The following is a 57,002-nucleotide window of genomic DNA, read 5'->3' as shown; positions in this document are numbered from 1 at the left end:
GAGCGCGGGCCAGCTACAACGAGCTGGCCGGGGTCTATCGGGCGCTGTGCGGCGCGCTGAAAGGCGGCGTCTGATGGAGCCGAGAGATACCCTGCTCCTGGTGGACGACCAGCAGGCCGACCGCGCCGTTCTGCGGGAACTGTTTCAAGAGGAGTACAATCTGCTGGAAGCGGAAAACGGCGATCAGGCGCTGCTGCTGCTGGAGGAGAATCACACCCGGATCGCGGCGGTGCTGCTGGATCTGCTCATGCCGGCCAAGGATGGTTTCCCGGTGCTCGCCGAGATGAGGGCCAAACGAGTTCTGCCTGAAACGCCGGTGGTGGTCATCACAGCTCAGGATTCCGCCGCGCGCGCGGCGCGGGCGTTCGAACTGGGCGCCTCGGATTTTATCGTCAAACCGTTTGAACCCTGCGCCGTCCGGCGGCGGGTGCGCAATCTGGTGGAACTCAGCCGCTACAAGCGGTGCCTGGAGGAGCTGGCGGAAGAGCAGGCAAACGCGCTCCGGCAGTCCAACGAGGTCATGGTAGACACGCTGTCCTCCATCATCGAATACCGCGGCGCAAAATCAGGCCGGCATATCCTGCGGATCCGCCGCTTCACCAAGCTGCTGCTGGAGGAATTGGCGCGCAGCTGTCCGGAGTACCAACTGGACGGGCGGAAGATCGCCGTTATCTCCGCCGCCGCCGCGCTGCACGACATCGGCAAGATCGCCATACCGGACGCTATCCTCAACAAGCCGGGCCAGCTGACGCCGGAGGAATTCGAGGTGATGAAGACCCATTCCGCCATCGGCTGCCGCATGCTGGAGCAGCTGGACGGCATGGGCGACCGGGAATACCTGCGTTATGCCTGGGACATCTGCCGCTATCACCATGAGCGGTGGGAGGGCGAGGGATATCCCGACGGACTCCGGGGGGAGCGTATCCCACTCTGGGCGCAGGCGGTAGGCCTGGCGGACGCTTACGAGGCACTGACCACCGACCGGGGCTATCAAGACGCCTGCTCCCATGAGCAGGCCATGAATATGATTTTGAACGGAGCGTGCGGCAGCTTCTCCCCTAAGCTGCTGGAGTGCTTCAAGCATCTGCGGGATGCGTTTGCGGCGCTGGCCTGCACCTATACCGACGATCCTCCCGCCACAGGCGGAGGACCCCTCACGCCGCACGACGTCTCCGTCCCGCACGCCGGGGGGCTGGATATGCTGCAGACCGCCCAGGTCAAATACCTGACGCTGCTGCGCTATGTGAACGCCACCGTAGTAGAGGTGGATCTGGATCAGGGGGTCTACCACATGGTCTACGATCCCAATCCGGATTTTGCGCTGCTGCGCTCCGGGGCGAGCTTTGCGGAGTCCATGCGCAATCTGGTCCAAAGGGCGGTCCATCCGGACGACCGCGCCCGGGTGCTGGAATTTCTGAAAAACAGCGGCGAGGAGTTTTTTGCCGAGGGGCTGATGAAGTACAGGCACCGCTATCGGGTCTACAGCGCCATGATCGGCGATTACCGCTGGTACGAGGCCACCCTGCTGCGTATCGACGTGGATGATCTGCACTCCCGCAAGGGACTGGCGGTCTGGCGGGAGGCGGAAACAGCGGAAGCGGAGGACACCCGCGAGCGGGAGACAGCCCTGCGCAGCCTGTGGAGCGGCGTCCAGTGCTGCCGAAATGACCGGTGGTTTACGCTCATGGGGGTCAGCGAAAACTTTTCCGCCCTGGTGGGCTATACGCCGGCGGAGCTGGAACAGCGCTTCCAGAACCGCCTGACCGGGCTGATCCTCCCGGAGGACCGGGCGGAGGTGCGCCGCCGGACCAGAGAACAGCTGACGCTGGGAAGCGGCGTGGAACTGGAATACCGCCTGGTCCGGAAGGACGGGCAGGTCATCTGGGTCCTGGAGAAAAGCCGTATGGTCACCGAAGCGGATGGTGTAGAGTATCTTTACTGCGTGCTGGTGGACATCAGCCGGACCAAGAAAGCGCAGGAGGAGCTGCGGCTTTCCCTGGAGCGGCATCAGATCATTCTGGCCCAGACCAACGATATCATCTTCGAGTGGGATGTGGCGGGCGGAACGGTGAGCTACTCCCCCAACTGGAAGGAACGCTTCGGTTACGCGCCCATGACAGGCGGCGTGGGAGAGGCGATCCCCAAGGCGTCCCATATCCATCCGGAGGATGCCCCGGTGTTTCTGGATGCGTTGCGCGCCCTGATGGACGGCGCTCATTACGAGGAGATGGAGCTGCGCATCGCCAAGGCGGACGGACGCTATCTGTGGTGCCGCATCCGTGCCACCGCCCAGCAGAGGGAGGACGGGCGCCCCATCAAGGTAGTGGGCGTGGTCATGGATATCGACGGGGAGAAGCGGGCCAATCAGGCCCTGCGGGACAAGGCGGAGCGGGATGGGCTGACCAGGCTGCTCAATAAAAATTCCGCACGCCGCCGGATTGAGGCATATTTATCCGAGGCAGAGGGAGAACGCGCCGCGCTGCTCATCATCGATGTAGATAATTTCAAGCAGGTCAACGACAGCTACGGCCATATGTTCGGCGACGCGGTCCTCGCCCGGCTCTCGGAGGAGATCCGCGGGCTTTTCCGTGCGGACGACATCGTCTCCCGCATCGGCGGGGACGAGTTTCTGGTGTTTTTGAAACGGGTCCCGGACAAGGAGCTGGTCGAGGAGCGCTGCGGGCGCTTGATCGAGGCGTTTCAGGGGATGTTCCAGAAAGAGCTGGTCAGCTGGTCCCTGTCCTGCTCGGTGGGGGCGGCCCTTTCACCGGAGCACGGCGCCGCCTTCCAGGAGCTGTTTCAGCGGGCCGACCAAGCTTTGTACCGGGCCAAACGCCGTGGAAAGAACTGTTATGAGCTTTACCGCGCGCAGAAGGACGCCGGCTTCCAGCAGCCTGGAGCCCCCCTCATGGCCGTCGGCGAGCGCATCGATTCCGGCGGGCGTCCCGGTACGGCGGAAGATGGGCTGGTCCAATACGCCTTCCGCCGCCTGTATGAGTCGGGGGATGTGGAGAACACGGTCCAAGATATCCTGGCGCTGGTGGGCCGCCGGTTCAACGTCAGCCGGACATATATCTTTGAAAACACCCCGGACAACCGGGCCTGCCGGAATACCTTCGAGTGGTGCAGCGAGGGCGTCGAGCCCCAGATCGACCGTCTGCAGCATATCGAGTATCAGCGGGATCTGGGCGGGCGCTATGAGGAGAACTTTGACGAGCACGGTGTGTTTTACTGCCCGGATGTGACCCGTCTTCCCAAATGCCAGTATGATATCCTGGAAGCGCAGGATGTCAAATCCCTGCTCCAGTGCGCCATTCGGGACAACGGCGTGTTTCGGGGCTACGTGGGCTTTGACGAATGCGTCGGAAGCCGCCTTTGGACCCAGGAGCAGATCGATGCGCTCACCCATATCGCCGGCTTTCTCTCGGTATTCCTGCTGAAGCTGCGCTCCCAGCAGCAGGCGGAGGAGCGGGCACGGGACCTGCGCATTGCCTTGGACAACCAGAATTCCTGGATCTACGTCATCGACCCGGATACCTATGAGATGCTCTTTATCAATGCCAAGACCCGCGCCGTAGCGGCGCAGGCAGCGGAGGGGCTGCGCTGCTATCAGGCCTTCCTCCATCGGGACGCGCCCTGCGGGAACTGTCCGGCCCGGGACATCCGGAGGGATGTGAACCGCACGGTGGAGTTTTATAATCCCGTCCTGGATGTGTGGAGTCTGGCGGACGCATCGCTGATCCGCTGGAGCGGGCGGGAGGCCTGCCTGATCAGCTGCCATGATATCACACGTTATAAAAAGACCTGTGACCCGGAACGATAGGAGGGACCGCTGTGAAACAGCTTCTGCGCCGCGGGGGGGGCGCTTTGTGTCTGATCCTGCTGCTTTGTGCCGCTGTCCTGGCGCCGGCATCGGCGGCGGAGGATCAGGGCGCCGGCGCCCTGACCATTCTGTTCACCCATGACACCCACGACCGTTTTCTGCCCGTCCCGGATGAAGAGGGCGGGGAATACGGCGGCTATACCCGCTTGGCCACGCTGCTCCGGCAGGAGCGCGCCGCGGCGGAAACCCCGGTAGTCACCCTGGACGCGGGAGATTTCTCCATGGGCTCCCTGTTCCAGACCATCTACGCCACCGACGCCCCGGAACTGCGGGCGTTGGGACAGATGGGATATGACGTGACCACCCTGGGCAACCACGAGTTCGACTACCGCGCCCGCGGCCTGGCGGAGATGCTCGGCGCCGCGGTGGACAGCGGGGACCGCCTGCCCGCCGTCGTCCAGGCCAACTACAAGCCCCCTGCGGGGGACGGCGCGACCCGCGCCGCCTGGGAGAACTATGGCATCGGAGACTATGTAGTGCTGGAACGGGACGGGGTGCGCGTTGCGGTCTTTGGATTGCTGGGCGTGGACGCCGATGAATGCGCCCCCATGTCCGGCATGGAATTCACCCCGCTTGCGCAGGCCGCGCAGCGGGTGGTGGAGACCATTCAGGCACAGGAAGCGGCGGACTATATCGTGTGCCTGTCCCACTCGGGGACCACGGACGGTAAAGGGGAGGACTACGAGCTGGCAAAAGCCGTGGACGGCATCGACGTGATCATCTCCGGACATACCCACTCCGCCACGCAGGAGCCCATCCGGGTGAACGATACCCTGATCGTCTCCTGCGGCGAGTACACCCGGAACCTGGGCGTGCTGACGGTGGAGAAGACCGGAGAAGGACTGGATACCCTGGACTTCCGGCTGGTCCCCATTGATGAGACCGTGACAGAAGACGCCGCCATGACCGCGATGGCCCGCCGGTTTCAGCAGAAGGTGGACGAGGGGTACCTGGCGGGTTTCGGCCTGAGCTTTGATCAGGTGCTCTGTGAGAGCGCCTTCGCGTTCACGCCCATCCGCCGGTTCGCGCAGCAGCAGCAGGAGGACCCCCTGGGCAGCCTGATCGCGGATTCCTATGTCTACGCGGTGGAACAGGCGGAGGGGGAGGACTACAGGACCGTGGACTTTGCAGTGGTGGCCGCAGGCGTTGTCCGGGCTTCCTTTGCTGCGGGAGAGATCACCACCTCGGACGCGTTCAACGTCTCGTCGCTGGGCTCCGGAGCGGACGGTACGCCGGGCTACCCGCTGGTGTCCGTATGGCTGACCGGACGGGAGCTGAAAGACGTCTTCGAGGTGGACGCTTCCGTTACCCCGCTCATGCCTGCCGCCCAGCTCTATCCGGCGGGCATGCGCTGGACCTATAATCCGCGCCGGCTGATCTTCAACAAGGTCACCGCGTGCGCCCAGGTGCTCCCCGACGGCTCTGAGGCCGCGCTGGAGGACGAGCGGCTTTACCGGGTGGTCACCGGACTCTATTCCGGACAGATGCTGGGGGCGGTGAATGCAAAATCGTTCGGCATCCTCACCGTTACGCCCAAGGACGCCCAGGGGAACGAGATCACCGACCTGGAGGCGCACATCATCCATACTTCCGGCGGCTCGGAGGTCAAGGAATGGTACGCCCTGGCCTCCTACCTCCAGTCCATGGGCACGATGGACCGCCGCTATGCCGCGCCGGAAGGGCGCAAGGTGTCCGTGCCCTCCTGGAACCCCGTCCATTTGCTGAAGAACCCAAACCGGATCACGCTGCTTGTTCTGCTGCTCGCCTTGATCGTAATCGGTCTGGTGGTTTTTCTTGTTTACCGCATCGCGACCCGGGGCCGCCGCAGGCGCTGCCGCGGGGGCAGCGGCTACCGCCGTTATCGGGGATAGGGAGCAGCCGCTCAGCTTGCCGAAAGAGCCTCGCAGCGCCCCTCCGCCGGAGCGGGGGGAATCAAGTCCGATCCCTGTTTCGCAGCGGCGTGTACGTCGTGAAACATACATCCCGGCCTGTACGTGCACGCACGTACAGGCCGCAGCTTTCCCGAACAAACGGCTTCGCCGCTTGTCCGGCAGCCTCCTTTTTACGACTTGGATTTGGGCTTAAAGATGAGCGCGACCAGATAGCCGAAGAAGATCGCGGCGGTGATGCCGCCTGCGGCGGCGGTAACGCCGCCGGTGAGGGCTCCCAGAATGCCCATTTCATCCACCGCCTTGGCCACGCCCTTGGCCAGCAGGTAGCCAAAGCCGGTCAACGGCACGGTGGCTCCAGCGCCGCCGAAGGCCACGATATACTTATAGATGCCAAGCGCCCCCAGAACGACGCCGGAGACCACATAGGTCACCAGAATCTTGGCGGGGGTAAGGGGGGTCTTGTCGATCAGAATTTGACCGATGAGGCAGAGCAGCCCGCCGCAGAGGAACGCGCGGACGTATTCCCAAAAGAGTTCCATGACGGATTCCTTTCTCATTCCGGCGGGGAGCGCGGGAGACCGTCTCCCGGCCGCCCCGCGGCTGTGGTGTGGTGTTATTTTGTGCAGGAGATGGCCGCGGCGTGGCAGATGCAGGGGATGCTCTCGCCCTGCTGGGTAGAGGTGGGGGAGAGCAGAGCGCCCGTGCCGCAGAAGAGAATGTTTTTCCAGCGCCCGGCGCGCATACCGTTGAGCAGATGCCCGGTGAGCACCACGGCGGAGCAGCCGCAGCCGGAGCCGCCGCAGTGCACGTCCTGACCCTCCAGATCGTAGATCAGGGTGCCGCAGTCGGTCAGGTTGTTCAGGTCCATGCCGTCCTTGTGGAACAGGTCGAACAGGATCTCGCTGCCCAGCTTGCCCAGGTCTCCGGTGACGATCAGGTCGTACTGAGAGGGCCTGCGTCCCGTGTCCTGGAAGTGGGCCTTGATGGTCTCATAGGCCGCGGGAGCCATGGCCGCCCCCATGTTGTTGGCGTCCTTGATGCCCTTGTCCACGATCTTTCCGATGGTGGCGTGGGTCACATAGGGGCCGTTCCCGTCCCGGGCCAGGATGATGCAGCCGGAGCCGGTCACCGTCCACTGGGCGGTGGGGGTGCGCTGTCCGCCGTACTCCAGCGGGGTGCGGTACTGCCGCTCGGCGGAGCAGAAGTGGGAGGAGGTCAGCGCCGCCGCCCACTCCCCGAAGCCGCCGTCCAGCATAGCCGACGCCATACACAGGCTCTCCGCCATGGTAGAGCAGGCCCCGTACAGTCCCAGAAAGGGCGCGTCCTGTCCCCGCATGGCGAAGCCGGAGCCGATGCATTGATTCAGCAGGTCCCCGGCAAAGATATAGTCTAATACGCTGACGCTTTGCTTGGCCTTGTCCAGCGCGGCGGACAGAGCCAGCTTCTGCATGGCGCTCTCTGCCTTCTCCCAGCTTTTTTCGCCAAAGCTGTCGTCCTGATTGATGAGATCGAAGCTGCCGGCCAGGGGACCGTCCCCCTCCTTTTTGCCCACGACGTTGGCGTGCCCGGCGATGGAGGGGGGCGCGGCAAAGGCGATCGTCTGAGCGCCCAGTTTTTTTGTGATCATAATCGATCCGTCCTCCCGCAGAAATAGATGATGCTATTTTGAACGAAAAGCCCGAAAAATATGAGGATGTATTTTGTGGGCGGACATGCTGGTCAAATACCGGGTTTTGAGCTATAATACCCTCAGTGGACAAGAAGCAACGCATATGCGCAGCCGGCTTTTTGAGACCGGACGCCGGGATCGATCCCAATCCCAGGGGATGCTTTGGACGTCAAGGTGTTTGGGTTTGCTCCGCGTGTCCGCTGCCTACGGCGGGCGGCTTGCCCGGATGCAGGGAGAGGACGCAAGGCTGCGGCAAATTTAAAGTTGGAGGAGAGCCCATGGTGGAACAAGCCAAGCGCACCCTGGCCTATATTTGTCCGGAATGCCGTCAGAGCGTGGTGATCGAGCGCACCGCGTTCCAGCTGGCCGCGGCGGGCAGCGAGCTGCCCTGTCCCTGCGGAAAATCGGCCCTGAAGGTGGAGCTGGCCGGGGATCGGGCCCATCTGCAGGTGCCCTGCCTGTTCTGCGGCACGGACCACAGCGTCTCCTGCTCCCAGCGCGCCTTTCTGCACGAGCATCTGCTGGCCTTCTCCTGTGCACGCTCGGGCCTGGACTGCTGCTATGTGGGCGAGGAGGACGCCGTCTTCGCCGCCGTGGGGCGGCTGGAGGAAGCGGTGGACAAGCTGGAAGCCGAAGCCGGCGCCAAGGGCGCTTTTCTGGATGAGCTTGTGATGCACGAGGTGCTCTCAGAGATCCGGGACATTGCCCAGCGGGACGGCATCTCCTGCACCTGCGGTTCCCACCGCTGGAACCTTCAGGTCAATTACAGCTCGGTGGACCTGAAGTGCGCCGACTGCGGCGGGGCGATGCGGATTCCGGCCGCGACCGCCAGCGATATCGAGGATATCTGCTGCAAATATACGCTGCTCATCCATGGCAGAGAGGGGGCGGGACATGACGGTCTATGAGCGGGAATACCGGGTGGACTCGCGGGAGACCGATCCCTGGTACAACTGCCGGCCCTCCGGCGTACTGGGATTTTTGCAGGAGGCAGCCACGGCGGCCGCGTGCGCCCTTCATGCCTCCCGGGATGAGATGCTGGATAAATATAACGCGTTCTGGATGCTGGCCCGGGTATGGTACCGGCTGGACGAGCCGTTGAAGTGGGGGGAGCGTCTGCGCATCCGCACCTGGCACCGGGGCGGCAGGGGGGCCTCCTCTTACCGCGACTTCGATTTGTTTGTCAACGACGCGCCGGTGGGAGAGGCGGTCTCCCTCTGGGTGCTGGCCAACGCACAGACCCATAAGCTGGTGCGCATGGCCGGCATCGAGGAATTCCAGGGCACGGACGGGGGCGCGCTGTGCAAGACCAGACTGCTGAACAAGGTCCGCATGCCGCCGGATATGACATGCGCCGGCACGCGCAGCTTCCGCTACAGCGACCTGGACGTGAACGGCCACGTGAATAACGTGCGCTATGCCGACATTGTCTGCGACGCGCTCCATCTGGAGCGTATGGGTGCGGAGCGTTTTGTCTCGTCCCTTCAGGTGGGCTATCAGGCCGAGTGCCGGGTGGGGGAGACCGTGGACCTTACGACCGGCAGCGACGGCGGCGCACAGTACGTCCATGGCGCGGACGGCGCGGGGAAGACCCGGTTTGACGCCATGCTCACATTATCCGATTTAGCCGGAAAAGCCCCTTGACAATCCAGAGGCGAGGGCATAAAATAGGAAAAATTTATGGTTAGAGAGACAAGGAGATGTACTATGGTCAACACCGACGAGCGCCAGAAGTTTACCAAGCAGGGTCTCACCTTTGACGACGTGCTGCTGATCCCGGCGGAGAGCGATGTGCTTCCCGCGGACATTGACCTGCACACCCAGCTTACCAAAAAGATCCGCCTGAACATCCCTCTGATGAGCGCCGCCATGGATACCGTTACCGAGTACCGCATGGCCATCGCCATCGCCCGGGAAGGGGGTATCGGCGTCATCCACAAGAACATGTCCATCGGGGCACAGGCCGAGCAGGTGGATATGGTCAAGCGCAGTGAGAACGGCGTCATCACAAACCCCTTCTGGCTGGCCCCCGGCCATACGCTGGCCGAGGCGGATGAGCTGTGCGCCAAGTATAAGATCTCCGGCGTACCCATCTGCGACAACGGAAAGCTCATCGGCATCATCACCAACCGGGATATGAAGTTCGAGACCGATATGAGCAAGCTGATCGATAACGTGATGACTAAGGACAACCTGGTCACCGCAAAGGAGGGCACCACGCTGGAGGAGGCCAAGGAGATCCTCCGGCGCCACAAGGTGGAAAAGCTCCCCATTGTGGACGATGAGTTCCATCTCAAGGGCCTGATCACCATCAAGGACATTGAAAAGGCCCAGGTCTACCCCAATTCCGCCCGCGACGACAAAGGACGCCTGTTGGTGGGCGCCGCCATCGGCGTTACCTCCGACGTGCTGGACCGGGTGGCCGCTCTGGTGGAAGCGGGGGCCGACGTGCTGGCGCTGGACTCCGCCCACGGCCATTCCCATAATATCCTGGAGTGTGTGCGCCGCATCAAGGCGCTCTATCCCGACGTGCAGCTGATCGCGGGCAACGTGGCCACCGCAGAGGGTACCCGCGCCCTCATTGAGGCGGGCGCGGACTGCGTGAAGATCGGCATCGGCCCCGGCTCCATCTGTACCACCCGTGTGGTGGCCGGTATCGGCGTGCCTCAAATCACCGCCGTGTACGATGCGGCCCGTGTGGCGGCGGAGTACGGAGTGCCCATCATCGCCGACGGCGGCGTCAAGTATTCCGGCGACATCGCCAAGGCTCTGGCCGCGGGCGCCAACGTGGTCATGCTGGGCTCGCTGCTGGCGGGCTGTGAGGAATCCCCCGGCGAAACCGAGGTGTATCAGGGCCGCCAGTTCAAGGTCTACCGCGGCATGGGCAGCCTGGGCGCTATGGCCAAGGGTTCCAAGGACCGCTATTTCCAGGAGAACAACAAGAAACTGGTCCCAGAAGGCGTCGAGGGCCGTGTGCCTTACAAGGGCCTGACCGGGGAGACCATTTACCAGCTCATGGGCGGCCTGCGGGCGGGTATGGGCTACACCGGCTGCCACAATGTGGCGGAGCTGCAGAGCAAGGCACAGTTCATGCAGATCACCTCCGCCGGTCTGCGGGAGAGCCATCCCCACGACATCTATATCACCAAGGAAGCGCCCAACTATACCCTCAATCCGCAGTAAGCGGCGCGGGGCGCTTCCAGCCCCGCGGAAGCGGGGCCGCGCGGAGCGCGTGCAAGGTTTTGAAGAAAAGCTTGCTGCCGGGCGGATTCACTTCGCCCGGCAGATGAACTGGGAGGGGTCCCCAATGGATGGAATCATCCATTGGGGCGCGCCCGACTACACCCTCAATCCGCAGTAAGCGGCGCGGGGCGCTTCCAGCGAAGCGCTTGATTTGCAGCAGGCGACGATGGCAACAGCCCCCGCCGGGTTTCCCGGCGGGGGCTGTTGTCAGCTGCGGCCGGTGTCCAGCACCAGGTCGCAGCGCTCCGGCAGGCGGAAGGTCTGGAAGTAGGCCTCTTCCAGCGGGATCCAACGCGCCTGGAAGCGCGCAAGCCCCGCTGTCCCCTCGCGCTCCAGCAGCCGCTGGCGCTGGACAGCGGGAGAACAGGTCAAAAAGATGCGCGTGTGGTAGTATCGGTACAGCTCCGGGTGGAGGGCATAGCTGCCTTCCACGAGAGCCAGTCCGGTATGCGCCGCCTGTACCGGCGGACCGAAACCGCCGCTATGGCAGTCGAAGGGGCGAAAGCAGACCGGTTTTCCTGCCGACCAGGGAACGAGGAGCTCCGCCGCCACCCGCTCATAGTGGATGTTGCCGCCGGGCTGTGCCAGACGCTCCGGCGTGCGCAGGGCGGGGGGGAGAAAAAAGTCATCCATGTGGAACAGGGAACAGCCCAGTACCGCCGCCGCCTGCCCGGCCAGCCGGCTTTTGCCGCTGCCGCAGCGGCCATCGATGGCCGCCAGTACCGGCCCGTCCGCCTGGGACAAGGGGGCCAGCTTCTTCAAAAGCTGCTCCAGCAGCCGGTCGGTCTCCTGCACGTTCAAACCCCTCTCGTGATGAGATCCTTTTTCCGCAGGCATTATTATAGCACATTCCTTTCCCGGGAGCAAAGCGCTTTTCGGGATGTCCCGCCGCACGCGGTCATCCGCCGCCGCTTGGTGGCTGACCCTCGTCAGCGGCAAGTGGAAGGGGCTCCTACTGCGGGACCTGCTGGATGGGACGCGGCGGTTTGGGGAGCTGAAAACTCCGCCGGCCACGTGACTCAGAAGGTGCTGACCGCTCAGCTGAGGCAGATAGAGGCCAGCGGACTTCTGACGCGCGCCGTGTATGCCCAGGCGCCGCCCCGGGTGGAATATACGCTGACAGAGCCGGGCTACAGCCTCAGGCCCGTTTTGGATGCCATGCAGGCATGGGGCGATGCCTGTCAAAAGGCGGAAGGCGGCCGCATCTGAACAGGCCCTTCCAGGTCCACAAAATACAGACGCGCGGACCGGTTCAATTCGGTCCGCGCGTTTTTATCAGGGACGGCAGATTGCATTCCCGGCAGGCAGTCCGGAAGCTCTGGCCGGTGAGCAGAAAGCATACGCCGGGCAGCGAGGCGGCAAGCAATACGCCCGCGAAACAGCTCAGCAGTACGGCGGCAAAGAAGAGCAGGTGAGCGCCCATACCGGCGAACGTGCTGCCCATCCACCCCGGCCACAGCCTCTCCCAGAAGGAGATGGCCAAGGGGTGGGCCAGATAGATTCCGAAGGACAGACCGGAACAGAAGGTCAGGAGCCGTCCGGAGCGCCGTGCTTCCCCGTAAGAGCGCGCCAGCAGGAAAACGGCTCCGGAGAGCAGCGCGGTAAACACGTGCAGATAGCTCTTGAAGCTTTCGTCATAGGCGCCGGTGCTCCGGCGCAGCCACCAGGTGCCCCCGGCGATGATGAGGACGCACGCCAGCGAAACCAGCCACAGGACCCGCCGGGAGGGCAGGCGCCTGAGCCGGGCCAGCCGGGCTCCCAGCAGAAAGTAGCCCAGATAGCCGCCGATCAGGTTTACATTCAGGGTCCAGTGGACGGTAAAAACGGTGCGCCAGGCGCTCTCCAGGGGCAGAAAATCCCGCACCGTATTCACACCGATGGTCAGAACCAGCCAAAGCAGCACCAGATAGTTCCAGTGGGCATCGGTCAGGCCGTCGGCCATTTTTTTCAAAAAGGGCGAGAGCAGATAGACCGGGATCAGGGCATATAAAAACCAGTATGGGACCATGGCGGGGGTATTGGGCAGCGCGGAGAGCTGCTCCAGAGCAGCCGCCGGACCGGCCCGCAGCAGCGTGAGCAGAACCACGAGAGCCGACCAGGCCGCCAGGGGCAGCAGTACCTTCGGCAGGCGGCGGCCAAACAGGGCGGACAGATCCGCCGTCCCCTCCTGGGACAGGAGCAGGGCGCCCGAGAGCATAAAGAACAGCGGGACCGCCGCGGTAGCCAGGGAAGAGGCCAGATTGGCGAAGTGCCACACCGCCCCGGAAGCGGAGCGCAGCGCCGCTGCCGCGCAGTGGAGGTAGACCACCCCCACCATGGAGCCGACGCGCAGCAGGTCGTAATCCCAGCGGCGGGACCGGGGAGAGGGGGTCATAAGCCCACCGCCTTTCTCCGCAGTACGGACAGCGGAGGGGCCTGGACGGGCAGCTTGAGGTGCAGGGCCATCTGCGGCTTGCGGGCCTGGTCGATGGGAAGACCGTCGCCGTCGGTAAGTTCCTGCGCCCGAAAGGCCACCGGAGCCACACCCGGGCCGACCAGCTCCAGCTCGTCTCCGGCGGAAAACTTATTGCGCAGGGAGCAAAGGGCGGTCCCGTCGGGGGTGCAGGAGGTCACCACGGCCATCACCTGCCAGTCCCGGACATACCGGGCGCTTTCCGTGTGCTGCCCCGGCGCGCCGAAATAGAAGCCGGTGGAATAGGGCCGGTGGCTGACCTTTTCCACTTCGTCCCGCCAGACGCGCTCCAGGGGCTTGCCGGCTGCGGCGGCGTCGACGGCGTGGCGATAGGCCCCGGTCACAATGCCCGCGTAGTAGGCGCTTTTGGCCCGCCCCTCGATCTTCAGGGAGTTCAGACCAGCCCCGAGCAGTTCCGGAATGTGGTCGATCATGCACATATCACGGGAATTGAGAATATACGCGCCGCCCTCGTCCTCCCCGATGGGGAAATATTCGCCGGGGCGCTGCTCCTCCACCAGGGCGTAATGGTAGCGGCAGGGCTGGGCGCACGCGCCGCGGTTGGCGTCTCGGCCCGTCATATAATTGGAGAGCAGGCACCGCCCCGAGTAGCTCACGCACATGGCCCCGTGGATGAAAGCCTCCAGCTCCAATGCGTTTGGGGCTTTGGCGCGGATAAGCGCGATCTCGTCCAGGGAGAGCTCACGGGCCAGGATCACCCGGCCTGCGCCAAGCTCATGCCAAGCCCGGGCGGCCTCGTAGTTGGACACGCTGGCCTGGGTGGAGATGTGGGCCTTCACGGCAGGGGCATAGCGCTTCAGCAGGGAGAGCACCCCCACGTCGGCTAGGATGACGGCGTCCACCCCCAGGTCCTGGAGGTATTCCATCCATTCCGGCAGACGGCGGATCTCGTCGTTGCGGGGCATGGTGTTGCACGTCACATGGACGGCCACGCCCCGCCGGTGGCAGAGCGACACCGCCTGGCGCAGCTCGTCCGGGGTGAAGTTTCCGGCAAAGGAGCGCATGCCGAAGTCCAGTCCGGCCAGATAGACCGCGTCGGCCCCGTAGGCCAGGGACATGCGCAGCCGCTCCATATCCCCCGCGGGGGAGAGGAGTTCCACGCGCTTATCCATTGCGGTACCGCTCCTGGGTCGCAATGAAGCTGAGCTGTTCCTGGTGGGTCTTGAAGAAGTGGTGGACCCCGTCATCGCCCAGAGCGTAGTAGTAATAGCTGGTGGACTCGGGATTGACCGCGGCGCGCAGAGCGTCCGCACCGGGGTTGGCGATGGCCGTGGGGGGCAATCCGGCGTGCCGGTAGGTGTTGTACGGGGTGTCGGCGCTGGTGTCCACCACGGTGCCGCCGGTGGCGTATAGGATGGTGGCGTCGATGTTCAGCAGGCCGTTGGTGGCGCTGGTATTGGTCAGGCGGTTATAGATGACGGAGGAGATCCTGCGCTGATCCGAGCCGTCGGTCTCCTTCTCGATCATCGAGGCGATGATGACGGCGTCGTTGATGCTCATGCCCTGGTCGGTCATGGCCTGACGCATCTCCTCGGTAAAGATCTGGTCAAAGCGCAGGATCATCTTGTTGAGCACGCTGACCGGGTCCTCGCCCATATAGAACTCGTAAGTGTCGGGGAACAGATACCCCTCCAGGCGCTTGGCGTCTCCCAGGGGGAGCACGCCCTTGAGGAAGGAGAACTTGAAATCATAGTTGGCGGCGGTCTCTTCCAGCTTGTCCGCGGTGGAGACCCCTTTGGCCTCCAGCAGCGCGAAGATCTGCGCCTGCGTCATGCCCTCCGGGATGGTGACGGTGGCCACCATCCGGCTGCCCGAGCTGCTGCCCATGCTGGTGATCAGCGCGCGGTAGTCCATATCGGTGCTCAGCTCATAGGTCCCGGAAGAGAGCTTGTATTTGGCGTGGGTCAGGGAGGCAAAGGTCTTGAAGACGAACTTGTATTCGATCAGACCATTCTCCGAAAGCAGATCGGCCACGTAGTCCATGTCGGCCACCGAGATCGTTTCGGTGACGGTCTCGCTCGTGCCGTCGGCGGCGGTCCGCTCCATCTTCCGCTCCTCCTGGGTAAAGATCTCCTCCGGCAGGGTGATCACGGCGGTATGCTCCTGCTTGTTCAGAGCCAGCAGGTCGCAGGCCCAGGTCCAGCCCAGGCCGGCCAGCAGGGCGGAAATGCCCAGCACAAAGGCGACATAGATCAGTGCGCCCAGCGCGCCCATGCGGCGGCGTCTGCGGCGGCGCTTGACGGGGCGCTGGCCGGGCTCCTCACCGCGGCTTTGCGCATGAGCAGGCGCCGCGCGGCGGGGCTGGTAGCGATTTTCTTCCTGTGACATTTGCTTACACTCCTAACTGAAACTGCACGGGGCAGGGGAAATCAGACGCCCATTCCCGCAAATGGAAAAAAGAATCCTGTCCGCTGGAACCACACCAACCCGGTCCACATAGTATGAGCCAGATGAAGCAAGTGAGGTGAAACAAAGCATGTGCTGTGGTAACAATGGCTGGGGCGGCGGCGGCTGTCTGTGGATCATCCTGATCATCATCATCATCTGCTGCTGCTGCGGCGGCGGAAGCTGGGGCGGCTGCGGGTGCGGCTGCAACAACAACTGCGGCTGCGGGTGCAACGACGGCTGCGGCTGCTGCTGAGGCAGACTACCTAAGTGACCGTGCGGAGGCGGGGCCGGCAGGCCCCGCTTTCGCCGCGTCCGGGGCGGACGGGCCGTAGAGGCCGTCCTCGGTTACCACCAGGTGGACAAGCGCGTCGTGCGCTTGGCGGGGCAGCGCGTCAAAGAGCAGGGCCCCGCGGCACAGAGCGACCCGTATCCCGCCGAAGCCGGGCAGCCAGCGGTCATAATAACCGCCGCCCTGGCCGAGGCGCCCCCCGGAGCGGTCAAACGCCAGACCGGGGATGAGGGCCAGCGTTATCCTTCCCGCATCGACCGCCGGACAGTCCTCTCCCGGCTCCAGCATTCCAAAGGCGTGGGGAATCAAAACGGTATCCGCCCGGATCAGGCGGGCCTCCAGGCGCCGCTCCGGCAGGCACCGGGGCAGGGCGAGACGCTTTCCCAGCTCCAGCAGCGGCGGGATCAGCCGGGCGGTGTCCGGCTCGGCGCCCATACCGTGGTAGAGCAGCAGCGTATCCGCCGCCGCCACCTGGGGCAGGGAGAGAAACCGGGACAGAAGCGCGTCGTCGCTGGCGCGCCGCGCCTCCGGGGAGAGCGCCCTCCCATATGCGCGGACCTGACGCCGCAGGGCGGCTTTGTCAGCGGTAATGGACTTCATGGCGTACCCGGCGGGCGGCCTCGGCTCCCCTGAGCGCCTCCACCAGCGCCAGGCCAAAATCAAAGGCGGAACCGGCGGCCTCGCCGGTGATGATGCGTCCGTCCGCCACGACCCGGGCGCCCTTCTGTACCACGGCGGAGCCCATCTCCTCCTCCATGCCGGGGTAGCACACCGCCCGGCGGCGGTCCAGAATGCCCAGATGGGCCAGAATGGTGGGCGCGGCACAGATGGCCGCCAGCCAACAGCCGTGATCCCGGCAGCGCTGGATCAGGGCAAGAGCGAACAGATTCATCTGGATGGACTCCACGCCGCCCATACCGCCGGGAAGCACCAGCATCTCCACCCCGTCGGGGTCCAGCTCCTCCAGGGAACGGTCGGCGCAGACCGTGATGCCGTGACCGCCGGTGACCCGAAGGCCGTCCAGACCGACCAGCGTTACGTCCACGCCGGCCCGGCGCAGCAGATCGGCGGGCACCAGCGCCTCGGCCTCCTCAAAGCCGTCGCCCAATAAAATCGTTACCATAGCTCTCACCTCACGGAAGAATCGGCTGGATCAGCGCTAAAATATCCCGGTGGATCTCCTCCGCCGGACGCAGAGCGCCGGCGGCATCCACACAGGCGACCGTCCGCCAGCCCAGACACTCCGCCGCCCGCAGGGCGGTTTTGCGGCACAGTGCGAGATAACCGGCGTCCACCTCGTGGATATCGCCCTGGGTGTGGGTGGCCTGCTCCCGGGCCCGCAGCAGCGCGATGGAGCGCTCGGTCGGCATGTCCAGATAGACCACCAGATCAGGCCGGGGAAGTCCCAGCTTGGCATGCTCGAAGTCGTAAAGCCACTGGAAAAAGCCCTCCCACTCCGGTTCGGGCAGCTTGCAGGCCTGATGGACCGCGTTGGAGGTGGTATACCGGTCGGAGAGCACCAGCCCGCCGCCGGTATAATACTCGCCCCACACCTTTTTCCAGGAAGCATAGCGGTCCACCGCATAAAAGGCGGAGGCCGCGTAGGGATTCACATCCGAGGGGCGGCGGCCGAATTCGCCTCCCAGATACATGCGGATCAGCGCGGAGGAGGGCTGCTGGTATTGGGGAAAAATCAGCCGCTGGAAGGGGCGCTGCGCCTGCTCCAGGGTCCTGCACAGCAGGGAAAACTGGGTGGACTTTCCGGAGCCGTCGGTGCCCTCCAGGACAATCAGCGTTCCGCTCACCGGCCGCCGCCTCCTTTCCTCCGCGCGCCCAGCGCGTAAAGAAGCACCAGGGGCAGCTTTGCCATGCGGCCGAAGCGCCGCGGCTCTTTGATCAGGCGGTGGAGCCACTCCAGGCCCAGCTTTTGATAGGCCTCGGGGGCCCGTTCCACCACTCCGGCGAACACGTCCAGGGCGCCGCCCAGGCCGACCATCAGGCTGCACCCGGTCTCAGGGCCGTTTTTTGCCATCCAAAGCTCCTGCTTAGGCGCGCCGAGGCAGACGAAGCATACGTCGGCGGCGCAGGCACGGATGTCCTCCACCACGGGAGCGTCCTGGGTAAAGTAGCCGTCGCGGGTGCCGCAAACGATCAGTCCCGGGTAGGCGTCCTTCAAATGGGCGGCGGCCAGCTCGGCCACGCCGGGCTTTGCGCCCAGAAGGAACAGGCGCTTGCCCTGCGCAGCCATCCAGCGCAGCAGGCGCTGGGCAAAATCGATCCCGGTCACCTTGCCCTTCAGCGGGCGGCCCAGGATCTTGGCCGAATAGATCACGCCGATGCCGTCGGCCAGCACCAGATCGGCATCCAGCAGCGTCTGGCGGAACGCCGCGTTCGTTCGGGCCTCCAGCAGGAATTCCGGGTTCGGGGTCACAGCGTAATGAAAGCCGCCGCGCTCCACCAGCGCGGCCCCGGCGCGGGCCGCCTCGTCCAGCGTCAGGTCGTCAAACCCGACGCCCAATATGTCAGTGCGCAAGGAAATATGCCTCCCCATCAGCAGATCATTCCAGTATGGAACCTATAATTTCATGCCATTTTATCATAGATAGCAGGAAAAGTCCATGAGGAAACCCCGCGAAGGGACGAGGGGAAACATGAAGATTCTATAAAGTTTACGGGATTTTATCGTTGACATTTTGGGAACAGGTCATTATAATAAACGCAATACAAGCCGTGAGGCACTTTTTTTGCAGCTTGTTGCTTTAGCAGCAAAAAGCGCTAAAGCATACACTGTGCACAAAATGGAGGAAAATGAAATGAAAAACTTGTCTAAGCTGACCGCTCTCGCTCTGAGCGGTGTCCTGGCCCTGAGTCTGGCCGCCTGCGGCGGCAGCGGAACCGCGTCCACACCCGCGCCGGAGACCTCCGCACCGGGGACGCCGGCCCCCGAGACCGCGGCTCCCGCTGGAGAGACCGTCTATACCGTAGGCATCTGCCAACTGGCTCCTCATGTGGCGCTGGACGCCGCTACCGAGGGCTTTATGGACGCCATCAACGAGGCGCTGCCCGGTCAGGTGAAGTTTGACCTGCAGAACGCCGCCGGTGACAGCCCCACCTGCGCCACCATCGTCAACGGCTTTGTCTCCGCCGACGTGGACCTGATTATGGCAAACGCCACCCCTGCGCTTCAGGCGGCGGCATCCGCTACCGGAGACATCCCCGTGCTGGGCACCTCGGTCACGGAGTACGGCGTGGCCCTGGGCATCGACGGCTTTACCGGCACCGTGGGCACCAACGTCTCCGGCACCTCCGATCTGGCTCCCCTGGATCAGCAGGCCGCTATGATCCAGGAGTGGTATCCGGACGCCCAGACCGTAGGCCTGCTTTACTGCTCCGCCGAGCCCAACAGCCAGTATCAGGTGGACGAGGTCCAGAAGGCTCTGGAGAGCTTTGGCTACACCTGCACCCAGTATCCCTTCTCCGACACCAACGACATGGCTTCCGTCACCCAGAACGCCGCCGATAACAGCGACGTGCTTTATGTCCCCACCGATAACACCGTGGCCAACAACACCGGCATCGTGGACAATATCTGCCACGGTAAGGTACCGGTCTTCGCGGGCGAGGAGGGCATCTGCGCCGGCTGCGGTGTGGCGACCCTGTCCATCAGCTACTATGACCTGGGCGTCGCAACCGGAAAGATGGCCGTCAAGATCCTCACGGGCGAGGCCGACGTGTCCGAAATGCCCATTGAGTATGCGCCCAACTTTACCAAGAAGTACAACGAGACCACCTGCGCCGATCTGGGAATTACACCTCCCGACGGCTACCAGGCGATCAGCGCCGGATAATTCCAGAAAAGCCATCAAAACAGCGGAAAAGGGGGTTCCTTTTTCCGCTGTTTTTTGCTATACTATTAAAGTCTATCGACATTTTGGGGAGGAACACATATGCTGGGTTTTATCAACGCGCTGCCGGGGGCCGTATCCCAAGGCCTGATTTGGGGTATCATGGCGATCGGAGTTTATATCACCTATAAGATTTTGGATATCGCGGACCTGACGGTGGACGGCTCCTTCTGTACCGGCGGAGCTGCTTTTGTGGTGCTGTTTACGGGAGGCGTCCCTCTGTGGCTGGCGCTGCTGGCGGCCGTGCTGGCGGGTATGCTGGCGGGATTGGCTACCGGCCTGCTGCATACCTTCTGCGGCATCCCCGCCATCCTGGCGGGCATCCTGACCCAGCTGGGCCTTTGGTCGGTAAATATGGCCATCATGGGGATGAAGGCTACCGTGGCCATCAATGTTACTACGCCTGAGATGCTGGACAAGCTTCTGGTCTCGCTGCGCTTCGTTCAGGACGTGGCCAAGGGCGCCCGTCCCTTCTGGCGGCACCCGATTTTCGTGGTGGGTCTATTCACCGTGGCCATCATCGTCCTGCTCTATTGGTTCTTCGGCCGGGAGGTTGGAGCCGCCCTGCGCTCCACCGGCTCCAACCAGAACATGGCCCGCGCCCAGGGGATCAACACCAACTTCTGCAAGGTGCTTGGCCTGATGCTCTCCAACGGTCTGGTTGCGCTGTCCGGCGCGCTGCTGGTGCAGTACAACAGCGCTGCCGAGATCAATATGGGGCGCGGCGCCATCGTCATCGGTCTGGCCGCCGTCATCATCGGCGAGGTGGTCTTCGGCAAGCTTTTCCGCAATTTCGCGCTGAAGCTGGCGGCGGTCTCCATCGGCGCCATCATCTACTATATTGTCATCCAGGCGGTGCTGGCCATGGGCCTGAACCCCAATTACCTGAAGCTGCTCTCCGCTGCGGTGGTGGCGGTGTTCCTGTCCATCCCCTACTGGAAGGGCAAGTATTTCCACAAATCCGTACGGAAGGAGGGCGTGCATAATGCTTGAGGTGCGTGAGATCTACAAGACCTTCAACGCCGGGACCGTCAACGAGAAGCGGGCCATCAACGGCGTATCCCTCACCCTGGCCGACGGGGACTTCGTTACGGTCATCGGCGGCAACGGCGCGGGCAAATCCACCCTGCTCAATTTGGTGGCGGGGGTGTACGGCGTAGACGGCGGCTCCATCCTCATCGATGGCAACGACGTGACACGGCTGCCCGAGTATCGGCGGGCCCAATATATCGGCCGGGTGTTCCAGGATCCCATGATGGGTACGGCCGCCTCCATGCAGATCGAAGAAAACCTGGCGCTGGCCGCCCGTCGGGGACAGACCCGGACGCTCCGCGCGGGGATTACCAAGGCGGAGCGGGAGCAGTACAGGGAGCTGCTGAAGATCTTGGATCTCGGCCTGGAGGACCGGCTGACCAGCAAGGTAGGGCTCCTGTCCGGCGGTCAGCGCCAGGCGCTCACATTGCTGATGGCCACCCTGAAAAAGCCCAGGCTGCTGCTGCTGGACGAGCACACTGCCGCGCTGGACCCCAAAACGGCGGCAAAGGTGCTGGACACCACCGAGAAGATCGTCCAGCGGGATCAGCTGACCACGCTGATGATCACGCACAACATGCGGGACGCGATTGCCCATGGGAACCGGCTCGTTATGATGTACGACGGCAGAATTGTCATCGATATCTCCGGCGAGGAGAAGAAGAAGCTGACCGTGGAGCAGCTGCTGGCGAAATTTGGTCAGGCCTCCGGCAGCGACGAGGCCGACGATAAGCTGCTCCTGTCTTAAGACAGGAGCAGCTCTTTGCAGCAGCGCTCAGCGCGGAGATGGTGCAAGCGCCTCGTTTTTTGATAAACTGAGCCCCTCCGGCGCGGGCCATTGGCCCGCGCCGGAGGGGCTCAGTCGGTCAAAAGGGCTAACGATCATGCAGGAAGGCAAACTGTTCTTGAGTAAGAGGAAGCCCACGGCAGCGTTTCGCCGCTCACAGGCGGTGAAAGAAAGACAAATCTGCAGGTGTCTTGGGAGTTTGACTGCCCGGCCCGCGCACGGGGTCGTTTCAATGTTCGCTTAGGGGCAGCAGGGCTTCCGGGGGCAGCTCCAGCCAGAGCTGCTCCGGCTGCTCCAGAGCCGCCCATTCCGCCTTGGGCCATTCGACCCGGAGCTGGGAGAAGCCCTGGCGGCCGCCGGGGGTGGAGAGCATGACCACCGTGGAGAAGACCTCCTCCACCACCCGCTCCACGCGGCATAGAAGGCGGTTTTCACCAGGCCCTTCCGCCGGGCGGAGAGAGTGCGCCCGCACGCCCACGTGGCTCAGCTCCCGGGGCAGGGGCGCGGCGCAGCGCAGCACGGCGCCCCAGTCCAGGGCCTCCAGCCGGCCATCCCCCAGGGAACGGGCCCGGGAAATGTTCTTGCACCCTGACAAAAGACAGGCCGAGAGTGTCGCGGGCGACTGAAACAGCTGGTGCACCGATTGCAGCGGCTGAGACTTGCCGTGATCCAGCACACAGACGTTTTTGCAGTTGCGGTGGACTTCGTCCCGATCATGGGTAACGAAGAGCACCGGTCCCGGGAACCGGGCGAGCAGCTCGGACAGCTCCAGCTCCACCTGCCATTTCAGGTAGCTGTCCAGAGCGGAAAAGGGCTCGTCCAGCAGCAGGACCTCCGGGCGGCTGGCCAGGATGCGGGCCAGGGCCGTGCGCTGCTGCTGCCCGCCGGAGAGCTGACGGGGATATTTGTGTTCGGTGCCCTCCAGGTGGAAGGAGCGCACCAGTCCTGCCACCGTCTCATCACGGCCCCGCCGCTCCCGCACCCCGGCGGCGATGTTCTGCTGCACCGTCATGTTGGGGAACAGCGCATAGTTTTGGAACAGGTAGCCGACCCGGCGCTTTTGCGGGGGCAGGTCGATGTGCCGCTGCGAGTCAAAGAGGGGGCGTCCGTCCAGAAGGATCGTTCCGGCATCCGGACGCTGTATGCCGGCGATGCACTTGAGGGTGACGCTTTTGCCGCAGCCGGAGGCCCCCAACAGGCCGGTAATGCCGTTTTGGGCCTCGAAAGCGGCTCTGAGCCGAAATTTCCCAAAATCCTTTCGGATATCAACGATCAGAGACACCTCACACCTCCCTGGAGCCGACGCTCCAGCGCCCGTCCCGCTCCCGCCGCTCCAGCAGATTGATGCACAGCAGTACGGCGAAGGAGATCGCCAGATTCACGAAGACCCAGCGGTAGGCCAGCGCGTCGTTGCCTTCCCGCCAGAGCTGATAGACGGTGGTGGAGATGGTGGCGGTGCGTCCGGGCGTATATCCGGAGACCATGGAAGTGGCGCCGTATTCCCCCAGCCCCCGGGCAAAAGCCAGTACCGTGCCCGCCGTCAGCCCCTGCTTGCAGCCGGGCATCAACACCCGCCAGAAGACCCAGGCGTTGGAGCGTCCCAAGGTCTTGCCCGCATAGAGCAGGCTGCGGTCAAAGGCCTCAAAGGCGCCGCGTACCGTGCGGTACATCAGCGGAAAGGTGACGATGATCACCGCGAAAATGGAGGCGTACCAGGTCATCACCAGCTTCCGGCCCCAGGCCTCCAGGATCACCCCGCCCACAGGGCCGTTGGGGCCCAGCAGCTTCAGCAGGAAGAAGCCGACCACCGTGGGAGGCAGTACCAGCGGCAGGGTGAGGACACAGTCCAGCAGCCCCTTGAGCGCTCTGGGCAGTTTGTGGACATACCAGGCGGCGAAGATGCCCAGAAAAAAGGTGAAGAAGGTGGAGATCAGGGCGATGCGCAGGGAGTTGAAGAGGGGATACCAGTCCATAGGTCACCAGCTTTCGTGCAGACATAACCGCGCCCCGCCGAGGATTCAGCCGGGGATGGAGAAGCCGACGGATTCGAACACGGAGGAGCAGGCGTCGGTCTGGAGGTAATCCAGGAAGGCGCGGGCCTCATCCTCGTGCTTGGTACGGTTGAGCACGGCGGCGGGATAGACCACGGGCTTGTGACTGTCCGCGGGGGCCTCGGCCACCACCTCCAGCCCGGCGGAATAGGCGTCGGTGCCGTATACCACGCCGCAGTCCACGGCGCCCTCCGCTACCTGAGAGGTGACCTCCTTTACGTTGGTGCCGAAGGTGATCTTCTGTTCGCGGTTGAGCTGCTCCCAAACGCCCAGATAGGTGAAGATCTCTTCGGAGTACTGGCCCACCGGCACGTCGGAGTTGCCCAGAGCGATCAGGCTGACCTTGTCGGCCGCCACGTCGTCAAAGGAGGAGACGCCGGCCGGGTTGCCCTCAGGCACCACCAGGGTGACCTTGTTCTCCACCAGATTGATGCGGGTACCTTGGAGCACGAAGTCCAGCGCGTCGGTATTGCCGCCGTCGGCATCCCTGGAGGCGTCGATCTGATTCATCTGCTTCTGGGCGGCGGAAATGAACACGTCACAATCGGCCCCCTCCTCGATCTGAGTCTTCAGCGTGCCGGAGGAATCGAAGTTGAAGGTCAACGTCACGTTGGGGGCCGCGTCCTTGTACTGTTCGGCGATCTGATTGAGGGTCTCGGTCATGGAGGCGGCGGCGAAGACGATGAGCTCCACGGCTTCGGCATCGGGCGTTTCAGGGGCTTGGGTCTCCGGAGCGGGAGAGGCGGCGGTTCCGCCGCCGCCGCAGGCGGCCAGGGACAGGGAGAGGATCAGTGCAAGGGACAGGGATACGAGCTTTTTCATGTTGCATTCTCCTTTACAAAACGGGTAGGCACGCCTGTTTCCGGGCGCACCCCGGCCCGCCGCCGTGACAGTACGGCTGTTTTAGGCGGACAGGCTCGAAGAATCGGGACGGATCTATTTCATCGGGCGCATTCGCCCGTTGTCCCCTTTAAGATCTGAAGAGCGTGCTCCAGACTGGGGAGAATGTATTCCAGACATTCCCGCACGGCCTTGGGGCTGCCGGGGAGATTGACGATGAGGGTCCGGTTCCGGATACCCGCCGCGGCACGGGAGAGCATGGCGCGGGGGGTGATGGAAAGGGAGTGATAGCGCATGGCTTCCGCAATGCCGGGGGCGGTGCGCTCCACTACGGACAGCGTAGCCTCCGGCGTATGGTCGGTGGGGGAAAAACCGGTGCCGCCGGTGGTGAGGATCAGATCGGCCAGCTCCCCGTCGCACAGGCGGCGCAGTTCGGCGGCCAGAGGCTCCACTCCGTCCGGCAGCAGGGCCGTGTGGACGATTTCATATCCCGCCGCCTCGGCCAGCGCCCGGATGACCGGGCCGCTTTTGTCCTCCCGCCGGCCGGCGTAGCCGGAGTCGCTGAGGGTGATGACGGCAGCTCTCATAACGGCGCCTCCTCCAGAATGGTCAGCTCATCCCCGACGGAAATGACGCCGCCGTGGAGCACCCGGGTGAACACGCCCTCCCGCGGCATGATGCAGTCGCCCATGACCTTGTAGATCTCACAGTGTGCGTGGCACTGTTTGCCGATCTGAGTCAGCTCCAGCACCACGTCGTTGCACTGGAATCTGGTGCCTACCGGCAGAGATTTGAAATCGTAGCCCGCCACCACCAGATTTTCTCCAAAGGCTCCGTCGTCCACAACAGCGCCCCGGGCGCGGAACTCCTCCACCCGTTCGTGGGAGAGCAGGGAGACCTGCCGGTGCCAGGCGCCGGCGTGCGCGTCGTTTTCAATGCCCCAGTCCGCCCGGAAGCGGGCGCTGCCCACGTTCCGTTTCTGGGTTCCCTTCTGCCGGCTGGTACAAACAGCAATGACTTTGCCCATCGGTTTACCCTCCAATCTGATTCATCGTCTTACCCTCGTCCCCGAGGCTGCGTCCCTCGGAAAAATGGTGGCAGGCGGGCTTTTCCAGAATGGCCCGCTCCATCGCCGCCAGCAGCGTCCGGTCGTCCGCCCCCGCCTCCATCAGGGCCTTCAGGTCCGCCCCCTGTTCGTACTGAAGGCAGGTTTTCAAAAACCCCGTGGCGGTGAGACGGACCCGGTTGCAGTCGCCGCAGAACTGATGCGTCATCGCGCTGATGAAACCCACGCGGCCGGCAAAGCCCGCAAAGGTCACATACCGGCCCGGTCCGGCCCCGTCTCCGCGCCCGGCCGGGGCGGCGGGCCCATACGCGGCCTCCAGGCGCTGCAGCACCTCCGCCTCGCTTCTGCGGGAGAGCGTGCTCCCCAGGCCGATGGGCATCAGCTCAATGAAGCGTACGGCCAGATCCCGATCTCTGGCCAGCGCGGTCAGAGGGACCAGCTGAGCGTCGTTCTCCCCCATGGGCACGCAGTTGAGCTTGACGGAGAGTCCCGGCGCGGCCAGGGCGGCTTCCAGCCCCTGCAGGGCGTCGTCCAGCGCGTCCCGTCGGGTAATGGCGGCGTACTGCGCCCGGTCCAGGGTGTCCAGGCTGAGATTCACACCGGAGAGCCCCGCCTCCATCAGGCCGGGCAGCTGCTGCTTCAGCAGCACGCCGTTGGTGGTCAGGCTCACGCTTTGAATGCCCTCCACGCTCCGGATCCCCCGCACCAGCTGTGCCAGATCCCGGCGGACCAGCGGTTCCCCGCCGGTGAGGCGCACCTTGTCTACCCCCAGCCGGGCGAGCAGGCCGACCAGACGCAGCAGCTGCTCATAAGAGAGCACCGCGCTGTGCGCCACCCACTCCACGCCCTGCTGCGGCATGCAGTACACACAGCGCAGGTTGCACCGGTCGGTGACGGAGACGCGCAGGTAATGGATGCGCCGCCCATAGCGGTCAAGCACGGTACTCGCCTCCTTGGTTGACATAATCCAAGATGACCTGCGCAGCCGCGGCCGCGTCTCCAAAGGGGATGCGCCGCACTCCGGGCAGCTCCAGCGGCAGGTCGGTGACCAGGGCCAGCAGGGTGGAGGCGTCGCACACGCTCCGTTCGGAGTTGCCCGGACGCACCAGCTCCAGCTTGGGCCACGCCGTATGCTTGAAGCCCTCCAGCAAAATCAGGTCAGCCTCAGGAAATTGGGCGATCAGGGCGTTCTCGTCGGCGGTCTCCCGCTTGACGATTTTGTACTTCTCCCCGTCGAAAATCGAGGTGCCCCAGGCTCCGGCGGCCATAAAGCGTCCGGTGTCCGTGCCGGGCGGATCGGGAAGGAAGCAGTGGCCGTCGTGCTTGATCACCGCCACCTGCAGGCCGGCGGCGGTGAGGTGGGGGAGCATTTCCACGATCAGGGTGGTCTTGCCCGAATTTTTTACCCCGGATACCGCAACCACGACAGGCCTATCCACGGTCATACACCCCCGATTTGCCGCCTTCTTTATGGACCAGGTGGATGTCGGAGAGCTCCATGGACCGGTCCACGGCCTTGCACATATCGTAAATGGTCAGCAGAGCCACCGTGACCCCGGTCAGCGCCTCCATCTCCACCCCGGTCTTGCCGGAGAGCTTCACCGTGCACTCGGCCTGGATGGCGCCCTCCTCCTCCAGAACGGTGAAATCCACCGAGGCATGGGAGAGCATCAGCGGATGACAGAGCGGGATCAGGTCGGAGGTGCGCTTGGTGGCCATGATGCCGGCCACCCGCGCCACGCCCAGCACGTCCCCCTTGGCGGCGGTGTGCCCCAGGATGGCATCCAGCACCGGGCGGGAGACCCGGATTTTTCCGCGGGCGGACGCCGCGCGCAGCGTGGGCTGCTTGGGGGAAACATCTACCATAATGGCGTTGCCCGCCCCGTCGAAGTGATTGAAGTTCGCGTCCATCGTATGATAGGCCTCCGTATCGGTAGATTCCGTATTTCAGGGCGCGGCGGTTTCTGCGCCGGCGCCGCTACAGCAGCAGTACCTCCACCAGCCGCCCCGGCTCCAGCGGCCCGGTCCCGGCCGGAAGGTCCACCAGGCAATTGCAGCCCACCAGAGAGGCCAGCTGTCCGGAGGAGTGCCCCTCCGGCAGGCTGACCCGGCCGTCCTGCCAGCGTCCGCGGAGAAAACGGCGGCAGGGACTTGCCTTGGAGAACGCAGTGTCCAGCCGGGCGCTCCTCCGCTGGGGCAGCAGGCGCTCCTCCCCGGACAGGGCGCACAGCATCGGCCGGGCCAGCAGCTCGAACGTGGCGGCGGCGGCAAAGGGGTTGCCGGAGAGGGAGAGAATGGGCTTGCCGCGACGGGTGGAGTAGAGGGCCGGGGTGCCGGGCTTGACGTTCAGGCGCCAGAATACCGTCTCCGCGCCCAGCAGGGGGAGGGCCTGGTGGAAGATATCCTTGTCGCCCACCGAAACGCCGCCGGTGGTGATCAGCGCGTCGCAGCAGCCCAACAGCCGCTCCATGGTTTCGGCCACAGCCTGTGGGTCGTCCCCCGCGTGCTCGCCGCCGGTCTCCGGAATGCCCAGTTCGCTCAGACGTGCGAGCAGCAGATTCAGATTGGACCCGTAGATCTTTCCGGGGGGGAGAGGGTGCACGTGGGGGTAGACCACCTCGTCTCCGGTGGAGAGCACGAATACCCGGGGCCTGCGCCGGACGGGCACCTGGCACACGCCCGCGCTGGAGAGAAGGCCCACGGCCGCCGCGTCCAGGCGGGTTCCGGCGGGGAGCAGCACGGTCCCGGAGCGATAGTCCTCTCCCCGGTTAACATAATTTTCGCAGGGCCGCAGCGGCTTGTAAATGGAGACCACCGGATCGCCCTGGTCGGTATCCTCCTGCCGCAGCACGCAGTCGCATCCGGCGGGCAGCATGGCTCCGGTCATGATGCGCGCGGCGGCGCCGGCGGTCAGGGGGAGGAGGGGCACGCCTCCGGCGTATACCGTCTCCACAACGCGCAGGCGGACGGGCCGCTCCCAGGAGGCGGAGGCGATGTCTGCCGCGCGCAGTGCGTACCCGTCCAGCGGGGAGCGGTCAAACGGGGGCTGGTCCAATGGGGCGGTCACGTCGGCGTCCAGCGTGTAGCCCAGGGCGTCGGGAACCGGCAGCGTCTGGGTCCCCAGGGGAGCCAAAGCGCCGGTGATCAGGGCCACGGCTTGTTCCAATTCGATGCCGGTCACCATCCGCTACACCCCTTTTCCAAAGGAGCAGTTGGGATAGTGGCACTCCGGGCAGCTCAGGCAGAGCCCGCCGTGTCCCAGTCCCTTCAGGTCGGCCCGGCCGAGGCGCACATCCGCCGCGATGCGGGGGAGCAGCAGATCAAAAATGGTGGCCCTGGCGTACATCACGCAGCCGGGGAGGCCCAGGATCGGCGTGCCGTCCGGGAAGTAGCCCAGCAGGAACATGGCGCCCGGCAGAACCGGCGCGCCGTAGGACACGATCTCCGCCCCGGTGTTCCGGATGGCGCCGGGGGTTTTGTCGTCCGGATCCACGCTCATGCCGCCGGTGCAGAGGATCAGGTCCACGCCCTTGGCCTGATACGCCAGAGCGGCGGCGGTGATGGCCTGCATGTCGTCGCCGGGCAGGCAGTGTTCGGTGACGGAAATGCCGTAGGCGGCCAGCTTATCCATGATCACGGGCGTGAACGCGTCCGGAATAAGCCCGTTGGCCACCTCGCTGCCGGTGGTGATGAGGCCGCAGGTCTTCCGCTTCCACGGCGTCAGGGAGAGAAGGGGGGCGCTCCCGGCCCGGGCCTCCGCCGAGCGAAGGGCTTCCTCCGATATGACCAGCGGGATGATGCGCATGCCCGCCAGCTTGTCGCCCGGATGCACCGCCGTATTGGTGTGGCGGGTGGCGATCATGATGTCGTCTGCGCCGTTGAGGGCGGCAAGCCGCTCCACATCCACCTGAAAGAGCCCGTCGCGGTCGGCAATGAGCTCGATCTTGCCCTCCTTGACCGGCGTGGGATGCATGTGCTCGTTCTGGCACAGCGCGCGCAGCCGTTCGGCGGCTTCGTCCTCGTGGAGCATGCCGGGCGCCTTTTCCCATACGTACAGGTGCTGCTTGCCCATGGACAGCAGCACCGGGATGTCCTCCGGCGCGACCACGTGCCCCTTGCGGAACCGGGCGTCCTTCGTGACGCCGGGAATGATCTGGGTCAGATCGTGGCAGAGCACGTGCCCCACCGCGTCGCGGGTGTCGATCAGCTTCATGAATCTAGCCTCCCCAAACGATAAAAACGGGAACGCCGTCTGACAGACAGCGCTCCCGCACAGCACAAAAGACCGAACACGATCCAAAGCCGTGTTCCAGCGAAAGCAGCCCCTTTTCAAAGACGGAAGGCCGCACCGTTTCCGATACGACCCAGACCGGAGCCCGCGCGGGACCCGGCGGCGGAGCGTCATAGGCCGTAGCCCTTAGACGGTTCCGCTCGGAGCAGGATGGATTGTAGGATCACTATACCATGCTTGACCGCAAAAGGCAACAGAAACTTGCTAGTCCCTCCGGCGGGAGAGCAGAGCGGCGCACAGGTCGAACAGACTGCCCAAGCTCAGCAACAGTCCAAAGCGTACCGCTCCGATGGAGGCGAAGCGCCAGAGCAGCGCGGTAGTCAGGACGGACAACGCCAGACAGCCCGCCTGCCCCCACAGCACACCGCCGGTACGGGGCAGCCGTGCGTTGAGGTAGCTCCTGCCGCACAGCAGGAACACGGCGGCAGCCAAAATCAGCAGTTCATAAACCGTCCGGGGCAGAAGCTGGAAGCGGACGGCGGCCAGCGAATGGAACACGGGGGCCAGAATGTGGTGGAGCATCAGCAGAACAAAATAGAGCAGATAGAGTATAAAATAGATCCGTTTTGATCTGCTCTGTGTCATAACCCAATACCCTTTCATGCTTTTTTTATGATAACCTCCTGTTGATCATATGGGGGTAGCTTGTAGCAAGGCTATTCAAGAGAAATCATAATGTATTGCCCCTCTCGCCTAAAATTACAGTTTAAATATATCATTTTTGCCCAATAAGATCAACTTAAGATCGTGAAATATGGCGTTTTTGCCATTCGTATCGGCGGGAGGAATGTGGTAAGGTTACAGGGAACGATACAGGAGGTGAGGCGGCATGCACGCACCTGTCCGGGGGCGCTTTGCCCCCAGCCCCAGCGGAAGAATGCACCTGGGCAATCTGTTTTCCGCCCTGTTGGCGTGGCTTTCGGTGCGCGCGAAGGGGGGCGTCATGGTCCTGCGGATGGAGGATCTGGATCCGGACCGCTGTCGGGAGGAATACGCGCTCCAGCTGGCGGACGATCTGCGCTGGCTGGGTCTGGACTGGGACGAGGGCTATGGAGCGGGCGGTCCCCATGGCCCGTACCGGCAGAGGGAACGCACCGAGCGGTATGCCGGGGCCTTTCAGGCGCTGGAAGCGCAGGGGCTGGTCTATCCCTGCTTCTGCACCCGGGCCGAGCGTCTCGCGGCCAGCGCGCCCCACCGCTCGGACGGCTCGGCGGTCTATCCGGGGACCTGCCGGACGCTGACGCAGGCGGAACGGGAGCAGCGCGCCCGTACCCGCAGCCCGGCCTGGCGGCTGATGGTCCCCGACCGGACGTCGGGCTTTACCGACGGCCTCCAGGGGAGCTATGCGGAAAACCTGGGCCGGGACTGTGGGGATTTCATCCTCCGCCGGTCCGACGGGGTGTATGCCTACCAGCTGGCAGTGGCGGTGGATGACGGCGGCATGGAGATCAGCGAGGTGGTGCGGGGCCGGGATCTGCTGGACTCCACGCCGCGGCAGCAGTACCTGCTGGAACTGCTGGGCCTTCCCAGTCCGGAGTATTACCATGTCCCGCTGCTGCTGGCGCCCGACGGGCGGCGGCTGTCCAAACGGGAGCGGGATCTGGACATGGGGGCGCTGCGGCGGCGCTATACCCCGGAGGAGCTGACGGGCCTGCTGGCCCATCTGGCGGGCCTGCTGGAACGAAGCACGCCGGTGCGGGCGGGGGAGCTGGTCTCCCGTTTCGACTGGGCGCGCGTGCGTTCGGCGGATGTGATTGTGGACGATACGATTCTGAGAGGGTGAGGTCCTATGTATCTTGCAGACCTGCATATTCACTCCAAGTACTCCCGGGCCACCAGCCGCGACCTGGAGCCGGAGCGGCTCTCCGACTGGGCGCGGCGGAAGGGGATCGGTCTGGTGGGCACCGGAGACTTTACCCATCCGGCCTGGAGGGCGGAGCTGAAGGAAACGCTGACCGAGGCGGAGGAAGGGCTTTACCGGCTCAGGGACGGCCCGGCGGATGCGCCCCGCTTTGTGGTCACCGGAGAGATCAGCACCATTTACAAAAAGGACGGCAAGGTGCGCAAGGTCCACTCCCTGATCCTTCTGCCCCACCTGGAGGCGGCGGAAAACCTGTCCCGGCGGCTGGAGGCCATTGGAAACATCCGCTCCGACGGACGGCCCATCCTGGGCCTGGACTGCCGGGACCTGCTGGAGCTCACTTTGGAGACCTGCCCGGACGCGGTCTTCCTCCCGGCCCACATCTGGACGCCTCACTTCTCCCTGTTCGGCGCTTTTTCCGGCTTTGATACCATCGAGGCGTGCTTTGGGGACCTGAGCGGGCATATCCATGCCCTGGAGACCGGCCTCTCCTCCGATCCGCCTATGAACTGGCGGCTTTCCGCCCTGGACGGTTATACCCTGGTTTCCAATTCCGACGCCCACTCTCCCGCGAAACTGGGGCGGGAGGCCAACCTGCTGGAGACCGGACGGTCCTATCCGGAGCTGGCCCATGCCATCCAGACCGGGGAGGGCTTTTATGGCACCATCGAATTCTTCCCGGAAGAGGGCAAATATCATTTCGACGGCCACCGCCCCTGCGCGCAGTGCCTCTCGCCGGCGCAGGCCCAGGCGGCGGGAGGAAGGTGCCCGGTCTGCGGCAAGCGGCTTACCACCGGCGTACTGCATCGGGTAGAACAGCTTTCCGACCGGCCCGAGGGCTTTCGCCCCGCGGCCGCCAGGGCGTTTGAGTCTCTGGCGCCGCTGCCGGAGGTCATCGCCGCCTCGGAGGGCGGCTCCGCGTCGGGCAAACGGACGGCGGCCAAATATGAAGATATGCTGGAACGGCTGGGGCCGGAGTTTACCATCCTCCGGGAGACGCCCATCGAGGACATCCGGCATGCGGCGGGCCCCTGTGTGGCCGAGGGGATCCGCCGCCTTCGGGCCGGCGAGGTGGAGCGTCAGCCGGGTTACGATGGGGTATACGGCATGATCGGACTGCTCACGCCCGCCGAGCGGGAGACGTTCCGGGGCCAGGTGAGCCTCTTTGGGAGTCCGGCGCCCCGGCGCGGACCGGCCGCCCCCGACGGAGGAGCGCCGGCCCCAAAGAAGCGGACAAACGAACGGGAGCTCCCCCAGACGGAGGAAGCGCTCGACCCGGACCAGCGCGCGGCGGTGGAGGCGCAAGCGCCCACCGTGGCGGTGGTGGCGGGACCGGGGGCGGGCAAGACCAAGACCCTGGTGTCCCGCATCGCCTGGCTGGTGGAGCAGGGCGCCCGGCCCGGCACGATCACGGCGGTGACGTTCACCAACAAGGCTGCCGCCGAACTGCGGGAGCGGCTGGAGGCCCGCCTGGGCAAGCGCCGGGCCCGGGCCATGACCATCGGTACGTTCCATTCCATCTGCCTGACGCTGCTCCGGGGAGAATTGGGCGTCCGCCGGCTGGCCGACCCCTATGAGCAGCGGGCGCTGGCCGCGTCCGTGCTGGCCGGGCTGGGGCGGAAGGACAGTCCGTGGAAACTGCTCCAGACGGTCTCCCGGGCAAAAACCAGCGGCCGGCCGACTGAGGAAGCGGCGGTAGAGCGGTATCAGGAACGGTTGACCGGCGCGGGCCTGCTGGACTTTGACGATCTGCTGCTGGAGACCCTCTCCCGCTGGGAAGGGGGGCGGACGGACGCGCGCTTCACCCACCTGCTGGTGGATGAATTTCAGGATATCGATCCCCTGCAATACCGCCTGATCGCCGCCTGGCGGAGGGACGGAGGGAGCTTGTTTGTCATCGGGGACCCGGATCAGTCCATCTACAGCTTTCGGGGGGCGGACGCGGCTTGCTTCGACCGCCTGCGCTCCGACTGTCCCCAGACGCGCACGATCACGCTGACCCGGAATTACCGCTCCACCCCGGAGATCCTGTCCTGCGCCCTGCCGGTAGTGGAGGAAAACGGCGGGGCCGGGCGGCGTCTGACGGCGGCGCGCCCCTCCGGCGCCGCCGTGCGCCTGCTCCACGCGGAGAGCGAGCGGGCGGAGGCCGTTTTTACCGCAAAGGAGATCGCCCGCAGGATGGGCGGCATAGACATGCTGGAGGCCGGCGCGCTGGAAGCCGGGCGGAGCGGGCGCTCCTTCGACGATTTTGCGGTGCTCTGCCGCACCCGCCGCCAGCTGGAGGTACTGGAGGACTGCCTGACTCACGACGGCCTCCCGTGCCGTGTGGTGGGGCGGTCGGATTTTTTGGAGGACCCGGCGGTGCGCGGCGCCCTGGACTGGTTCCGCGCCCATCCCGGCGCGGAAGCCCCGGAACGGCAGGTGGAGCGGTGGATGACAGGCAGGGGACCTTCCCAGGCGCTGGAGCGGCTGCGGAATATGGCGGTCTTTTTTCCCACCATGACGGACTTTCTGCAGAACCTGACGCTTGGACAGGAGGGGGACCTGCTGCGCCGGGCCGGGGCGGGCTATGCCGCCGGAGCGGTGACCCTGTCCACGCTTCACGGCGCCAAGGGGCTGGAGTGGCCGGTGGTCTTTTTATGCGGCGTGAGCCGGGGTCTCATCCCGCTGGAACGGGAGGGGGCGCAGACCGATGCGGCGGAGGAGCGGCGGCTTCTGTACGTGGGCATGACCCGTGCGCGGGACGAATTGGTGATGCTCCATGCCGGTGAACCGTCGCCGTTTTTAAAGGCCGTTCCGGAGGGAGGACTGGAGCGGGGGGAGGCCCTGCCGCCCCGGCCGAGATCCCAGGGCGTACAGATGCGTCTGTTTTAAAGGGCCGCGTTGGAGTGCGGGAGGATCCATAGCCTGGAACGCCCGGCCCCAGAGCAACCGCACGCACAAAACGGCGGCGCAGGATCCTGCGCCGCCGTTTTGCTGTGTGCTATCGAACGATCCTCTGGTCATAGACGTCGTTATAATGCTTTGTCTGCGCCGCAGCCGCGCCGATCACCCGCAGCACGGGGAGGCTTGCCAGGCCCTGCACGATATGGTACTGGGTGGGCATGTCCCTCCACTCCGGCGTATGCCATTCCAGACCGCCGGAGCACAGTGTGCGCTCCGGCGGAGGAAGGGCGGGAAGGCCGGGAGGGGGAGAAAAGACCTTCGGCGTCAGAGTCACATAGGCTGCGTCAGCCTGTGAAAAGCCGTCTCCGGTGCGGGGGATGTACTTATAGTGGAGCAGTCCCTCGTTTTCCGGGTCGGAGAGCAGCGCTTCCAGCAAAGGCGCATCCTCCGGAGGGCGATTCCGGTCAAAGCGCAGCTCCAGGAAACGAAAGCCCCAGGAGGACAGCGCGGCGGAGGCGACGCCCTGAAAGGCATGCAGATCCTCGATCTCGGCGTAAAGCTTGGAATACCCCAGCTGCTCCCGTCCGCACAGGATGGGGTCGGCATGGCTCTCCCAAATGGCCAGCTGATACTGTCCCCGTACGGTCTCCCGGGTCCCGGTATAAGTCACGGGCACGTTGCAGGTGACCACATTATATCCGCGCCCGGCCAGCCAGGGCAGATTGCGGTGCATTTTATGGGTGAAGAAGAGGTACGGGCGGCGCAGGGAAAAGCCTTCAGGCAAAAAACGCTCCACCGCGGCGCCCTCGGTCTGGCAGACCAGGGTGTGCAGCGCGCTCTCCTGGGGACCGTAAGAACAAAAGCGTTTCCCCTCCGGGTCCTGACGGGGCGTGCAGCAGGGACCGAAATGTACGGGCATCTGGTACATGCGCCCTTCTTCGAACCGGAACATCAAACAGACCTCCTTTCCACCGCTACAGCTCCATCTCCAGCAGCGCGGAACTGAGGGACTTCCCGTGCTTGTCCATGGCCAGGCTGCGCAGCACGCCGCCGCCCAGGGCCTGCTCCATGACGAAGTTCAGGGCGCAGATGCCGTCCGCCTCGTATCGGGTGACCTTGCCCAGGCAGATCTCGGAAAAGTATTCCTTGACCCGCTGCGCGGTGACCTGCTCCTTGAGCATGGGATAGTCCGCCTCGTTCCAGGGGATCAGGGAGATGTTGGAGATGTCTCCCTTGTCGCCGGTGCGGGAGTGGCAGATTTCTTTCAGTTTCATGTCAGAGCACCTCGCATTCGACCTGGGCGCGGACTGCATCCCGTGGGATAAAGAAGGAAAAGACCGAGATGATCTCGGAGATACGCATGGTGGCGCCGCCGCCGCCGGTGGGACCGTTGGTATAGATGGAGTCGCCCTCGTTGGAGACCATGACGGCGTTCTCCCGGTCATCGGTGCGCACCGCCACATGCAGGCGGATCTCGGCGGCGGGGCTGGGACTGAGGCAGGCGGCCAGCTTATCCCGGTACAGGGAGTTGTAGCCGATGTAATCCACCCGAGTCTCGGTGTAGGCCACGCCCAGGCGGTCCAGCCGCTTGAGGAACATATCACCGGCCAGCCTGGCCCGCTCCAGAGCGTTGCAGCCGCCGTAGCTGATCTCGCAGTCGGTGATGAAGGAGTCCCGGTAACAGACGTTGACCTTCAGCTGCCCGGGCAGTCCGTGGCTGGTGGCGCCCCAGGCGGACACGCGGTCTTTGCCCTCCTGGGTGAAGCGCACATGGGAGAAATCCGCGATGGCGTCCGGAGTCAGATAGGCGGCCGGATTATGGATTTCGTAGAGCATCTGCTCTTTGCAGGTATCCACGCTGACCAGGCCGCCGGTGCCCGCCACCTTGGTCAGCGTAAAGCGCCCGGTCTCGTCGAACTCCACCAGCGGGAAGCCCAGGTTGTCCAGGTCGGGGACCTCTTTATAGCCCGGGTCGGCGTAGTAGCCGCCGGTGACCTGCCCGCCGCACTCCAGCAGATGTCCGGCCAGGACGCACTGGCCGATCGGACCGGCGTCGTCGATGGTCCAGCCGTACTCATAGCGCAGGGGGGCCAGGGTCAGGGTGGGGTCGGCCACCCGGCCGGTGATGACCACGTCCGCGCCGTCCTTCAAGGCCTGGATGATCCCCTCGGCTCCCATGTAGGCGTTGGCGGAGACCAGCCTCTCCGTCCACTGGCCCACCGTGCCGTCAAACTCCAGAATGGGCGCGTCGGAATACTGCTCCAGCTGGCTGAATACGTCGTCGCCGGTAACGGCGGCGAACTTCAGGCCGGTGATGCCCTGGGCGCGGGCGATCTCCATCGCCTTGGCCACCGCGGCCCGGGGATTTACGGCGCCCATATTGGTGATGATCTTGACGCCGTGCTGCTTTGCCGGCTTGAGTACTTGGGAGAGCCGGTATTCCAGCAGGCGGCTGTAGCCCTTGGAAGGGTCGTGCAGCATTTCCTGCCGGGCCAGGCCGATGGTGCGCTCGGCCAGACACTCGAAGATGATGTAGTCCAGTTCCCCGTGCTCGATCAGGGTGAGCGCGGGATCGACCCGGTCGCCGGCGAAGCCTGCGCCGCTGCCGATACGAATTTTTTTCATGGTATCAGAGTCCTTTCCTCCGGGGTAGCGTTTTATAGGATCAGGCCGAAGACAGTCAGCAGAATGAGCAGGACGATGGACAGGGGCCAGACGAATTTGATGGTATAGCGTTGGTGCTCGCCCAGATCCAGATCGCACATGCCGGTCATCAGCAGGGTGGCGGGGGTCAGCGGAGTGATGGCCCAGCCCAGAGTCAGCTGCCCCACCAGCGCGGCATAGCAGATCCCCGCGCCGGACAGGCCCATGGCGGTGGCGCTCTGGGTGAGCACGGGCAGGATGCCGTAATAGAACGTATCCGCGTCAAAGACCAGGGACAAGGGCGTGGCGAAGACGCCCACCAGGATAGGGACAAACTTGGTCATGGAGGCGGGGATCAGGCTGACCAGGGTATTGGCCATGGCGGCGGCCATGCCGGACTCGGTGAGCACGCCCATCAGCACGCCGGCGCCGTACAGGGCGCTGACCACGAAGACCACGTTGGCGCCGTGGAGGCGGATGATCTTCTGCTGGTCGGCCAGCTTGCGGTAATTGAGCAGCCAGGCCAGGGCGGTGCCGGTCAGGAAGGCGGCGCCGGGCGTGAGGATGCCGGAGATCATCAGACCGACGACCAGTACGATGAGGATCAGGTTGATCACGGTCAGCTTGGGCCGCAGCAGGGAGCGCTCTTCCTCACTCAGCTCTTCCGCATGATGCTCGGTGGAGACGCCGGCGTAATCAAAGCCCTCCGCCTTGAGCCGTTTGGTCTCGGACAGGCCCAGCAGCACCACGGGGATCAGGCCGACGGCGATGGTGATGAGGATCGGCACCAGCATGGGCTGAAAGAACTCGGTCAGATCGGCCTCCATAACGGTGGCCGCCCGGAGCGTGGGGCCGCCCCAGGGAGAGATGTTCATCAGGCCCGCGGCCATGGCCAGGATGGCGGCCAGATTGCGCAGGCGCATATGCATTTTTTGATAGATGGGGATCATTGCGCCGCAGACCAGCAGTACGGTGGTGGTGGCGGAACCGTCGAGATGCCCCACGATGGAGAGCACGTAGGTGCCGATGCACACATACAGCGGGTTGCCCCGGCAGCATTTGATGATAAACTTTACGATGGGGTCGAAGGCGCCCGCCGTCATCATGGTGCCGAAGAAGAGGATGGCGAACACGAACATGACGCCGTTGACGGCCACCTTGCTGATCCCGGCGGCCAGATAGGCCGGGATGCTGGTAAATTGCCCGACCAAGATGGCGCCGATCAGAGGAATGACCGACAGGGCCACCATGGTGGAGAGCTTTTTGGTCATGATGGATACGATGATGCCGATGACGACCAGGAATCCGACGATGCTTAACCAGAGTTCCATAACAGTTCCTCCCTAACACGATTTTACACGCTTTCGCACAGGTTGCAAGGCGGGGATTTGCTTGTTTTCACTCCTTTCCGGGGAAGATTCCCGCCATTGTCGTAAAGCAAACGCCGTGCCAAAGGGAAGAAGCGGGAAAAAGCCTTGCGTTCCCGGCCCTTTTGTGTTACCCTGTTTGGGAAGTGAAATGTCTCAATTTTGAAACTATGGATCAAATCTGAGACGAAAGTGTCTCTAAAATGAGACTTGGAGGGAGCGCGATGGGACTCCAGACGCTGATCGAGAAATACCCGGAGCAGTTTGCACGCTACGCGGAAAAGGTATTGGACAGCTATTTCGGCAATATCTTCGTCACCTGGCGCAACGAGCGCATCCTTTACGTCAACGCCCGCATGGCGGCCTCGGTGCGCATGACCAAGGAGGAACTCACCGGCATGACCCTGGAGCAGCTGCGGGAAAAGAAGCTGTGGCTGCGCTCGGTTTCCCGGGAGATGTACGATGGGAAAAAGTCCCCCTTTAACGCCTATAACGTCAGCAAGTACGGGGACGAGCTGTTTACCCATATCGAGCCGATCTGCGATGAAAAGGGCGAAGTCATCATGAGCGCCCAATTTTCCATTCCCAAGCGGATGCTTGCGGAATTTTCCGATTATATTACCCAGGAAAAATCCAGCTTCCGGAACTATAAGGATATCGCCGATTATCTGGAGGCCCGCAAGGAGGCATCCGAGGTCATCATCAGCAACAGCCCCGCGGCCCGGCTGGCCTTTGACGACGCCCGCTACCTCAGCAGCATGGATTCCACCGTGCTGCTCTGTGGAGAGACGGGCACCGGCAAGGATGTGCTGGCCAATTATATTTATCACAACAGCAAGCGCGCCTCGCAGCCCTTTGTCCCGGTCAACTGCTCGGCCATCCCGGCGGAGCTGGTGGAGTCGGAATTTTTCGGCTATGAGCGGGGGGCCTTTACCGGGGCCCGCAGCTCCGGCAAGCCGGGGCTCTTTGAGATGGCAGACCACGGTACCCTCTTTCTGGACGAGGTGGGGGAGCTGCCCCCGGCCATGCAGGCCAAGCTGCTGCGGGTGCTGGAGACCGGAGAGGTGATGCGGGTGGGCGGTACCCGCATCGTCAAGACGGACGTGCGCCTGATCGCGGCCACCAACCGGGATCTGCGGCGTATGGCGGCGGAGGGACGCTTCCGGGAGGATCTGTATTACCGCCTCAACGTCATGCCGCTGTTCCTGCCGCCCCTGCGGGAGCGGCGGGAAGATATCCTGCCGCTGGCCGAGCTGTTTTTGGCCAAAAACAACCGGAAATACGGGCTCAGCCGCGCCCTGACCCAGGAGATGCGCCGGGGCCTGCTTGACTACGGCTGGCCGGGCAATATCCGGGAGCTGCGCAATGTGATCGAGCGCTATGCGATCTCCGGCCGGATGGATATCCAGAGCCCCGCCGCGGCGGCGCCCGCTGTGCCGGCAGGGGCCGGGCGGGAGCCGGAAATGGCGGAAGAGACGCCGCTCCACGAGGCCTGCGCCCGGTTCGAGCAGGCTTATATCCAAAAGGCGCTGGACGCATGCGGGGGATCGGTGTCCAAAGCCGCCCGGCGTTTGGGCATCCACCGCTCTCTGCTTTATAAAAAGTTGAAGAAATCAGAGCCTGTGGTACAATAGTGCAGAGCGAAGGCCCAGCCTGGATCGGGAAGGCGCTTTGGAGGGCTTGAAGCGCGGCGGCGCTTGGTGCGGAGACGGCGCGCCTGCCGGGGGACGTTGCCCGGGATGCGAGCGGCCGGGCAAAACTGTAAACCGTTGGAACGAACGTTTTGGAGAAGGAAGAGGGGGAGAAGCGATGCTCAAGCTTTTGCTGGGCCGGGCGGGAAGCGGGAAGACCGAAACGCTGCTGCGCACCATGGCGGAGCGGGGACCGGAGCGGCCGCAGCTGCTGATCGTCCCGGAGCAGCACTCCCATGACATGGAACGCCGCCTGTGCGAGGTGGGAGGCAGCCGGGTCAGCCAATACGCAGAGGTGCTCTCCTTCACCCGGCTGGCCAATCGGGTCTTTTCCGTCTGCGGCGGGCTGGCGGAGCCGGCCCTGGATCCCGGCGGGCGGCTGCTGCTCATGTGCGCCGCGCTCAAGGGGGTGGCCGACCGCCTGAAGGTCTATGGGCGCCCCTCCCGCAGGCCGGAATTCCTTTCGGGACTGATCGCCACGGTGGATGAGCTGAAGACCTGCGCCGTTACTCCCGAGCACTTGTGGACGGCGGGTGAGGAGGCCGGAGGAGTTGAGGGTGACAAGCTTTTAGACTTGTCGTTGATCTACGGAGCCTATGAGGCGCTGACGGCCCGGCAGGGGGCCGACCCACGGGACCGCCTGACCCGTTTGGCCGCGGTGCTGGAGCGGTGCGCCTGGGCCGGAGGGCGGGAGCTTTATGTGGACGGCTTTACCGACTTTACGCCCCAGGAGCGGCAGGTGCTCCGCCCGTTGCTGCGCCAGGCGGGTTGCGTGACCGTGGCTCTTACCTGCGACCATCTGGAGGAGGACGAGGGCGGCGCGGGGGTCTTTTCGCCCGCCCGGCGGACCGCGGGACAGCTGCTCCGCCTGGCAAAAGAGGTGGGGGTCCGCTGGCAGAGCCAGGTGCTGCCGGTTCGGCTGGATGGGAAAGTAAAACCACTTGTCTACCTCGAGGAGCAGCTGTTTGCAAGCCGTCCGGCCCCCTACGCCGGGGCGGCGGAAGAAGCCGTCGTCCGTTTTACCGCGAACACCCCTTATTCCGAGGTGGAGTGGACGGCGGCGGAGATCCTCCGCCTGGTGCGGGAGGAGGGCTACCGTTTTCGGGATCTGTCCGTGTGCGCCCGCAGCATGGAGGGCTTTGACGCGCTGGTGGAGACGGTGTTTGCCCGGTATGGGGTGCCGGTTTTTCTCAGCCGCATGAGCGATATCCTCCAAAAGCCGGTGATGGCCCTGCTGACCGCCGCCCTGGATACGGCGGCGGGCGGCTACCGGTACGACGACGTCTTCCGGTATCTGAAGACCGGCCTGACCGAAGTGGCGCCGGAGGACGTGGACCTGCTGGAGAACTATGTGCTCAAGTGGAACCTGGAGGGGAGCGCCTGGACAGGGCCGCGGGACTGGACGAACCACCCCAAGGGCTACGGCCTGCCCTTTTCCGAGGGGGACCGGGCCCTGCTGGAGCGGCTGAACGCCCTGCGGCGGCAGATCGCGGCCCCCCTGGAGGAGCTGCGGCGAAACCGGAGCAAGACGGGAAGGGGGCAAGCGATTGCCCTTTACCGTTTTTTGGAGACGATCGGCCTGCCCGCGCGGCTGGAGGAGCGCACCGGGGCGCTGCGGGACAGGGGAGAGGCCGCGCTGGCGGAGGAATACGGCCAGCTCTGGGACATCCTGTGCACCGCGCTGGAGCAGTGCGCACAGATCCTGGGGGAGACCCCCATGGAACTGGACGAGTTCGCCCGGCTGTTTTCCCTGGTGCTCTCCCAGTATGACGTGGGGAGCATCCCCGTGTCGCTGGACCGGGTCAATGCCGGAGAAATGCCCCGCTTGGCTCATAAGCACTGTAAAGTACTTTTCCTGTTGGGCGCGGATGACGGCGCGATCCCGCAGGCCGCGCCCTCGCCGGGCCTGCTCAACGACGACGACCGCACGCTGCTGGCCTCTTACGGCCTGGAGCTGGCGCCCCGGCTGGCGGAAAAGCTCGACCGGGAGATGACCATCGTCTATGAGACCTGCGCCCTGCCGTCCCAACGCCTCTATGTAAGCTGGTCCGCTGCCGGCGCGGAGGGGGAGGAGCACCGGCCGGCTTTTCTGTTCCATCAGCTGGGAACGCTGTTTCCCCAAGGGCGGCAGGTGCGGGAGCAGGCCCTGGACGGCTCCTTCCGCCTTTCCGCCCCCCGCCCGGCCCTGGAGCTGGCCGGGCGCAGTCCGGCCGCACGGCGGGCGCTGGAGGCGCTGCCGGACTGCCGGAGCCTGGTCGCGCGGATGGAGCGCGCCGCCCGTCTGGAGCGGGGAAGCCTGACCCGGCCGGTGGTGGAGCGGCTCTATGGAAAGCGTGTGCCCATGTCAGCCTCCCGGATGGACAAATACAAGTCCTGCCACTTCTCCTACTTCATGCAGTACGGCCTCAAGGCGGAGCCGCGCCGCGCCGCGGGATTCCAGGCGCCGGAGTACGGCACCTTCGTCCACTTTGTGCTGGAGCATGTGCTGCGTCAGGCAAAGGAGCTCGGCGGCGTCAGGCAGCTGGAGCCGGGACAGCTGCGCGCCCTGACCCGGCAGGCCGTGGAGCGCTACGTGGACGAGGAGCTGGGGGGATTGGAGAAGGAGACGCCCCGGTTTCAGTATCTGTTCCGCCGGCTGCTCTCCTCGGTCTGCGCCGTGGTGGAGAACGTGGCGGAGGAGCTCTCCGCCTCGGAATTCCAGCCCATCTCCTTTGAACTGGGCTTCGGGCGGGGCGGCGAGCTGCCGCCGGTAGAGCTCACCGTGGACGGCGTGACCGTCAGCATTTCCGGCTTTGTGGACCGGGTGGACGGCTGGGTCCACGACGGGCGGCTCTATCTGAGGGTGGTGGACTACAAGACCGGCCGGAAATCCTTTGACCTGACCGATATCTGGAACGGTATGGGGCTTCAGATGCTGCTTTACCTCTTTACACTGGAGGAGGCGGGGAAGGCGCTTTACGGAGCGGAGATCGTGCCCGCCGGAGTGCTCTATCTGCCTGCCCGGGACGCGGTGGTGGCGGGCAGCCGCTCCATGACCGAGGCGGAGCGGCGCAAAAAGGCGGACGCCGAGCTGCGCCGCCGGGGCCTGGTGCTGGACGAGCCGGAGGTGCTGGCAGCCATGGAGCGGACGGACGGGGAGGGCATGCGCTTTTTGCCCGTGCGTCTCAACCGTGCGGGGGCCGTCACCGGGGAGGCGCTGGTCTCCGCCGAGCGGCTGGGAAAGCTGGCGAAGCATACCGGAAGGATCCTGCGGGAGATCGGCACGGAGCTGGCGGCGGGCAACATCGCCGCCGACCCCTTCTGGCGGGGGCCGGAGCACAACGCCTGCCAGTGGTGCGCGTACGCGGCCGCCTGTCACTTCGAGGAGGGAAAGGGCGGCGACCGGAAGCGCTGGCTGCCCGCGGTTAAGGGCGAGGCGTTTTGGGAAGCGGTTGCGCAAGAGCAAGGATGAGCTGCGCGCCCATACGCAGGCCGTGGAGGAAGGATTCCTCCGGCTCGATGGACGACAGCTTGGCGTTCTCTTCCCAGAAGCCGTCAAAAAACGCCCTTGAAGTCAGGTCCGGGATGGTTTGGAGAGAGGGATCGACAACGGCAAGCTGCTTCTTGTATTCGGGAGACGGATTGGATGGAAGAAACGGCTCTAATTCCAGTAAATCAAACATAAAAACACTCCCTTGATGTGGAATTTAACGCTACAATTGGTAGAGTGAGATGAACGCACCTTGTCAAGAGAGGAAGGATAAAATGGCGTCGTTTGAAGAGCGGCTTTCGGCTGTGCGGGAAGAAAGACAGGCTTTTCAGCAGACCATTGGAGCAATGCTTGGGGTAACGCGCTGGTCTGCCCATAATTATGAGGCGGGAAAAAACCGGCCTGATTCTGATGGATTGATCGCATTGACCGACTACTTTAACGTGTCCCTGGATTATCTGGTGGGACGGTCCGAGGTCCGGGAGATCGCGCGGTAACGGCCGTTGCGGCGCATGGACCGGAAGCAATCGAAAAAGAGGTGATCCCTATGGCCTTTTCCCTGACAAAGGAACAGCAGGCGGTGGTGGACGACCGGGGCGGAGCCCTGCTGGTGTCCGCCGCCGCCGGGTCGGGCAAGACCCGCGTGCTGGTGGAGCGGCTTCTGGCCCGTGTGACGGGAGAGGGACTGGACATCGACCGCTTTCTGATCATCACTTACACCAAAGCCGCCGCCGCCGAGCTGCGCTCGCGCATTGTGGAGGAGCTCTCCGCCCGGCTGGCAGAGGCTCCCGCCGACCGCCGCCTGCGCCGCCAGTCCACGCTGGTCTACAAGGCGAATATCTCCACCGTCCACGCCTTCTGCGCCCAGCTTCTGCGGGAGTGCGGCCATTCCATCGACCTGGACCCGGATTTCAAGCTCTGCGACGAGGGGGAGGCGGGGGTGCTGATGCTGCGCGCCCTCAACGACGTGCTGGAGCAGCGCTACGAGGGCCTGGCCGAGGGCAGCGATTTTGCCCGGCTGGTGGATACCATGTCCGCCGGGCGGGATGACAGCCGCCTCATGCAGATCGTGCTGGACATCCGGGGCCGGGTCCAGGCCCATCCGGACCCGGCGGCCTGGCTGGACGCACAGGAGCGCGCCTTTGCCCTGGAGGGGGTGGAGGAGGCGGGCGAGACCCCCTGGGGGAGACTGCTGCTCGCCGACGCCCGCCGTCAGGCGGACTACTGGGCGGGGCGCGTGGCCCGTGCGCTGGAGCTGTGCGCGCTGGACGGGGGGCTGGACGGCAACTACGGCCCCACGCTCTCCGCCACGCTGGAGGGGCTGCGGGCGTTTGCGGCGGGCGCGCAGCGGGGCTGGGACGCGGCCCGCGCCGCGCTGCCCATCCCGTTCCCCGCGGCGGGGCGAAAAAAGATGGACGGCTGCCCGGAGACGCTGGTCCGGCAGGTCAAGGACATCCGGAGCAAGTGCAAAAAGCGCATGGAAAAGCTGGCGGACTGGTTCGGGGACGAGAGCGCCGGACTGCTCTGCGATCTGCGGGCGGTCTACCCGGCCGTGCGGGGCCTGTTTGCGCTGGTAAAGGACTTTGAGGCCCGCTATACCGCCGAAAAGGCCCGGCGGGGCGTGCTGGACTTTTCGGACCTGGAGCATCTGGCGGTGCGTCTGCTGGTGGGGGAGGACGGCGGCCCCACCGCCCTGGCCCGGCAGTGGGCCGGACGGTTCGACGAGATCATGGTGGACGAGTATCAGGACACCAACCAGGTCCAGAACGCCATTTTTCAAGCCCTGTCCCGGCAGGGGCGCAATCTGTTTCTGGTCGGGGACGTGAAGCAGTCCATCTACCGCTTCCGTCTGGCCGATCCCACCATCTTTTTGGGCAAATACCGCTCCTTCAAGCCCTATACCGAGGCCGCGGAGGGGGAGGAGCGGCGGATCATTTTGTCCAAAAACTTCCGCTCCCGCCCCCAGGTGCTGGAGGGGGCCAACTACCTCTTCCGGGCCCTCCTGTCGGAGGAGTTCGGCGAGATGGACTATACCGACGAGGACGCCCTGTACCCCGGCGCGGACTATCCGGAGGCGGAGGAGGAGGGCGGCGCTCTCTACGCGCTGGAGCTGGATGCGCTGGACTGCGCGGCGGAGGAAGACGATGAGGAGGAGGGGCCCGGCAAAGCCCCGCGGGATCTGCTGGAGGCCCGCTTTGTGGCCGGGCGGATCTGCCGGCTGCTGGAGGAGGGCTTTCCGGTTTCCGACGGAGCGGGGAGCCTGCGTCCCGTCCGGGCCTCGGACATCGTGGTGCTGCTGCGCTCGCCCGGGACCGTGCTCCACCACTACGCCCGTGCCCTGGGGGAGCGGGACGTCCCCTGGGAGGCGGAGGGCGGCGGGGACTTCTTTTCTGCCACCGAGGTGTCGGTGGCGCTGTCGCTGCTGCAGATCGTGGACAATCCCCGGCAGGATGTGCCGCTCATCTCGGTGCTGCGCTCCCCGGTGTATGCCTTTTCCGCCGACCGGCTGGCCCAGATCCGTTCCGCCGCGCCGGAGGGGGATTTTTACGCCGCGCTGCAGGCCGACGGCGGCGCGGACTGCGCGGCCGTTTTGGCTGAGCTGGCCGAGCTGCGCTTCGGCGCCGCAGATCGAAGCTGCCACCAGCTGCTCTGGCATCTCTACGACCGGACCAATCTGCTGGGCGTCTTCGGCGCGATGGACGAGGGGGAGACCCGGCAGTCCAACCTGCTCGCGCTGGCCGAACTGGCCCGCCGCTTTGAGGGCGCGGGCCACAAGGGCCTGTTCGGCTTTTTGTCCTATCTGACCCGCCTGCGGGAGAACGGGGCCAAGCTGGCGCTGCCCGCCCTTGGCCGGACGGGGGGCGGCGTGCGCCTGATGAGCATCCACAAGTCCAAGGGGCTGGAATTTCCGGTGGTCTTCCTGTGCGGGCTCATGCGCAGGCTCAACCGGGAGGACATGAGCCGCCCCATTCTCTTCCACCCCCGGCTGGGGGTGGGGCCCAAGCGGCTGGACCTGGAGCGGGGCGTGGAGTACCCCACGCTGGCGCGCAGCGCCGTGGCCCGGCAGCTGGAGTATGAAATGATGGCCGAGGAGCTGCGGCTTTTGTATGTGGCCATGACCCGGGCCAAGGAGAAGCTGATCCTCTCCTGCGCCCTGTCCCAGGGCGGGCGGGAGCTGGAGCGGCTGGCCGGCGACGCGGGCTGCCCGGTGGAGCCCCAGGTGCTGCTGGGCTGCCAGAGCGTCGGCCAGTGGGTGCTGCTGGCCGCCCTGGCCCGGCCGGATGGAGCGCCCCTCCGGCGGGCCGCGGAGCGGGAGGTGGAAACGCCGGACGTACCGTTCGGACCGGCGTGGGACGTGCGCGTCGTGGACGCAGGAGAATTCCGCACCGCCCCGGCGACAGCGCCCCGGCAGCCGGAACGGAACGCAGAGGAGGAGACGGACGCGGAAGCGCTGGCGGCGCGGCTGCGCTGGCGCTACCCCCACGCGGGGGACGTCTCCATCCCCTCCAAGCTCACCGCCACCCAGCTCAAGGGCCGGGCTCTGGACGAGGAGGCCGCCGAACAGGCGCCACACCCCCCCCGCCCGCGGCCCCTGCAGCGCCCCCGGTTCGCCGCCGAGGAATTTGGGCTTACTCCGGCCCAGAAGGGAACGGCCCTGCATCTGGTGATGCAGTACATCGACTTTGCCCGAACCGATACCGCGGCGGCGGTGGAGGCGGAGATCCGCCGCCTGGTGGAGGGGGCCTATCTGACGCCCCAGCAGGGACAGGCCGTCCGGCCGGAGAAGATCACCGCCTTTTTTGCCTCTCCGCTGGGCCGGGCGGTACGGGGGAGCGCCGCCCTGCACCGGGAGTTCAAATTTTCGCTCCTGGCCGACGCCGGGGACTATTACCCGGATGCGGGCGCCGGGGAGCGGGTGCTTCTCCAGGGCGTGGTGGACTGTTATTTTGAAACGGAGCAGGGCATTACGGTCGTGGATTTCAAGACGGACCGCGTGACGGAGCAAACCGCGGCGGCCCGGGCGGAGGAATACCGGGGACAGCTGGCCGCCTACAGCCGGGCCCTTGCCGAGATCACCGGTCGCCCCGTGACGCGGCGGGTTTTGTGGTTCTTCGCCCTGGACCGGGCGGTGGACCTGTGAGACGGCCGAAAAAAGAGAAAAAAGTAGTTGCATTTTTGCCCGGGACATGTTATTATATCAAATGCGTTTGCGGGTACTTTCTACCCACATGCCCATATCCAGGAAGAGAAAGAGGTGAACACACAATGAAGGAAGGCATCCATCCCAACTACGAACAGACCACCATCAAATGCGCCTGCGGTAACGTGATCGAAACCGGGTCTACCAAGAAGGACATTCGAGTTGAAGTCTGCTCTAAGTGTCACCCCTTCTTCACCGGCAAGCAGAAGATGGTGGATACTGGCGGACGCGTCAGCCGCTTCAACAAGAAGTTTGGTCTGGACAAGAAGTAAGTTGGTATTTCAGGGAGCCCGTACCGGTTTCGGTACGGGCTCTTTTGCACAAATCCTGTGTCTGCGGCCCCGGAGCTCCCCCGGGGGGGAAGCCTGGCGGCGGGACAACGGGAAAAACGGTCCGTTCTGAGCGTATGCGCCTTCGGACGGATGCTTCTCACGGCAGCTGGAGGGACCCTCTCCTGGGGAATTGAGCCGCGGCCGCCGTGCAGAACGTGATCCCAAAGTCCGAATGGCTTTTTTGACGGGTCTACTGCATATACTGTAGCCGACGAAGCGTAAAAGGGAGGCAGCACGATGTTTGAGAAGATCGACCCCAAGACCCTGAAGGAAAACGTCTTTTCCCTGATCGGGGATCAGTGGATGCTGATCACCGCAGGTACACCGGAACACTGCAACACCATGACCGCCAGCTGGGGCAGCCTGGGGGTGCTGTGGGGCAAGAACGTGGCGACCATCTATATCCGCCCCCAGCGCTACACCTATGAATTTGTGGAGCGCAGCGATTTCTTTACCCTGGCCTTTTTCGGCCGCGAGTACCACAAGGCCCTCGCGCTGTGCGGCGCCAAGAGCGGCCGGGAGGTCGACAAGGCGAAGGCGTGCGGCTTCACCGTGGCGGCGGGCGAGGGGAAGGCCCCTTATTTTGAACAGGCCGAGCTGGTGCTGGTCTGTAAGAAAGCCTACTGGCAGGATCTTGATCCGGCCCATTTTCTGGATGCGGAGATCGACGGGGCCTGCTATCCCGGAAAGGATTACCACCGCATGTATATCGGAGAGATCGTGGAGGTCCTGAAGCGGACCTGACACGGGGAGGTTTTATGACGCAGTATACCGAAGACAAGCGCGACCGGGCGGTGCTGGTGGGCCTGAGCGCCCACAGCCTGCCCCGGGAGGAGTGCGCCACGGAGGCGTCCATGGAGGAGCTGGAAGCCCTGCTGGAGACGGCGGGGGGCGTTTGCGTGGGCATGGCGCTGCAGAACCGGGACGCCCCGGAAGCGCGCACCTTTATCGGAGAAGGCAAGACCGCCGAGGTAAAGGAGCTGGTCCGGAACGCGGGGGCGGACCTGGTCATCTTTGACAATGCCCTTTCCCCCTCCCAGCAGCGGGTATTGTCCGAGGAATTGGGGGTCCAGGTGCTGGACCGTGCGGCCCTCATTCTGGACATCTTTGCCCAGCGGGCCCGCACACGGGAGGGCCGGCTGCAGGTGGAGCTGGCCCAGTACCAATACCTGCTGCCCCGGCTGACGGGCATGTGGGGCCACCTGGTGCGGCAGACCGCCTCCGGCGGAAAGAGCCCCATCGGTACCCGCGGCCCCGGTGAGACCCAGCTGGAGACCGACCGGCGGCACATCCGCCGTAAGATCGCCAAGCTTCAGGAGGAACTGGAGCAGGTGCGGCGGGTGCGCGCCACCCAGCGGCAACTGCGGGAGAAGAACGAGGTGCCGGTGGTGGCTCTGGTGGGCTATACCAACGCAGGCAAGTCCACCCTTCTGAACGCCCTCACCGGCGCGGAGATCCCGGCCAACGACCGTCTGTTCGACACGCTGGACACCACCACCCGCACCCTGGAGATCAGCGATACCTGTACGGTGCTGCTCAGCGACACCGTGGGCTTTATCCGCAAGCTCCCCCACCACCTGGTGGAGGCCTTCAAGGCTACTTTGGAGGAGCTGTCCTACGCGGATCTGCTGCTCCACGTCATCGACGCCTCCAACCCCGAATGGCGGGAGCAGGCCGAGGTGGTGGAGCATCTGGTCGATGAGCTGGGCTCCGCCGGGACGCCCCGGATCGATGTGTTCAACAAGGCGGACTGCTATACCGGCGATATCCTGCCCCACGGGGCGGACATCGTCTCGCTCTCCGCGAAAACGGGGCAGGGGCTGGACAAGCTGCTGGAGATGATCGGAACGCGTCTGGACACCGGGGCACGACGGGTGGTGCTGCAGATCCCCTACGACCAGGGGGGGCTGGTGGATCTGCTCCACCGCCAGGCAAAGGTGGAGCGGGTGGACTACGGAGAGGCCATCGAGGTCACCGCCGTGTGCACCCCGGTGCAGTTGGGCCGTCTGCGGGGCTATATCGTCTCCGGCTGGACGCCGCCCAGGGAGTTTTGGGAAGAATAAAGACGGCCTTTGCCCGGGGAGAGGAAGGTGACGGATATGCTTTATCTGCGCGGCCTGGAGCAGCTGGACGAGGCGGCGGACGAGGCGGACTACACGCGGCGCATTCCGGCAGTGGCGGCGCTGAAACGGCTGGAGTTCCGCTGCCCGGTCACCTTCTTCGTGGGGGAGAACGGGAGCGGGAAATCCACGCTGCTGGAGGCCATCGCCGTGGCTTGGGGCTTTAATCCGGAGGGCGGCTCCCGGAATTTCCGGTTTTCCAGCCGGGACACCCACTCCGGCTTGTACCGCAGGCTGCGCCTGGTGCGGGGGAGCTGCATTGCGCAGGACGGCTATTTTCTCCGCTCCGAGAGCTTGTACAACATGGCCAGCTATGTGGACGAGCTGGCTGGGGGCGACCGGGGCTTTCTGCGGCAGTTCGGCGGGCGCTCCCTGCACGGCCGATCCCATGGGGAGAGCCTGCTCGCCTTGGCCCAGAACCGTTTCCGGAGACAGGGCCTTTATTTGCTGGACGAGCCTGAGGCCGCCTTGTCCCCGGTCCGCCAGCTCACCTTTCTGGCGCTGCTGCACCGTCTGGCGTCGGAGGGCTCCCAGCTGATTGTGGCCACCCATTCCCCCATCCTGATGGCCTGCCCCCGGGCGGAGATCCTGCGCTTTGACGGCGCGGCGGGCATCACGCCGGTGGCCTGGCAGGAGACAGAGCACGTTCAGATCACCCGTGATTTTTTGGCCGCGCCGGAGCGGATGATGCGCGTCCTCTTTGCGGAGGGCGGAGAGGAGGAAGCATGAGCCTGTACCTGGAGACGTCCCGTCTGATCCTGCGTCCCTTTACCGAGGAAGACGCACAGGATCTGTACGCCTATGCCAGCCATCCGGAGGTGGGGCCGCCCGCCGGCTGGAAGCCCCATGAGAGTCTGGCGGAAAGCCTGGAGGTGATCCGCACCATCTTCCAGCCCTCCAACACCCTGGCGGTGGTCCTGCGGAAGACCGGCCGGGTGATCGGCTCGGCCGGATTCGTGGATAAGCACGAGCCGGGGCTGGGTCTGCCCAGCGAGGAGATCGGCTATTCCCTGTGCCGGGATCACTGGGGGCAGGGTCTGATCCCGGAGGCGGTGGAGGCGATCCTCCTGCACGGCTTTACGGCGCTGGGCTATGCGGCCTTTTGGGCGGCCTACTATGACGGCAACGTAAAATCCCGCCGTGTGATGGAAAAGTGCGGTATGACCTACCGCTTTTCCCGGCGGGAGGAGGTAGTGCAGCTGGGGGAAGTGCGGCAGGCGCACTATTATGCCATTACCCGGGAGGAGTGGATGCAGTGACGGAATATTTTGTGCCGACGGGCCCTGCCGAGACCGAACTGGTGGAAAAGCGCTCCCGTTTTCTGGGGCAGGTCTTCCCCGTGGAGAGCGAGGAGGAGGCCCGCGCCCGGATCGAGGCAGTCAAAAAGCGGCACTATGACGCCCGGCACAACTGCTGGTGCTACCGGCTTCGCGCGGGGGGCGCGGAGCGCTGCTCCGACGACGGGGAACCCCAAGGTACCGCGGGACAGCCCATGCTGGGCGTGTTCCAGCGGGAGGGCGTGGAAAACGTCTGCTGTGTGGTCACCCGCTACTTCGGCGGCGTGCTGCTTGGGGCCGGCGGGCTCGTGCGGGCCTATACCCAAAGCGCCAAGGACGCGTTGGATGCCGCCGGGATCTCCGTGGTGCGCCGCTGGGTGGAGCTGTCCCTGCCCTGCGCCTACGGGCTTTTTGAGCGGATGAAGCTGGAGGTGGAGCGCCAGGGCGGCGCGCTGGGCGGCGTGGAGTACGCCGAAGACGTGACCATCCGGGCGCTGCTGCCCGAGCAGCGGGTGGAAGACTTTATCGCGGCGGTGACCGAACGGACCGCCGGGGAGGTCCTGCCCCGGGCCTGCGGGGAGGCCTATCGTGCGGTTCCGATCAAATAATATGAATAAATTATGAATTTTCGGAAAAAAGAAGGGTTTTTCCGAAAAAAAGCGTATACAGTTATAGCGGAAGCAGGGGAGGAGGGCATTTCCCTTGACACTGAGAGAACAGACCGAAGCGGCGGAGCGGGCGCAGCTGTCTTCCTTCGCCTGTCTTGCATCGGCCTCGCGGGGGCGGGAGCGTCCCCTGGAGCCGTGTCCCACCCGCACCTGCTTCCAGCGCGACATCGACCGCATCGTCCACTCCAAGGCATTCCGGCGGCTGAAGCACAAAACGCAGGTATTCCTGGAGCCGGAGGGGGACCACTACCGCACCCGTATGACCCACACCATCGAGGTCTCCCGTATCGCCCGTACCATCGCACGGGGGCTGCGCCTCAATGAAGACCTGACGGAGGCCGCCGCCTATGGCCATGATCTGGGCCATACCCCCTTTGGCCACGCCGGGGAGCGGGTCCTCCATGAGATCATGCCCGGCGGGTTTGCCCACAACGAGCAGTCCCTGCGGGTGGTGGACCGGCTGGAGAAGGACGGAGAGGGCCTCAACCTGACGTGGGAGGTGCGCCGGGGCATCCTCTGCCATACGGGAAGCGACCGGGCCGAGACGCTGGAGGGCCAGCTTCTGCGCCTGGCGGATAAGATTGCCTACATCAACCACGATATCGACGACGCCATTCGGGGCAAGATCATCTATCCTATGGATATTCCCCTGAGCGTCTCTCAGGTGCTGGGATTCACCCACTCCGAGCGCATCAACACCCTGGTGACGGACATCATCGCAAGCAGCGCCGGGCGCAATGAAATCGTCCAGTCCGCCGCCTGCCGGGACGCCATGCACGAGCTGCGGGAGTTCATGTTTGAGTACGTTTACCGCAATCCGGTGGCCAAGGGCGAGGAGGGCAAGGCGCAGGACATGCTGCGCCGCCTCTTTGAATACTATAGAGCAGACCCGGACAAGCTGCCCCCGGAATTCCAGGAGATCCGTATGGAGGAGAGCCCGGAGCGCGCCGTCTGCGACTACATTTCCGGTATGACGGACAAATTTGCGGTGGAACAGTTCGGCGAAGCCTTCATCCCAAAGGCGTGGAGCGTGAAATAGACGCGGACGCGCGCAAGCGCGCTAAGTGTTTTGCCGCAGGCAAAACCTTGCCGCAGGGCGAATTCAGTTCGCCCGAGGAAGTTGAAACGGGGTCCCCGCGCGGCTGTGCCGCGTGGGGCAGGGACCCGCGAAGTGGGACGCGCGCAAGCGCGCCAAGCGTTTTGCCGCGGGCAAAACCTTGCCGCAGGGCGAATTCAGTTCGCCCGAGGAAGTTGAAACGGGGTCCCCGCGCGGCTGTGCCGCGTGGGGCAGGAAATGACGGGGCACGGGTATGAAACCGGCAGATCACGGCAAAAATAGTCGGAAGGAGGGCGGCCATGGCCATTCCGGAGCAATTTATCGACGAGCTGGTGGCCCGGAGCGAGATCTCCGATGTGGTGTCCTCCTACGTATCCCTGAAAAAGAAGGGCGCCAATCTGTGGGGCCTGTGTCCCTTTCACAGTGAAAAGACGCCCTCCTTTTCCGTGTCTCAGGAGAAGCAGATCTACCACTGCTTTGGCTGCGGAAAGGGGGGCGGGGTGATCTCCTTTCTTATGGAGATCGAGAACCTGCCGTTTTTGGATGCGGTACGCCTGCTGGCCCAGCGGGCGGGGATGGAGGTCCCGGACGCTTCGGCCGACGACGAAAGCCGGAAAAAGCGCGCCCGTGCCCTGGCGGCCAACCGGGATGCGGCCCGGTTCTACCACGAATACCTCAAAAGCCCCGGCGGGGCGCGGGTGCGGGACTATATCGCCCAGCGGCAGATTACCCCCCGCACAGCCACCCGCTTCGGTTTGGGGGCCGCCCCGGACCAGTGGGACGGCTTGATCCGCGCCTTGTCGGAACAGGGGTATACCAAGCTGGAGCTGATCGAAGCAGGCCTTGCCGTGGCGGGTAAAAACGGCGGCGTCTACGATAAGTTCCGCTCCCGGCTCATGCTCCCCGTGATCGACGTGCGGGGGGAAGTGACCGGCTTTACCAGCCGCATCCTGCCGGGAGAGGAGGGGGCGAAGTACCTCAACACCCCTGAGACGGCCGTGTTCAAAAAGGGGCGGCTCATCTACGCCCTGAATTTTGCCAAGAGCACCAAGCGGCCCAACCTGGTGCTGGTCGAGGGCAATATCGACGTGATCACCCTGCATCAGGCGGGCTTTGACAACGTAGTGGCCACGATGGGCACCGCACTTACCGAGGAGCATGCCCGGATCCTCGCCCGGTACACCCGGGAACTGGTGCTCTGCTACGATAACGACCCGGCGGGGAAAAAATCCACCGACCGGGTACTGGGCATCCTGAGAAACGCCGACCTGAACGTACGGGTGCTGCAGCTGCCCAATGCGTACGACGCCGCGGGAAACCCGCTCAAACAGGACCCGGATGACTTTGTAAAAAAATTTGGCCCCGCCGCTTTTGAAAAGTGCCTGAGCGGCAGCGCGGGGCAGAACGACTACAAGCTGGATACCCTGCAGCAGCGGCACGATCTGTCCGGCGAGGAGGGGCGGCTGGCTTTTCTGCGGGAAGCGGTGGAGACGGTAGCCTCCCTGCGCAGCCCCATCGAACGGGAGATCTACGGCAACAAGGCCGCCGCCGCCGCGGGCGTCTCCGCCGAGGCCATGGCCCAGGAGGTCAAGCGGGAGCTGGCCCGCCGCATGAAGCAGGCCAAAAAGAAACAGGAGCGCCGTGACCTGACCCCAGCCGTCCAGCTCCAGCCGAAGGAGCGGGAGCTGCGCTACGCCAACCTGCGCTCTGCCCGTGCGGAGGAGGGGGTGCTCCGGCTGCTGCTGCTGGAGAGCGCACTGTTTCAAGAGACGGCCGGGCTCAAGCCGGAGCAGTTTTCCGCTCCGGCGCTGGCAAAAATCTACGGCCTGCTGCTGCGCCGCCACCGCGAGGGGCGCTCCACGCAGCTGGCGGCTCTGGCCGGGGAGCTTTCCCCGGAGGAAATGAATCATTTGGTAAGCGTGATGGATCAGCCGGAGTCTCTGGCCCACAGCCAACAGGCCCTGCGCGATTACATAGAGATCATAGAGACCGAGGCCCTCAAGCGGTCGGGGACGGATCAGGTGGACCCCCTGCTGGCGGCGCGGGAGAAATTCAGAGAGAAAAAAGGCTATGGAGGATGACCGCATGAGTGAAAAGAACACCGCCGGCAAAAAGGTACACACATTGACCCTGGAAGCGCAGAAGAAGCCCAGCGTCAGCAATGAACAGAAGATGGAGCAGGGCAAGATCGAGATCATGAAGGTGGTCGAGGGCGTTCAGGGTGCGGAAAAGCTGGCCGAGCTCATCGAGCGGGGCAAAAAGAAGGGCAACCTCTCGTCCAGCGAGCTGATGGACGTGCTGGAGAACCTGGACCTGAGTTCCGAGCAGATGGATAAGATTTACGACACGCTGGAGAATCTGGGGATCGACACGGTGGGGGAGGATTACCTGCCCGAGCTGGCCGACGATCTCGTGCCCCCTGCCGAGGAGCTGGAGGAGATCCCCGAGGAGGAGATCGTGGATCCCAACACCCTGGTGGATTCGTTTGGGATCGACGACCCGGTGCGCATGTACCTGAAGGAGATCGGCAAGGTAAATCTGCTCACCCCGGAGGAGGAGATCGAGCTGGCCCAGGATATGGGCGCCGGCGACGCCGCCAAGGAGCAGATGGAGGAGATGGAACGCGCGCGCAGGGAGGGCGATGAGATCGAACTCAGCGCCGAGGACGAGGCCGAGCTCAAGCGGCTGGTGAAGCGCGGCGAGGCCGCCAAGCAGCGCCTGGCCGAGGCCAACCTGCGTCTGGTGGTCTCCATCGCAAAGCGGTATGTGGGCCGGGGCATGCTTTTCCTGGATCTGATCCAGGAGGGCAACCTGGGGCTGATCAAGGCGGTGGAGAAGTTCGATTACACCAAGGGCTATAAGTTCTCCACCTATGCCACCTGGTGGATCCGCCAGGCTATTACCCGGGCCATTGCAGACCAGGCCCGCACGATCCGGATCCCCGTCCATATGGTGGAGACCATCAACAAGGTCATTCGAGTCTCCCGGCAGCTGCTCCAGGAGCTGGGCCACGACCCCACGCCCGAGGAGATCGCAGAGGAGATGTCCATGCCGGTGGATAAGGTGCGGGAGATCCTGAAGATCGCCCAGGAGCCGGTCAGCTTGGAGACTCCCATTGGTGAGGAGGAGGATTCCCATCTGGGGGATTTCATCCCCGACGAGGACGCCTCCGAGCCCTCGGAGGCCGCCAGCTTCACCCTGCTCAAGGAGCAGCTGGTGGATGTGCTGAGTACGCTTACGCCCCGTGAGGAGAAGGTGCTCAAGCTCCGCTTTGGAATTGAGGACGGCCGCACCCGCACGCTGGAGGAAGTGGGCAAGGAATTTAACGTGACCCGTGAACGGATCCGCCAGATCGAGGCCAAGGCTCTGAGAAAACTGCGCCATCCCAGCCGGAGCAAGAAGCTGAAGGACTTTCTGAACTAAGGGGCGGAAGCGTTGCACAGCCAAGGGGCAGCGGCGTGCCTCCCGGCTGGAGCAAGAAGCGAAAGCCTGTTTGAGTCAAAACCTCCGGCAAAGCCGGAGGCTTGAGTAAGCCCTAGAAGGGCATGATACGGACGAAGCCCCTTAAGGGGCCCCGAAAGGTTTGCCGACCGCATTTCTTTCACGGGCTGCCCCTTAAGG

General features: G+C 64.5%; 51 protein-coding genes, 1 pseudogene and 2 riboswitches (1 of these 54 running past the window's edge). Of the genes and pseudogenes, 26 read left to right on the top strand and 26 right to left on the bottom strand.

Annotation, left to right across the window (positions count from 1 at the left end; all coding sequences use genetic code 11):
* The 3 genes in view from NE547_RS10035 to NE547_RS10025 are tightly spaced (at most 11 nt apart) and all read left to right on the top strand, a layout consistent with a single transcriptional unit that may run on beyond the window.
* A protein-coding gene (locus NE547_RS10035) for an Hpt domain-containing protein (protein ID WP_186908637.1) crosses the window boundary here: on the top strand, positions 1-74 show its 3' end. 283 nt of this gene lie to the left of the window's left edge; the window shows 74 of its 357 coding nt (coding positions 284-357); the start codon falls outside the window, past its left edge; it ends in the stop codon at positions 72-74.
* Positions 74-3,823, top strand: coding sequence for a diguanylate cyclase domain-containing protein (locus NE547_RS10030; RefSeq protein ID WP_256175755.1), 3,750 nt, complete (start codon positions 74-76; stop codon positions 3,821-3,823). Before NE547_RS10035 ends, NE547_RS10030 begins: the two co-directional genes overlap by 1 nt.
* A gap of 11 nt (positions 3,824-3,834) precedes the next feature.
* A complete protein-coding gene (locus NE547_RS10025) occupies positions 3,835-5,754 on the top strand; it encodes a 5'-nucleotidase C-terminal domain-containing protein (protein WP_256175750.1) in 1,920 nt (639 codons plus the stop codon).
* Between the two features lie 191 nt (positions 5,755-5,945).
* On the opposite strand, the gene spoVAE is transcribed toward NE547_RS10025, so the two are convergent.
* Both spoVAE and spoVAD read right to left on the bottom strand, forming a co-directional pair.
* Complete coding sequence (gene spoVAE / locus NE547_RS10020; RefSeq protein ID WP_186908665.1) at positions 5,946-6,314, bottom strand: stage V sporulation protein AE; 369 nt, start codon at positions 6,312-6,314, stop codon at positions 5,946-5,948.
* Positions 6,315-6,388: 74 nt separating this feature from the next.
* The gene (gene spoVAD, locus NE547_RS10015; protein WP_186908640.1) at positions 6,389-7,402 is read right to left on the bottom strand and encodes a stage V sporulation protein AD; all 1,014 of its coding nucleotides are present in this window, start codon (positions 7,400-7,402) and stop codon (positions 6,389-6,391) included.
* 320 nt (positions 7,403-7,722) lie between these two features.
* Between spoVAD and NE547_RS10010 the strand changes: the two genes are divergently transcribed.
* The 3 genes from NE547_RS10010 (at position 7,723) to guaB (ending at position 10,627) form a co-directional block, all read left to right on the top strand.
* Positions 7,723-8,352, top strand: a complete 630-nt coding sequence (locus NE547_RS10010) for a hypothetical protein (protein WP_186908641.1) — start codon at positions 7,723-7,725, stop codon at positions 8,350-8,352.
* Positions 8,339-9,088, top strand: coding sequence for an acyl-[acyl-carrier-protein] thioesterase (locus NE547_RS10005; RefSeq protein WP_186908642.1), 750 nt, complete (start codon positions 8,339-8,341; stop codon positions 9,086-9,088). The genes NE547_RS10010 and NE547_RS10005 overlap by 14 nt, the downstream gene beginning before the upstream one ends.
* A gap of 63 nt (positions 9,089-9,151) precedes the next feature.
* On the top strand, positions 9,152-10,627 hold the full coding sequence (guaB, locus tag NE547_RS10000; RefSeq protein WP_256175747.1) for an IMP dehydrogenase: 1,476 nt from the start codon (positions 9,152-9,154) through the stop codon (positions 10,625-10,627).
* Between the two features lie 267 nt (positions 10,628-10,894).
* Here the strand turns inward: guaB and NE547_RS09995 are convergent, their stop codons facing one another.
* The gene (locus tag NE547_RS09995) at positions 10,895-11,482 is read right to left on the bottom strand and encodes a uridine kinase (RefSeq protein WP_256175776.1); all 588 of its coding nucleotides are present in this window, start codon (positions 11,480-11,482) and stop codon (positions 10,895-10,897) included.
* 85 nt (positions 11,483-11,567) lie between these two features.
* On the opposite strand from NE547_RS09995, the pseudogene NE547_RS09990 reads away from it, so the two are divergent.
* Positions 11,568-11,896, top strand: a pseudogene (locus NE547_RS09990) (winged helix-turn-helix transcriptional regulator).
* Between the two features lie 43 nt (positions 11,897-11,939).
* On the opposite strand, the gene NE547_RS09985 reads toward NE547_RS09990, so the two are convergent.
* The 3 genes from NE547_RS09985 to mltG are packed head-to-tail and all read right to left on the bottom strand — an operon-like array spanning position 11,940 to position 15,488.
* On the bottom strand, positions 11,940-13,061 hold the full coding sequence (locus tag NE547_RS09985; RefSeq protein WP_256175745.1) for an acyltransferase: 1,122 nt from the start codon (positions 13,059-13,061) through the stop codon (positions 11,940-11,942).
* On the bottom strand, positions 13,058-14,272 hold the full coding sequence (locus tag NE547_RS09980; RefSeq protein WP_186908645.1) for a U32 family peptidase: 1,215 nt from the start codon (positions 14,270-14,272) through the stop codon (positions 13,058-13,060). Before NE547_RS09980 ends, NE547_RS09985 begins: the two co-directional genes overlap by 4 nt.
* Entirely contained in the window at positions 14,265-15,488 is a 1,224-nt protein-coding gene (gene mltG, locus NE547_RS09975; RefSeq protein ID WP_256175743.1) for an endolytic transglycosylase MltG, read from the bottom strand. Before mltG ends, NE547_RS09980 begins: the two co-directional genes overlap by 8 nt.
* 136 nt (positions 15,489-15,624) lie before the next feature.
* Between mltG and NE547_RS09970 the strand changes: the two genes are divergently transcribed.
* A complete protein-coding gene (locus tag NE547_RS09970; RefSeq protein WP_256175741.1) occupies positions 15,625-15,801 on the top strand; it encodes a hypothetical protein in 177 nt (58 codons plus the stop codon).
* 6 nt (positions 15,802-15,807) lie between these two features.
* Here NE547_RS09970 and NE547_RS09965 read toward each other — a convergent pair whose 3' ends face one another.
* The 4 genes from NE547_RS09965 to NE547_RS09950 are packed head-to-tail and all read right to left on the bottom strand — an operon-like array spanning position 15,808 to position 18,370.
* Positions 15,808-16,437, bottom strand: coding sequence for a 5-formyltetrahydrofolate cyclo-ligase (locus NE547_RS09965; protein ID WP_186908648.1), 630 nt, complete (start codon positions 16,435-16,437; stop codon positions 15,808-15,810).
* The gene (locus NE547_RS09960) at positions 16,418-16,960 is read right to left on the bottom strand and encodes a DJ-1 family glyoxalase III (protein WP_186908649.1); all 543 of its coding nucleotides are present in this window, start codon (positions 16,958-16,960) and stop codon (positions 16,418-16,420) included. The genes NE547_RS09965 and NE547_RS09960 overlap by 20 nt, the downstream gene beginning before the upstream one ends.
* A 10-nt stretch (positions 16,961-16,970) precedes the next feature.
* A complete protein-coding gene (locus tag NE547_RS09955) occupies positions 16,971-17,642 on the bottom strand; it encodes a thymidylate kinase (protein ID WP_186908650.1) in 672 nt (223 codons plus the stop codon).
* A complete protein-coding gene (locus NE547_RS09950; RefSeq protein WP_186908651.1) occupies positions 17,639-18,370 on the bottom strand; it encodes a WecB/TagA/CpsF family glycosyltransferase in 732 nt (243 codons plus the stop codon). The genes NE547_RS09955 and NE547_RS09950 overlap by 4 nt, the downstream gene beginning before the upstream one ends.
* 280 nt (positions 18,371-18,650) lie before the next feature.
* Between NE547_RS09950 and NE547_RS09945 the strand changes: the two genes are divergently transcribed.
* The 3 genes from NE547_RS09945 (at position 18,651) to NE547_RS09935 (ending at position 21,522) form a co-directional block, all read left to right on the top strand.
* Positions 18,651-19,685 (top strand): ABC transporter substrate-binding protein, encoded by a 1,035-nt coding sequence (locus tag NE547_RS09945; RefSeq protein ID WP_256175738.1) that lies wholly within the window; start codon positions 18,651-18,653, stop codon positions 19,683-19,685.
* Positions 19,686-19,784: 99 nt separating this feature from the next.
* Positions 19,785-20,735, top strand: coding sequence for an ABC transporter permease (locus NE547_RS09940; RefSeq protein ID WP_186908653.1), 951 nt, complete (start codon positions 19,785-19,787; stop codon positions 20,733-20,735).
* Positions 20,728-21,522: an ABC transporter ATP-binding protein gene (locus NE547_RS09935; protein ID WP_186908654.1), complete on the top strand. Its 795-nt coding sequence runs from the start codon at positions 20,728-20,730 to the stop codon at positions 21,520-21,522. The genes NE547_RS09940 and NE547_RS09935 overlap by 8 nt, the downstream gene beginning before the upstream one ends.
* Positions 21,523-21,790: 268 nt before the next feature.
* On the opposite strand, the gene NE547_RS09930 is transcribed toward NE547_RS09935, so the two are convergent.
* The 11 genes from NE547_RS09930 to NE547_RS09880 form a co-directional block, all read right to left on the bottom strand.
* Complete coding sequence (locus NE547_RS09930) at positions 21,791-22,843, bottom strand: ATP-binding cassette domain-containing protein (protein ID WP_256175735.1); 1,053 nt, start codon at positions 22,841-22,843, stop codon at positions 21,791-21,793.
* Position 22,844: 1 nt separating this feature from the next.
* Positions 22,845-23,534: a molybdate ABC transporter permease subunit gene (modB, locus tag NE547_RS09925; RefSeq protein ID WP_186908656.1), complete on the bottom strand. Its 690-nt coding sequence runs from the start codon at positions 23,532-23,534 to the stop codon at positions 22,845-22,847.
* Positions 23,535-23,579: 45 nt separating this feature from the next.
* Positions 23,580-24,434 carry a molybdate ABC transporter substrate-binding protein gene (modA, locus tag NE547_RS09920; protein ID WP_186908657.1) on the bottom strand — a complete coding sequence of 285 codons (855 nt, stop codon included), beginning with the start codon at positions 24,432-24,434 and terminating at the stop codon, positions 23,580-23,582.
* A riboswitch (molybdenum cofactor riboswitch) is annotated at positions 24,427-24,547 on the bottom strand. It overlaps the preceding gene by 8 nt.
* Before the next feature lie 6 nt (positions 24,548-24,553).
* Positions 24,554-25,039 (bottom strand): molybdenum cofactor biosynthesis protein B, encoded by a 486-nt coding sequence (locus tag NE547_RS09915; RefSeq protein WP_186908658.1) that lies wholly within the window; start codon positions 25,037-25,039, stop codon positions 24,554-24,556.
* Positions 25,036-25,479, bottom strand: a complete 444-nt coding sequence (locus NE547_RS09910) for an MOSC domain-containing protein (protein ID WP_186908659.1) — start codon at positions 25,477-25,479, stop codon at positions 25,036-25,038. The genes NE547_RS09915 and NE547_RS09910 overlap by 4 nt, the downstream gene beginning before the upstream one ends.
* A gap of 4 nt (positions 25,480-25,483) precedes the next feature.
* Positions 25,484-26,458: a GTP 3',8-cyclase MoaA gene (moaA, locus tag NE547_RS09905; RefSeq protein ID WP_256175731.1), complete on the bottom strand. Its 975-nt coding sequence runs from the start codon at positions 26,456-26,458 to the stop codon at positions 25,484-25,486.
* Complete coding sequence (gene mobB, locus NE547_RS09900; RefSeq protein ID WP_256175729.1) at positions 26,451-26,957, bottom strand: molybdopterin-guanine dinucleotide biosynthesis protein B; 507 nt, start codon at positions 26,955-26,957, stop codon at positions 26,451-26,453. The genes moaA and mobB overlap by 8 nt, the downstream gene beginning before the upstream one ends.
* Complete coding sequence (moaC, locus tag NE547_RS09895; protein WP_186908662.1) at positions 26,950-27,429, bottom strand: cyclic pyranopterin monophosphate synthase MoaC; 480 nt, start codon at positions 27,427-27,429, stop codon at positions 26,950-26,952. Before moaC ends, mobB begins: the two co-directional genes overlap by 8 nt.
* Before the next feature lie 67 nt (positions 27,430-27,496).
* Positions 27,497-28,702: a gephyrin-like molybdotransferase Glp gene (gene glp, locus NE547_RS09890; RefSeq protein WP_256175727.1), complete on the bottom strand. Its 1,206-nt coding sequence runs from the start codon at positions 28,700-28,702 to the stop codon at positions 27,497-27,499.
* A 3-nt stretch (positions 28,703-28,705) separates the two neighbouring features.
* Positions 28,706-29,731 carry a molybdopterin-binding protein gene (locus NE547_RS09885; RefSeq protein ID WP_256175725.1) on the bottom strand — a complete coding sequence of 342 codons (1,026 nt, stop codon included), beginning with the start codon at positions 29,729-29,731 and terminating at the stop codon, positions 28,706-28,708.
* 93 nt (positions 29,732-29,824) lie between these two features.
* Positions 29,825-29,967, bottom strand: a riboswitch (molybdenum cofactor riboswitch).
* A 46-nt stretch (positions 29,968-30,013) separates the two neighbouring features.
* Positions 30,014-30,394, bottom strand: a complete 381-nt coding sequence (locus tag NE547_RS09880; protein WP_256175723.1) for a hypothetical protein — start codon at positions 30,392-30,394, stop codon at positions 30,014-30,016.
* A 244-nt stretch (positions 30,395-30,638) separates the two neighbouring features.
* Between NE547_RS09880 and gluQRS the strand changes: the two genes are divergently transcribed.
* Positions 30,639-31,592 (top strand): tRNA glutamyl-Q(34) synthetase GluQRS, encoded by a 954-nt coding sequence (gene gluQRS, locus NE547_RS09875; RefSeq protein ID WP_256175721.1) that lies wholly within the window; start codon positions 30,639-30,641, stop codon positions 31,590-31,592.
* A gap of 6 nt (positions 31,593-31,598) precedes the next feature.
* Positions 31,599-34,544, top strand: coding sequence for a UvrD-helicase domain-containing protein (locus tag NE547_RS09870; protein WP_256175719.1), 2,946 nt, complete (start codon positions 31,599-31,601; stop codon positions 34,542-34,544).
* A gap of 109 nt (positions 34,545-34,653) precedes the next feature.
* On the opposite strand, the gene NE547_RS09865 is transcribed toward NE547_RS09870, so the two are convergent.
* Genes NE547_RS09865 through NE547_RS09850 form a run of 4 tightly spaced genes read right to left on the bottom strand, consistent with a single transcriptional unit; the run spans position 34,654 to position 38,530 of the window.
* Complete coding sequence (locus NE547_RS09865) at positions 34,654-35,508, bottom strand: acetoacetate decarboxylase family protein (RefSeq protein ID WP_186907212.1); 855 nt, start codon at positions 35,506-35,508, stop codon at positions 34,654-34,656.
* Between the two features lie 22 nt (positions 35,509-35,530).
* Positions 35,531-35,830 (bottom strand): hypothetical protein, encoded by a 300-nt coding sequence (locus NE547_RS09860; protein ID WP_186907213.1) that lies wholly within the window; start codon positions 35,828-35,830, stop codon positions 35,531-35,533.
* A gap of 1 nt (position 35,831) precedes the next feature.
* Complete coding sequence (locus NE547_RS09855) at positions 35,832-37,181, bottom strand: acyclic terpene utilization AtuA family protein (RefSeq protein WP_186907214.1); 1,350 nt, start codon at positions 37,179-37,181, stop codon at positions 35,832-35,834.
* A gap of 32 nt (positions 37,182-37,213) precedes the next feature.
* On the bottom strand, positions 37,214-38,530 hold the full coding sequence (locus tag NE547_RS09850) for a CitMHS family transporter (RefSeq protein WP_186907215.1): 1,317 nt from the start codon (positions 38,528-38,530) through the stop codon (positions 37,214-37,216).
* 260 nt (positions 38,531-38,790) lie between these two features.
* Between NE547_RS09850 and NE547_RS09845 the strand changes: the two genes are divergently transcribed.
* Complete coding sequence (locus NE547_RS09845; RefSeq protein WP_256175715.1) at positions 38,791-40,200, top strand: sigma-54-dependent Fis family transcriptional regulator; 1,410 nt, start codon at positions 38,791-38,793, stop codon at positions 40,198-40,200.
* A gap of 175 nt (positions 40,201-40,375) precedes the next feature.
* Positions 40,376-43,708, top strand: coding sequence for a PD-(D/E)XK nuclease family protein (locus NE547_RS09840; protein ID WP_256175713.1), 3,333 nt, complete (start codon positions 40,376-40,378; stop codon positions 43,706-43,708).
* Here the strand turns inward: NE547_RS09840 and NE547_RS09835 are convergent.
* On the bottom strand, positions 43,662-43,919 hold the full coding sequence (locus NE547_RS09835) for a hypothetical protein (RefSeq protein WP_186907218.1): 258 nt from the start codon (positions 43,917-43,919) through the stop codon (positions 43,662-43,664). The two genes, NE547_RS09840 and NE547_RS09835, sit on opposite strands and share 47 nt — an antisense overlap.
* An 82-nt stretch (positions 43,920-44,001) precedes the next feature.
* Between NE547_RS09835 and NE547_RS09830 the strand changes: the two genes are divergently transcribed.
* The 11 genes from NE547_RS09830 to rpoD all read left to right on the top strand — a co-directional run bounded on the left by NE547_RS09830 (position 44,002) and on the right by rpoD (position 56,804).
* The gene (locus NE547_RS09830) at positions 44,002-44,223 is read left to right on the top strand and encodes a helix-turn-helix domain-containing protein (protein WP_186907219.1); all 222 of its coding nucleotides are present in this window, start codon (positions 44,002-44,004) and stop codon (positions 44,221-44,223) included.
* A 50-nt stretch (positions 44,224-44,273) separates the two neighbouring features.
* Positions 44,274-47,867: a helicase-exonuclease AddAB subunit AddA gene (addA, locus tag NE547_RS09825; RefSeq protein ID WP_256175710.1), complete on the top strand. Its 3,594-nt coding sequence runs from the start codon at positions 44,274-44,276 to the stop codon at positions 47,865-47,867.
* Between the two features lie 125 nt (positions 47,868-47,992).
* Positions 47,993-48,199 carry a 50S ribosomal protein L31 gene (gene rpmE, locus NE547_RS09820; protein WP_007489589.1) on the top strand — a complete coding sequence of 69 codons (207 nt, stop codon included), beginning with the start codon at positions 47,993-47,995 and terminating at the stop codon, positions 48,197-48,199.
* 297 nt (positions 48,200-48,496) lie between these two features.
* The gene (locus NE547_RS09815) at positions 48,497-49,003 is read left to right on the top strand and encodes a flavin reductase family protein (RefSeq protein ID WP_256175697.1); all 507 of its coding nucleotides are present in this window, start codon (positions 48,497-48,499) and stop codon (positions 49,001-49,003) included.
* Positions 49,004-49,017: 14 nt separating this feature from the next.
* A complete protein-coding gene (gene hflX, locus NE547_RS09810) occupies positions 49,018-50,322 on the top strand; it encodes a GTPase HflX (protein ID WP_186907222.1) in 1,305 nt (434 codons plus the stop codon).
* Positions 50,323-50,358: 36 nt separating this feature from the next.
* Positions 50,359-51,108 carry an AAA family ATPase gene (locus NE547_RS09805; protein WP_186907223.1) on the top strand — a complete coding sequence of 250 codons (750 nt, stop codon included), beginning with the start codon at positions 50,359-50,361 and terminating at the stop codon, positions 51,106-51,108.
* Positions 51,105-51,638 carry a GNAT family N-acetyltransferase gene (locus tag NE547_RS09800; RefSeq protein ID WP_256175695.1) on the top strand — a complete coding sequence of 178 codons (534 nt, stop codon included), beginning with the start codon at positions 51,105-51,107 and terminating at the stop codon, positions 51,636-51,638. The genes NE547_RS09805 and NE547_RS09800 overlap by 4 nt, the downstream gene beginning before the upstream one ends.
* Entirely contained in the window at positions 51,635-52,264 is a 630-nt protein-coding gene (locus tag NE547_RS09795; RefSeq protein ID WP_256175693.1) for a YigZ family protein, read from the top strand. Before NE547_RS09800 ends, NE547_RS09795 begins: the two co-directional genes overlap by 4 nt.
* 94 nt (positions 52,265-52,358) lie before the next feature.
* Complete coding sequence (locus tag NE547_RS09790; protein ID WP_256175691.1) at positions 52,359-53,363, top strand: deoxyguanosinetriphosphate triphosphohydrolase; 1,005 nt, start codon at positions 52,359-52,361, stop codon at positions 53,361-53,363.
* 317 nt (positions 53,364-53,680) lie between these two features.
* Entirely contained in the window at positions 53,681-55,462 is a 1,782-nt protein-coding gene (gene dnaG, locus NE547_RS09785; RefSeq protein ID WP_256175689.1) for a DNA primase, read from the top strand.
* A gap of 4 nt (positions 55,463-55,466) precedes the next feature.
* Positions 55,467-56,804 (top strand): RNA polymerase sigma factor RpoD, encoded by a 1,338-nt coding sequence (gene rpoD, locus NE547_RS09780; RefSeq protein WP_370866840.1) that lies wholly within the window; start codon positions 55,467-55,469, stop codon positions 56,802-56,804.
* The last annotated feature ends 198 nt before the right edge of the window (positions 56,805-57,002 follow it).

The organism is Flavonifractor sp. DFI.6.63, from assembly GCF_024462255.1.
GTDB classification, from domain to species: Bacteria; Bacillota; Clostridia; order Oscillospirales; family Oscillospiraceae; genus Lawsonibacter_A; species Lawsonibacter_A hominis.
Note: the sequence above shows the minus strand (reverse complement) of the source record. Positions and strands in the feature narration are given on the sequence as shown.

Coding starts and splice junctions, on each gene's coding strand:
- NE547_RS10030 (WP_256175755.1), top strand. CDS start 74: ATGGAGCCGAGAGATACCCTGCTCCTGGTGGACGACCAGCAGGCCGAC.
- spoVAE (WP_186908665.1), bottom strand. CDS start 6,314: ATGGAACTCTTTTGGGAATACGTCCGCGCGTTCCTCTGCGGCGGGCTG.
- spoVAD (WP_186908640.1), bottom strand. CDS start 7,402: ATGATCACAAAAAAACTGGGCGCTCAGACGATCGCCTTTGCCGCGCCC.
- NE547_RS10010 (WP_186908641.1), top strand. CDS start 7,723: ATGGTGGAACAAGCCAAGCGCACCCTGGCCTATATTTGTCCGGAATGC.
- NE547_RS10005 (WP_186908642.1), top strand. CDS start 8,339: ATGACGGTCTATGAGCGGGAATACCGGGTGGACTCGCGGGAGACCGAT.
- guaB (WP_256175747.1), top strand. CDS start 9,152: ATGGTCAACACCGACGAGCGCCAGAAGTTTACCAAGCAGGGTCTCACC.
- NE547_RS09985 (WP_256175745.1), bottom strand. CDS start 13,061: ATGACCCCCTCTCCCCGGTCCCGCCGCTGGGATTACGACCTGCTGCGC.
- NE547_RS09980 (WP_186908645.1), bottom strand. CDS start 14,272: ATGGATAAGCGCGTGGAACTCCTCTCCCCCGCGGGGGATATGGAGCGG.
- mltG (WP_256175743.1), bottom strand. CDS start 15,488: ATGTCACAGGAAGAAAATCGCTACCAGCCCCGCCGCGCGGCGCCTGCT.
- NE547_RS09965 (WP_186908648.1), bottom strand. CDS start 16,437: ATGAAGTCCATTACCGCTGACAAAGCCGCCCTGCGGCGTCAGGTCCGC.
- NE547_RS09960 (WP_186908649.1), bottom strand. CDS start 16,960: ATGGTAACGATTTTATTGGGCGACGGCTTTGAGGAGGCCGAGGCGCTG.
- NE547_RS09945 (WP_256175738.1), top strand. CDS start 18,651: ATGAAAAACTTGTCTAAGCTGACCGCTCTCGCTCTGAGCGGTGTCCTG.
- NE547_RS09940 (WP_186908653.1), top strand. CDS start 19,785: ATGCTGGGTTTTATCAACGCGCTGCCGGGGGCCGTATCCCAAGGCCTG.
- NE547_RS09935 (WP_186908654.1), top strand. CDS start 20,728: ATGCTTGAGGTGCGTGAGATCTACAAGACCTTCAACGCCGGGACCGTC.
- modB (WP_186908656.1), bottom strand. CDS start 23,534: ATGGACTGGTATCCCCTCTTCAACTCCCTGCGCATCGCCCTGATCTCC.
- modA (WP_186908657.1), bottom strand. CDS start 24,434: ATGAAAAAGCTCGTATCCCTGTCCCTTGCACTGATCCTCTCCCTGTCC.
- NE547_RS09915 (WP_186908658.1), bottom strand. CDS start 25,039: ATGAGAGCTGCCGTCATCACCCTCAGCGACTCCGGCTACGCCGGCCGG.
- NE547_RS09910 (WP_186908659.1), bottom strand. CDS start 25,479: ATGGGCAAAGTCATTGCTGTTTGTACCAGCCGGCAGAAGGGAACCCAG.
- moaC (WP_186908662.1), bottom strand. CDS start 27,429: ATGGACGCGAACTTCAATCACTTCGACGGGGCGGGCAACGCCATTATG.
- glp (WP_256175727.1), bottom strand. CDS start 28,702: ATGGTGACCGGCATCGAATTGGAACAAGCCGTGGCCCTGATCACCGGC.
- NE547_RS09885 (WP_256175725.1), bottom strand. CDS start 29,731: ATGAAGCTGATCGACACCCGCGACGCGGTGGGGCACGTGCTCTGCCAC.
- NE547_RS09880 (WP_256175723.1), bottom strand. CDS start 30,394: ATGACACAGAGCAGATCAAAACGGATCTATTTTATACTCTATCTGCTC.
- gluQRS (WP_256175721.1), top strand. CDS start 30,639: ATGCACGCACCTGTCCGGGGGCGCTTTGCCCCCAGCCCCAGCGGAAGA.
- NE547_RS09870 (WP_256175719.1), top strand. CDS start 31,599: ATGTATCTTGCAGACCTGCATATTCACTCCAAGTACTCCCGGGCCACC.
- NE547_RS09865 (WP_186907212.1), bottom strand. CDS start 35,508: ATGTTCCGGTTCGAAGAAGGGCGCATGTACCAGATGCCCGTACATTTC.
- NE547_RS09860 (WP_186907213.1), bottom strand. CDS start 35,830: ATGAAACTGAAAGAAATCTGCCACTCCCGCACCGGCGACAAGGGAGAC.
- NE547_RS09855 (WP_186907214.1), bottom strand. CDS start 37,181: ATGAAAAAAATTCGTATCGGCAGCGGCGCAGGCTTCGCCGGCGACCGG.
- NE547_RS09850 (WP_186907215.1), bottom strand. CDS start 38,530: ATGGAACTCTGGTTAAGCATCGTCGGATTCCTGGTCGTCATCGGCATC.
- NE547_RS09845 (WP_256175715.1), top strand. CDS start 38,791: ATGGGACTCCAGACGCTGATCGAGAAATACCCGGAGCAGTTTGCACGC.
- NE547_RS09840 (WP_256175713.1), top strand. CDS start 40,376: ATGCTCAAGCTTTTGCTGGGCCGGGCGGGAAGCGGGAAGACCGAAACG.
- NE547_RS09835 (WP_186907218.1), bottom strand. CDS start 43,919: ATGTTTGATTTACTGGAATTAGAGCCGTTTCTTCCATCCAATCCGTCT.
- NE547_RS09830 (WP_186907219.1), top strand. CDS start 44,002: ATGGCGTCGTTTGAAGAGCGGCTTTCGGCTGTGCGGGAAGAAAGACAG.
- addA (WP_256175710.1), top strand. CDS start 44,274: ATGGCCTTTTCCCTGACAAAGGAACAGCAGGCGGTGGTGGACGACCGG.
- rpmE (WP_007489589.1), top strand. CDS start 47,993: ATGAAGGAAGGCATCCATCCCAACTACGAACAGACCACCATCAAATGC.
- NE547_RS09815 (WP_256175697.1), top strand. CDS start 48,497: ATGTTTGAGAAGATCGACCCCAAGACCCTGAAGGAAAACGTCTTTTCC.
- hflX (WP_186907222.1), top strand. CDS start 49,018: ATGACGCAGTATACCGAAGACAAGCGCGACCGGGCGGTGCTGGTGGGC.
- NE547_RS09805 (WP_186907223.1), top strand. CDS start 50,359: ATGCTTTATCTGCGCGGCCTGGAGCAGCTGGACGAGGCGGCGGACGAG.
- NE547_RS09800 (WP_256175695.1), top strand. CDS start 51,105: ATGAGCCTGTACCTGGAGACGTCCCGTCTGATCCTGCGTCCCTTTACC.
- dnaG (WP_256175689.1), top strand. CDS start 53,681: ATGGCCATTCCGGAGCAATTTATCGACGAGCTGGTGGCCCGGAGCGAG.
- rpoD (WP_370866840.1), top strand. CDS start 55,467: ATGAGTGAAAAGAACACCGCCGGCAAAAAGGTACACACATTGACCCTG.